This is a genomic window from Agromyces bauzanensis, from assembly GCF_014645655.1.
Taxonomy (GTDB): domain Bacteria; phylum Actinomycetota; class Actinomycetes; order Actinomycetales; family Microbacteriaceae; genus Agromyces; species Agromyces bauzanensis.
In genome coordinates, this window is the sequence record NZ_BMMD01000023.1 from 1 (window position 1) to 50257 (window position 50257).

At 66.3% G+C, this 50257-nt stretch carries 47 protein-coding genes and 3 pseudogenes; 15 read left to right on the top strand and 35 right to left on the bottom strand.

The genetic code is table 11. The features are described 5' to 3' along the window. Positions 1-210: 210 nt before the first annotated feature. The 19 genes from IEX31_RS15895 to IEX31_RS15985 all read right to left on the bottom strand — a co-directional run bounded on the left by IEX31_RS15895 (position 211) and on the right by IEX31_RS15985 (position 20492). On the bottom strand, positions 211-1005 hold the full coding sequence (locus IEX31_RS15895; RefSeq protein ID WP_229662420.1) for a polyprenol monophosphomannose synthase: 795 nt from the start codon (positions 1003-1005) through the stop codon (positions 211-213). Between the two features lie 309 nt (positions 1006-1314). After that, a complete protein-coding gene (locus tag IEX31_RS15900; RefSeq protein ID WP_188744387.1) occupies positions 1315-2964 on the bottom strand; it encodes a class I adenylate-forming enzyme family protein in 1650 nt (549 codons plus the stop codon). A gap of 65 nt (positions 2965-3029) precedes the next feature. After that, a complete protein-coding gene (locus IEX31_RS15905; RefSeq protein ID WP_188744388.1) occupies positions 3030-3797 on the bottom strand; it encodes an enoyl-CoA hydratase-related protein in 768 nt (255 codons plus the stop codon). Then, positions 3790-4575 (bottom strand): citryl-CoA lyase, encoded by a 786-nt coding sequence (locus tag IEX31_RS15910; RefSeq protein ID WP_229662421.1) that lies wholly within the window; start codon positions 4573-4575, stop codon positions 3790-3792. Before IEX31_RS15910 ends, IEX31_RS15905 begins: the two co-directional genes overlap by 8 nt. Beyond that, positions 4575-5063: a PaaI family thioesterase gene (locus IEX31_RS15915; RefSeq protein WP_188744390.1), complete on the bottom strand. Its 489-nt coding sequence runs from the start codon at positions 5061-5063 to the stop codon at positions 4575-4577. Before IEX31_RS15915 ends, IEX31_RS15910 begins: the two co-directional genes overlap by 1 nt. Beyond that, positions 5060-6226, bottom strand: coding sequence for a thiolase family protein (locus IEX31_RS15920; protein ID WP_188744391.1), 1167 nt, complete (start codon positions 6224-6226; stop codon positions 5060-5062). The genes IEX31_RS15915 and IEX31_RS15920 overlap by 4 nt, the downstream gene beginning before the upstream one ends. A gap of 29 nt (positions 6227-6255) precedes the next feature. Next, a complete protein-coding gene (locus tag IEX31_RS15925) occupies positions 6256-7401 on the bottom strand; it encodes an acyl-CoA dehydrogenase family protein (RefSeq protein ID WP_188744392.1) in 1146 nt (381 codons plus the stop codon). Next, positions 7385-7885: a MaoC/PaaZ C-terminal domain-containing protein gene (locus IEX31_RS15930; protein WP_229662422.1), complete on the bottom strand. Its 501-nt coding sequence runs from the start codon at positions 7883-7885 to the stop codon at positions 7385-7387. The genes IEX31_RS15925 and IEX31_RS15930 overlap by 17 nt, the downstream gene beginning before the upstream one ends. Continuing rightward, positions 7882-8622 carry an SDR family oxidoreductase gene (locus IEX31_RS15935; protein WP_188744393.1) on the bottom strand — a complete coding sequence of 247 codons (741 nt, stop codon included), beginning with the start codon at positions 8620-8622 and terminating at the stop codon, positions 7882-7884. The genes IEX31_RS15930 and IEX31_RS15935 overlap by 4 nt, the downstream gene beginning before the upstream one ends. A gap of 2 nt (positions 8623-8624) precedes the next feature. After that, on the bottom strand, positions 8625-9734 hold the full coding sequence (locus IEX31_RS15940; protein ID WP_268237004.1) for a CaiB/BaiF CoA transferase family protein: 1110 nt from the start codon (positions 9732-9734) through the stop codon (positions 8625-8627). Then, positions 9683-10600 carry an IclR family transcriptional regulator gene (locus IEX31_RS15945; RefSeq protein ID WP_188744395.1) on the bottom strand — a complete coding sequence of 306 codons (918 nt, stop codon included), beginning with the start codon at positions 10598-10600 and terminating at the stop codon, positions 9683-9685. Before IEX31_RS15945 ends, IEX31_RS15940 begins: the two co-directional genes overlap by 52 nt. After that, positions 10597-11403 (bottom strand): enoyl-CoA hydratase/isomerase family protein, encoded by an 807-nt coding sequence (locus IEX31_RS15950; protein WP_188744396.1) that lies wholly within the window; start codon positions 11401-11403, stop codon positions 10597-10599. The genes IEX31_RS15945 and IEX31_RS15950 overlap by 4 nt, the downstream gene beginning before the upstream one ends. Beyond that, entirely contained in the window at positions 11400-11684 is a 285-nt protein-coding gene (locus tag IEX31_RS15955) for an AtuA-related protein (RefSeq protein ID WP_229662424.1), read from the bottom strand. Before IEX31_RS15955 ends, IEX31_RS15950 begins: the two co-directional genes overlap by 4 nt. A gap of 37 nt (positions 11685-11721) precedes the next feature. Then, a complete protein-coding gene (locus IEX31_RS15960) occupies positions 11722-13104 on the bottom strand; it encodes an acyclic terpene utilization AtuA family protein (RefSeq protein ID WP_188744398.1) in 1383 nt (460 codons plus the stop codon). Further along, positions 13101-13940, bottom strand: a complete 840-nt coding sequence (locus tag IEX31_RS15965) for an SDR family oxidoreductase (RefSeq protein ID WP_188744399.1) — start codon at positions 13938-13940, stop codon at positions 13101-13103. Before IEX31_RS15965 ends, IEX31_RS15960 begins: the two co-directional genes overlap by 4 nt. A 45-nt stretch (positions 13941-13985) precedes the next feature. Continuing rightward, a complete protein-coding gene (locus IEX31_RS15970) occupies positions 13986-16007 on the bottom strand; it encodes an acetyl/propionyl/methylcrotonyl-CoA carboxylase subunit alpha (protein ID WP_229662426.1) in 2022 nt (673 codons plus the stop codon). A 7-nt stretch (positions 16008-16014) separates the two neighbouring features. Next, positions 16015-17613: an acyl-CoA carboxylase subunit beta gene (locus IEX31_RS15975; RefSeq protein ID WP_188744400.1), complete on the bottom strand. Its 1599-nt coding sequence runs from the start codon at positions 17611-17613 to the stop codon at positions 16015-16017. After that, on the bottom strand, positions 17614-19284 hold the full coding sequence (locus IEX31_RS15980; RefSeq protein WP_188744401.1) for an AMP-binding protein: 1671 nt from the start codon (positions 19282-19284) through the stop codon (positions 17614-17616). Between the two features lie 53 nt (positions 19285-19337). Next, the gene (locus tag IEX31_RS15985; RefSeq protein ID WP_188744402.1) at positions 19338-20492 is read right to left on the bottom strand and encodes an acyl-CoA dehydrogenase family protein; all 1155 of its coding nucleotides are present in this window, start codon (positions 20490-20492) and stop codon (positions 19338-19340) included. Positions 20493-21153: 661 nt separating this feature from the next. On the opposite strand from IEX31_RS15985, the gene IEX31_RS15990 reads away from it, so the two are divergent. Both IEX31_RS15990 and IEX31_RS15995 read left to right on the top strand, forming a co-directional pair. After that, a complete protein-coding gene (locus IEX31_RS15990) occupies positions 21154-21984 on the top strand; it encodes an alpha/beta fold hydrolase (RefSeq protein WP_188744403.1) in 831 nt (276 codons plus the stop codon). 67 nt (positions 21985-22051) lie between these two features. Further along, positions 22052-22786, top strand: a complete 735-nt coding sequence (locus IEX31_RS15995; protein ID WP_188744404.1) for a DUF4097 family beta strand repeat-containing protein — start codon at positions 22052-22054, stop codon at positions 22784-22786. A 169-nt stretch (positions 22787-22955) separates the two neighbouring features. Here IEX31_RS15995 and rocD read toward each other — a convergent pair whose 3' ends face one another. Further along, a complete protein-coding gene (rocD, locus tag IEX31_RS16000) occupies positions 22956-24206 on the bottom strand; it encodes an ornithine--oxo-acid transaminase (RefSeq protein ID WP_188744405.1) in 1251 nt (416 codons plus the stop codon). Beyond that, positions 24203-25063: a dimethylargininase gene (gene ddaH, locus IEX31_RS16005; protein WP_188744406.1), complete on the bottom strand. Its 861-nt coding sequence runs from the start codon at positions 25061-25063 to the stop codon at positions 24203-24205. The genes rocD and ddaH overlap by 4 nt, the downstream gene beginning before the upstream one ends. A 339-nt stretch (positions 25064-25402) precedes the next feature. Between ddaH and IEX31_RS16010 the strand changes: the two genes are divergently transcribed. Beyond that, entirely contained in the window at positions 25403-25615 is a 213-nt protein-coding gene (locus IEX31_RS16010) for a hypothetical protein (protein WP_188744407.1), read from the top strand. Here the strand turns inward: IEX31_RS16010 and IEX31_RS16015 are convergent, their stop codons facing one another. Beyond that, positions 25616-26416: an LLM class F420-dependent oxidoreductase gene (locus tag IEX31_RS16015; RefSeq protein ID WP_188744408.1), complete on the bottom strand. Its 801-nt coding sequence runs from the start codon at positions 26414-26416 to the stop codon at positions 25616-25618. 328 nt (positions 26417-26744) lie between these two features. Between IEX31_RS16015 and IEX31_RS16020 the strand changes: the two genes are divergently transcribed. Both IEX31_RS16020 and IEX31_RS16025 read left to right on the top strand, forming a co-directional pair. Further along, the gene (locus IEX31_RS16020; RefSeq protein WP_188744409.1) at positions 26745-27182 is read left to right on the top strand and encodes an Lrp/AsnC family transcriptional regulator; all 438 of its coding nucleotides are present in this window, start codon (positions 26745-26747) and stop codon (positions 27180-27182) included. A gap of 34 nt (positions 27183-27216) precedes the next feature. Next, entirely contained in the window at positions 27217-27570 is a 354-nt protein-coding gene (locus IEX31_RS16025) for a GntR family transcriptional regulator (RefSeq protein WP_229662427.1), read from the top strand. Positions 27571-27649: 79 nt separating this feature from the next. On the opposite strand, the gene IEX31_RS16030 is transcribed toward IEX31_RS16025, so the two are convergent. After that, positions 27650-28843, bottom strand: coding sequence for a RimK family alpha-L-glutamate ligase (locus IEX31_RS16030; protein WP_188744411.1), 1194 nt, complete (start codon positions 28841-28843; stop codon positions 27650-27652). A 26-nt stretch (positions 28844-28869) separates the two neighbouring features. Between IEX31_RS16030 and IEX31_RS16035 the strand changes: the two genes are divergently transcribed. Then, positions 28870-29346 (top strand): ATP-dependent zinc protease family protein, encoded by a 477-nt coding sequence (locus IEX31_RS16035; RefSeq protein ID WP_188744412.1) that lies wholly within the window; start codon positions 28870-28872, stop codon positions 29344-29346. 112 nt (positions 29347-29458) lie between these two features. Here the strand turns inward: IEX31_RS16035 and IEX31_RS16040 are convergent, their stop codons facing one another. Genes IEX31_RS16040 through IEX31_RS16055 form a run of 4 tightly spaced genes read right to left on the bottom strand, consistent with a single transcriptional unit; the run spans position 29459 to position 33782 of the window. Further along, positions 29459-30628 (bottom strand): glycoside hydrolase family 1 protein, encoded by a 1170-nt coding sequence (locus IEX31_RS16040; RefSeq protein ID WP_188744428.1) that lies wholly within the window; start codon positions 30626-30628, stop codon positions 29459-29461. Between the two features lie 37 nt (positions 30629-30665). Next, positions 30666-31574: a carbohydrate ABC transporter permease gene (locus tag IEX31_RS16045; RefSeq protein ID WP_229662429.1), complete on the bottom strand. Its 909-nt coding sequence runs from the start codon at positions 31572-31574 to the stop codon at positions 30666-30668. A gap of 3 nt (positions 31575-31577) precedes the next feature. Then, positions 31578-32510 (bottom strand): carbohydrate ABC transporter permease, encoded by a 933-nt coding sequence (locus tag IEX31_RS16050; RefSeq protein WP_188744413.1) that lies wholly within the window; start codon positions 32508-32510, stop codon positions 31578-31580. 3 nt (positions 32511-32513) lie between these two features. Beyond that, positions 32514-33782 carry a sugar ABC transporter substrate-binding protein gene (locus IEX31_RS16055; RefSeq protein WP_229662430.1) on the bottom strand — a complete coding sequence of 423 codons (1269 nt, stop codon included), beginning with the start codon at positions 33780-33782 and terminating at the stop codon, positions 32514-32516. 171 nt (positions 33783-33953) lie between these two features. On the opposite strand from IEX31_RS16055, the gene IEX31_RS16060 reads away from it, so the two are divergent. Continuing rightward, a complete protein-coding gene (locus IEX31_RS16060; RefSeq protein ID WP_188744414.1) occupies positions 33954-34619 on the top strand; it encodes a TetR/AcrR family transcriptional regulator in 666 nt (221 codons plus the stop codon). Between the two features lie 34 nt (positions 34620-34653). Here IEX31_RS16060 and IEX31_RS16065 read toward each other — a convergent pair whose 3' ends face one another. Further along, the gene (locus tag IEX31_RS16065) at positions 34654-34980 is read right to left on the bottom strand and encodes a hypothetical protein (protein ID WP_188744415.1); all 327 of its coding nucleotides are present in this window, start codon (positions 34978-34980) and stop codon (positions 34654-34656) included. A gap of 123 nt (positions 34981-35103) precedes the next feature. On the opposite strand from IEX31_RS16065, the gene IEX31_RS16070 reads away from it, so the two are divergent. Continuing rightward, the gene (locus IEX31_RS16070; protein WP_229662431.1) at positions 35104-36186 is read left to right on the top strand and encodes an IS630 family transposase; all 1083 of its coding nucleotides are present in this window, start codon (positions 35104-35106) and stop codon (positions 36184-36186) included. A 34-nt stretch (positions 36187-36220) separates the two neighbouring features. On the opposite strand, the gene IEX31_RS16075 is transcribed toward IEX31_RS16070, so the two are convergent. After that, positions 36221-37171 (bottom strand): 1-phosphofructokinase family hexose kinase, encoded by a 951-nt coding sequence (locus IEX31_RS16075; protein ID WP_229662432.1) that lies wholly within the window; start codon positions 37169-37171, stop codon positions 36221-36223. A gap of 213 nt (positions 37172-37384) precedes the next feature. On the opposite strand from IEX31_RS16075, the gene IEX31_RS16080 reads away from it, so the two are divergent. Beyond that, positions 37385-38089, top strand: coding sequence for a DUF4386 domain-containing protein (locus tag IEX31_RS16080; protein WP_188744416.1), 705 nt, complete (start codon positions 37385-37387; stop codon positions 38087-38089). A 96-nt stretch (positions 38090-38185) separates the two neighbouring features. Here the strand turns inward: IEX31_RS16080 and IEX31_RS16085 are convergent, their stop codons facing one another. Then, the gene (locus IEX31_RS16085; protein WP_188744417.1) at positions 38186-41836 is read right to left on the bottom strand and encodes a proline dehydrogenase family protein; all 3651 of its coding nucleotides are present in this window, start codon (positions 41834-41836) and stop codon (positions 38186-38188) included. Positions 41837-41992: 156 nt separating this feature from the next. Between IEX31_RS16085 and IEX31_RS19085 the strand changes: the two are divergent. The 4 genes and pseudogenes from IEX31_RS19085 to IEX31_RS16105 form a co-directional block, all read left to right on the top strand. Beyond that, positions 41993-42169, top strand: a pseudogene (locus IEX31_RS19085) (helix-turn-helix domain-containing protein); the annotation flags it as partial. Positions 42170-42396: 227 nt separating this feature from the next. Continuing rightward, positions 42397-42818, top strand: a pseudogene (locus IEX31_RS16095) (ATP-binding cassette domain-containing protein); the annotation flags it as partial. A 174-nt stretch (positions 42819-42992) separates the two neighbouring features. Then, positions 42993-43650 (top strand): annotated as a pseudogene (locus IEX31_RS16100) (ABC transporter permease); the annotation flags it as partial. 197 nt (positions 43651-43847) lie between these two features. Continuing rightward, positions 43848-45545, top strand: a complete 1698-nt coding sequence (locus tag IEX31_RS16105; RefSeq protein WP_188744419.1) for a phytoene desaturase family protein — start codon at positions 43848-43850, stop codon at positions 45543-45545. 26 nt (positions 45546-45571) lie between these two features. Here the strand turns inward: IEX31_RS16105 and IEX31_RS16110 are convergent, their stop codons facing one another. Further along, positions 45572-45799, bottom strand: a complete 228-nt coding sequence (locus IEX31_RS16110) for a hypothetical protein (RefSeq protein WP_188744420.1) — start codon at positions 45797-45799, stop codon at positions 45572-45574. Positions 45800-45827: 28 nt separating this feature from the next. Continuing rightward, complete coding sequence (locus IEX31_RS16115; RefSeq protein WP_188744421.1) at positions 45828-46196, bottom strand: hypothetical protein; 369 nt, start codon at positions 46194-46196, stop codon at positions 45828-45830. Between the two features lie 82 nt (positions 46197-46278). Here IEX31_RS16115 and IEX31_RS16120 point away from each other — a divergent pair, with 82 nt between their 5' ends. Then, positions 46279-46788 carry an SRPBCC domain-containing protein gene (locus IEX31_RS16120; protein ID WP_188744422.1) on the top strand — a complete coding sequence of 170 codons (510 nt, stop codon included), beginning with the start codon at positions 46279-46281 and terminating at the stop codon, positions 46786-46788. An 80-nt stretch (positions 46789-46868) separates the two neighbouring features. After that, positions 46869-47978: an AI-2E family transporter gene (locus tag IEX31_RS16125; RefSeq protein WP_188744423.1), complete on the top strand. Its 1110-nt coding sequence runs from the start codon at positions 46869-46871 to the stop codon at positions 47976-47978. A 63-nt stretch (positions 47979-48041) separates the two neighbouring features. On the opposite strand, the gene IEX31_RS16130 is transcribed toward IEX31_RS16125, so the two are convergent. From IEX31_RS16130 to IEX31_RS16135, 3 genes are all read right to left on the bottom strand, one after another. Further along, a complete protein-coding gene (locus tag IEX31_RS16130) occupies positions 48042-48599 on the bottom strand; it encodes a thioesterase family protein (RefSeq protein WP_308423554.1) in 558 nt (185 codons plus the stop codon). Between the two features lie 86 nt (positions 48600-48685). Then, positions 48686-48817, bottom strand: a complete 132-nt coding sequence (locus IEX31_RS19340) for a hypothetical protein (protein ID WP_268237005.1) — start codon at positions 48815-48817, stop codon at positions 48686-48688. 3 nt (positions 48818-48820) lie between these two features. Beyond that, positions 48821-49960: a bifunctional 2-methylcitrate synthase/citrate synthase gene (locus IEX31_RS16135; RefSeq protein WP_188744425.1), complete on the bottom strand. Its 1140-nt coding sequence runs from the start codon at positions 49958-49960 to the stop codon at positions 48821-48823. Positions 49961-50257: the final 297 nt, after the last annotated feature.

Consider the following 50257-nt stretch of genomic DNA (forward strand, 5'->3'; position numbering starts at 1 on the left):
CATCCCCCGATCGTGGGGTGCTACCTGTCAACGAACTCATGAGACATGCTGTAAACGAAGTCATGAGACAGCTTGTAAACGAAGCTCTGAGACATGACATACCAGGTCGCTGGACTATCGGTACCGAGAAGCGCTACGCGCCACCCGACCGATCGTCGTCGTTGCCCGACCGTTCCTCCGAAGTCCGCGCCAGAACGCCCCCGGCCGGCCTCAGGAGTTCGAGCGCTTCGCCTCCGCGCCACGGGGCTGGTCGGCCGCCGACGGCGCCGCCCTGCGCGCGCCCAACCGGCTGCGGACGCCCCAAGCCGTGACCCGGAGCATCGCCTCGACCACGATGACGGGGCTCATCTTCGAGCGCCCTCGCACGCGCTCCACGAACGTGACCGGAACCTCGACGACCACAAGACCCGCGTCGCGCGCGTGCCACAGCATGTCGACCTGGAACCCGTAGCCGCGTGTGTGCACGTCTTCCAGCCGGATGCGGCGCAGGGCATCGGCCCGGAAGACCCGGTACCCGGCCGTCGCGTCACGTGTGTCGAGGCGGAGCACCGCGCGGGCGTACGCGCTCCCCCATCGCGAGAGCAGCTCGCGGTGCCGTGGCCAGTTCTCGATCACGCCGCCCGCGACCCAGCGGGAGCCGATGACGATGTCCGCCGGCCCGGAAGGCGCGGTTCCCTCGAGCGCGTCGAGCAGGCGCGACAGCTGCTCGGGCAGGTGCGAGCCGTCGGCGTCGAGTTGCACGATCGGGTCGAAGCCCTGCTCGAGCGCCCAGCCGAACGCCTCGAGGTACGCGGCGCCGAGGCCGTTCTTCGCGGTGCGGTGCAGCACCTGCACCGCACCGTCGGCGGACGCGAGCTCATCGGCGAGCGCTCCGGTGCCGTCGGGCGACGCGTCGTCGACCACCAGCACGGATGCCTCGGGCACGGCCTCGCGCACGCGAGCGACCGTGTCGGCGAGGCTCTCTCGCTCGTTGTAGGTCGGGATGACCACGAGGGGCCGCGACATCCGTGACCTCCCCTCGGTGCGTGCTTGCACCATCGTACGGGTCGCCCGCCGGGTGGGCCACCGCCGGCAGCACGGCGATCGCGTCGCGATCCGGCGATCGGATCGCGACGCGAACGCTGGGCACCGGGGGCTCAGGCGGTCACCGCGACGACGTTCGAGGTCGTGAAGCAGGGGGCAGCTCGGCGGCTACGTCGTGAGTGTTGGCGGCACCGATGACCCCGACACGATGACCGGGCCAGTAGCCTCACGCCCGATTCTCACCGGTCACCATTTGGCATTCCTGTAGCGTCTGACTTCAGCGTCCGAGCGTCATAGCTTCACGGCTTCCAGCTTCAGTCGGGCGAAGTCCGTCATCGCTCCTCGGTCATATTTTCCCGTGGGCGTTGTGACCCAGTCGTCGTTCTCGACGAACACCACTTGCTTCGGAATCTTGTACCCCGCCAGCTTGTCGCGACAGAAGTTGCGGATCTCATCACCGCTGACATTCATTCCCGGACGAAGCTCGACGAGCGCGGTTACTGCCTCGCCCCACCTCGGGTCGGGAAGACCGACGACCATGGCCTTCAGCACCCACGGGGTGTCGAGCTCCAGGAACAACTCGACTTCTTGCGCGCTGACGTTCTCACCGCCGGACTTGATGGTCTCCTTGTAGCGGCCGCGATAGAAGATGTATCCCTCCGCGTCGATCCAACCGTAGTCACCACTATGGAAGTAGCCCTCTTCGTCGAAGGCGGCAGCCGTCTCCTCGGGCATGTTGTAGTAGCCCTTGAATAGTGCCGGACCCTTGAAACAGAGTTCTCCGGGCTCGTCAGGGGCCAGCGTCTTGCCGGTCGTCGGATCCTTGACCACAATGTCGGTACCCAGCATCGGACGACCATGGGACAGCCGCATGTGGTACTCATCTTTGCGATCGCGGAAGGGGAAGTACCCTTGTGACGCCACGTATTCGCTGGAGCCGTAGATGTTGCCTTGATGCGTGATGCCCATCGCCTTGATCTCGTCGTATGACCCCGGAGCCGAGCCGATCATCGTACGGGTCATGCTCGAGATGTCATACATCCCGAACTTCGGATGACGCGCCATCATCAGGAAATGGACGTCGAAGCCGAACATCATTGTGATCCGCTCGCGCTCGATGACCTCTAGGGCGGCGTGAGGCAGGTAATACTCGAGCAGGTGAATCGACCCGCCTCGCATATGCGGCATGAGCATCGTCAGGTAGCCAGCAACATGATAGTTGGGCGCGACGATCAACATCTTGTCGTCGGGAACCGCTTCGATTCCGTCGGCGTAGCCCGCCGCGCCGACCAGCAGTGTCTCGTTGTTATGCAGCACCGGCTTGGGGAAGCTGGTTGTGCCCGAAGTGAGCAGCATGATCGAGAAGTCATCCGGCCGTACCTGGGCATGCAGCTGCTCGAACTCTGAAGGCACATAGTCTGCTCCAGCAGCCTGTACCTCGCGGAAGTCGTGCGCGAACTGGTATTTCGCGTTCGACTCGCTCAACGAGATGACGGTGCGCAGGCTCGGCAGTTCCTCGATTTTGAGGGCGTCCTTGGTTTGGGAGGCAAGCGTGGGGATCTGCTCGGTGAGCATCTCCAAGTAGTTGTTCTTGCGGAAGTCATCCGTAGCGACCAACACGTTGGCCTCGGTGAGTTCCAATCCGCGTACAATTTCACGGCCCGTCCAGCCGAGATTCAGGGGCACGGCGACAGCGCCGATTCGCATAGCAGCATAGAACGTCGTCACCCAGTCGGGAGTGACACCAAGGAGAAAGGCCACCCGATCGCCTTTGCGCACGCCGATGCTGCTCAAACCTGTCGCAAGGGTGGCTACCCGTCGACGCAATTGACTATAGGTAAGTCGTTCATCACCATAGACGACCGCTTCCCGGCTCCCCCATTGTTCGCACGAGTAGTCATACATCTTGTTCACTGTTTGGCCGCGAGCTTCCTGGTACATCATTGTTCCTTCCAGAAACCGATTGTGAATTGTAGTGTTTGGTTTCCCGTCTGATTGTCTGCGATTTACCTCCCTGTCCATCGAGGCGGACGCGACTCCCCGAACGCCCGCGGACCCTCTTGGGCATCGTCGCTCATGTAGACCTTCTCAAAGAGTTGCTCCGCGGCAGCGAACGCATCCTTGACCGCTGCAGCGTTCGAGGCGTAGACCATAGCCTTCGACGCTCGAACCGACAGGGGCGCATTCCGCATGATCCGACGCGCGAGCTCCACCACCGTCGACTTCAGTTCCTCCATCGGAACAACCCTGTTGACGAAACCAAGTTCGTACCCGCGCTGTGCTGAGATCCGCTCGCCAGTGAGGAGGATTTCAAGCGCGACGCGTGGGGGGATCATCCACGGCAATGGCGCAGCCCACGGGGCGCCACGACCCCACTTGGCCTCGGATATTGCGAAGGTCGCGTGGTCCGCAGCAACACAGAGATCCGCCATCTGGGCGAGGAGGAAACCGCCGCCGAGTGCGACGCCGTTGACGGCAGCAATGACGGGCTTGTCGAGTGAGAAGTTGCGATTGAGTTGCGGTATGAAGTCGGCGGATGGGACCCGGAGAACCGACGACGCCATCTCTTTCAGATCGCCTCCCGCGCAGAATGCCTTCTCACCTGTGCCCGTTATCACGAGCGCTCCAGCTTCGGTGTCATCGCGGAATGCCTCGAAGCACGTCCACAGCTCTCCACGGGCGGCTTCGTTGAGTGAGTTCGCCGCGTTCGGGCGGTCGATCGTCAGCCATCCGATTCCTTCGGAATCACGTTCGTATTGCACCATCTCAGTCATCGCCTGGCACCTCTCCCAAATAGGGAACGTTCTCTTCCGCTATCGCCCACAGCACCCGCCCAAGTGGACGCTCCTGTTCTTCGGCAATATGACCGACCAACCCTGCGCTGCGACCGATCAGCGAAAAGCCGCGGACAATCCGCCACGAAAATCCGATGTCCGAGAGCACAGCGGCGACGGCGCCAGTCGCGTTCACTGTCACATGACGGCCCTTCAGTTCATCCATGGTTTCGCTGAATACGGTCAGCAGGTCGGCATGAACGCCGCTCACCCCGGCTTTCGATGCAATCTCCAGCAGCTTGGGCGTGCGAGGGTCATCCGGTCTGTGAATGTGGTGGCCGAACCCGGGGACCGATTTTCCCGCCTCGAGATAGCCCTCGATAGTGGTACGAGCGAATTTCTCGGCTGTCGTCTCGCCCGCTCGGATAGCAGCGGCGCCGTCTTGGAGAATACGAGCGAAGCCCTCCATGACACCGAGAAAGTTGCTACCGGCGCCGAGTAGCCCAGCCGCGACAGCGGCTTGCATGGCGTCGGGTGAACTCGAGTAGATGAGCCTTGCCGTGATCGAACTCGGCGTCAAACCGTGCTCCATCACTGCGACCAGGCTGGCATCGAGTACGGAGCGTTCCCCATCCGTGGGGAACCGGCCGCGCAAATGGAAAAAGATCATACTGGTGAAGTCGATCTTTCCCATTAGGTCCTGGACGAGATCCTTACCTCGAATGTAGATTGCGTTCGCCGTCGAGACGGCGATCTCGGTTCCGACTTCGTTGTCCATCAACAGTCCTTCTCCAGTGCGGCGTCCTTCTCCAGTACGGCGATGGCGCGCTGTTCGGGGTCAAGTAGCGGCTGGGTGAATAGCCGCATCGAGGCGTGTCCCAGTGCCGCGACGCGGCCATCTTCACCCCGCACCTCGACTTCGACGAAGACGATCTGCCGCCCCCCGGAAACGACGCGTGCTACTGCTTCGATGCGATCGCCGACCATTGGCCGCAGGTAGCTCACCCCGAGATCAATCGTCACTTGATGCGGCGGCCAATTTTTGGTGACGGCAGCTGCTCCCGCTGCAGCATCGACCAGGGCGCTGATCACACCACCATTGATGGCGGCGGTGCCCCCTCCTCCACGATGATGGGGCTGAACATCGATCGCGAGCGTAGCGCTCCCGTCGGCGACATCGGTAACCGCAATTCCCATCCATGACCAAAAGGGATGGGCGGTCCACTCTTCGAGGGCCTGGGGGGTCAGGGTCGGCAGCGAACTCACGGTGCCTCCACGAGGGTCGCAGTTGCCATCCCGAAGCCGATGCACATTGCTTGCACGCCGTATCGCGCACCACGACGCTTCATCTCGTGGACGAGCGTCGTCATCAGTCGCGCCCCCGAGCAACCAGTCGGATGGCCCAGAGCGATGGCGCCGCCGTTGACGTTGATCTTCTCGAACGGCACCTTCAATTCACGTTGCCATGCCAGAACAACACTGGCGAAAGCCTCGTTGACTTCGAACAGGTCGATCTCGGAAGCGTCCATCCCCACTCGGGCCAGCAGTTGCTTGGTGACGTCGATGACGCCGTGAAGCATCATCACCGGGTCGACTCCGACAACCTGAGTAGCGACAATCCGCGCTTGAGGTTCGAGACCCAGACGGCGGGCGGTCGCCTCGTCGCCGAGAAGGACGGCAGCGGCCCCGTCCGTGATTTGGCTTGAATTGCCCGCAGTCACCATGCCGCCCTCTTGGTACGCAGGGTTGAGCTGGCCGAGGATCTCAACTGTAGTGGTACGCCGAATTCCTTCATCCGCCGTGATCACGGCATCGCCGCCGTCGCGACCGAGCAGGTACTCCGCCGGATTAGCCACTACGCTGAATGTCTCGTCCGTGAACTTTCCGTCGTCCCACGCCTGTGCGGCGCGCCGATGGCTTTCGGTGCTTAACTCATCCATTTGTTCGCGGCTTATCGACCAGTGATCGGCGATCATCTGGGCGGCGATGCCCTGACTGACGATCTCGTGGCGCTCGGTCACTGCGCCGGAGAGCTCCACCCCCTGAGAGTCCGATCCCAACGGCACCCGCGACATCGACTCGACGCCACCCGCGATGACCAGGGACTGCTGGCCAGCCATGATTGCCTGGGCGCCGAAGTTCAAGGCTTGTTGACTCGACCCGCACATGCGATTCATGGTCACGCCGGGAACAGACACCGGGAATCCTGCGGCGAGCGACGCGACGCGCGCAATGTTCCGCCCTTGCTCACCGATCGCGTTCACGCAACCGACGAGCACGTCTTCGATCTCGTCGGCGTCGATACTCGTGCGGTCGACAAGCTCGCGCAGCGTGAGCGCCATCAATTCGTCAGGTCGAGTGTTGGCCAGTGCACCATTGCGCTTTCCGAGGGGAGTTCGGACTGATCCGAGTACGAATGCTTCGCTCATGAAATTCTCCCGTTCGTTGTGGTCATCGTTCAGCGCAGGGAGGAGACGCCGATCAGTTCGCGTCCCATCTGCAAGATTTGGATCTGCGAGGTTCCTTCGGGGATGGTGGCCTCGCGGGCGTCACGGAAGATCCGCTCGACCGGCGACTCCTCCATCAGCCCCGCTCCACCGTGCACCTGAAGGGCCAGCGTCGCCGCCTTGTTGACCGATTCGCCGCAGTAGTACTTCGCCATTGAACATTCCATCCGTGCTGGCTCACCGCGATCGAGCACCCGGGCGGCGTTCATGCCGAGGAGCCGCGATGTCTCCGTGAGTGTGGCAATCTCCACGACCATCTCCTGGACGAGTTGGAACTCGCCCAGTTTCTTGCCGAACTGCTCACGGGTGGTGACGAACTTGATCGACTCCTCGAGAGCAGCCTGGCTGAGCCCGACGGCGCCCATCGACATGTTGAGGCGACCGACGTTGATCGCCTTCATCGCAGCGGACAGCCCCCGGCCCACCTCCCCGAGCACGTTCTCCTTCGGCACTCGCGTGCCGGTGAAGACGAGCTCGCAACTGCTCGTGCCGCGAACCGGCATGTGTGGAATGTCGTTGACCTCGTAGTCGGACTCAGCGCGGTCGACGATGAACGCGGTAATGCCCTTCGCGCCGGCTGAACGATCGACCGTTGCCATGACGATTCCGATGTCCGCATGGGATGCATTGGTGATATAGACCTTGCTCCCGGAGAGGACATAGTGATCGCCGTCCAAGTGCGCAGTGGTGCGAAGCGATGCGGCATCGGATCCGGCGTCCGGCTCGGTCATGGCGAACCACGCACGACGCTCACCGGAAAGCAGGGGCGGGAGAAAGCGCGCCTTCTGCTCGGGCGATCCCACCTGTGAGATCAGATAGGGAACGATGGTGAGAATGTTCATTGTGGTGCGCAGGGAACCCCAACAGCGACCAGCTTCCTCCATGAGGATGGCGAGCTGAGAGTAGCTGATTCCGTCGCCACCGTCATCGGGGTGGACCAGGCCACGAACGTAGCCGAAATCATGCAATGCGGGAACAATCTCCCATGGGAACGTGCGGTTACGCTCGTGCTCCGCCACCAATGGGGCGACTTTCTTGGTGAGGAAGCTGCGGACGGAGCTTTGGAGCTCCCGTTCGTCGTCAGTGAGAATCGTCATGGGCGGTGACCTCCTGTGTCCCGGCGATCGAACGCCGAATGAGCATTGGCGTGGTGAGGAGTTGAACGCGTTCCCCGTGCTGGTTGATGACACGACGCTCGATGGTCGCGATCCCGCGCTTGCCGTCCGCGCCCGGTCGTATACTGACGATCTGCGCTTCGACGTGGAGCGTGTCACCGATGTGAATGGGACGCTCGAATTTGCAATCGACTCCGAGCATCGCAACGAGCGAGTCCTGAAGCGATTGTGAGAATGCCGTCCTGGTGAACAAGCCGGATGCTATCGAGGTGCCGAGTAGTCCGTGGGCGATCCTTTCGCCGAACTCCGACTGGGCCGCGCGGTGTGCATCGGTGTGCAGCCAGTTGAAGTCTCCAGACAACGCAGCGAACATGACAACGTCCGCCTCTGTCACCGTTCGAGCGGGCGACGATTCACTCATTCCGACGTGCAGATCGTCGAGATAGAGGGCGGAGTGCGCGCTCACGAGTATCGCCCCCCTGACACATGGAGAACATCACCGGTGATGAAGGAAGAGTCCTCCGACGACAGAAAGTCGACAGCCGCGGCCACATCCTCCGGCTTGCCGAGCCTGCGGATCGAGTTCTCCTTCTGTGCCAGTTCGACCAGCAGATCATAGCGAGGATGGTTCTTCACGGCGGGAGTGTCGATGATGCCCGGTGCGACGGCATTGACCGTGATGGAATGCTTCCCGAGCTCCTTGGCGAGCGATTTGGTCATGCCGACAATGCCCGCCTTTGCCGCCGAATAGTTGGCCTGCCCCGGATTGCCGAGGTAGGCGCGGGAGGCAATGTTCACAATCCTTCCGTACTTGCGTTCGATCATCTGCGGGACGACCGCGCGGGAGCACACGAACGCGCCGAACAGGCAGACATCGACGACGCTGCGGAAGTCCTGGTCGGTCATCTTCACGAGTGGAGCGTCTCTCGGAAAGCCGGCGTTGTTCACAAGAATCTCGATGTGGCCAAATCGCGACTCGGACTCACTGACAACACGCGAAACTTCGTCTGTGTCCGTGACGTCCGCGACGGCTCCATGCACTGCGCCGCCCTTCGCCCGCAGCGACTCAGCGGCAGCTTCCACATTCTCACGGTCGATATCAATGAGGACCACCGATTTTCCACGAGCGGCGAGGCGGTTGCCGATCGCCTGCCCCAAGCCCCCGGCGCCTCCGGTCACCAATGCCACCGATGCGTTATTCACTATCAACTGCCTCCCTGTACCGAAAAATCTCGAAAGTCGTATGGAAGGCTGACCCGCCGTCCACCGGGCCCCTCATGGAGCCAGCGGCTCATTTGGATGTCATCGCCGATGTCGGCGAAGTCGGCAACCGCAGTGACGGGGACGTCGGCGGTCGACAAGAGGTCGAGCCAGCGCGCCCGATCAGCGTCTGCGAAAACCTCAGCGAGCCTGCCATTGACGACGTCGGAGTGTGCACAGCGATCCGCGTAACTGGTCAATCTCTGGTCGTTGAGCAAGTCGACGCAACCGATCGCCGTGCACAGCCGTGACCAGAAGTGATCTTCGATGCACCCGACTGCGATCCAGGCGCCGTCACGACAACGGAACGTGTCATAGGCGCCCCGGGACATCATCTCCTTCTTGTCCGGTCGCCCTTGCTCTTCATATTCGACGAGACGAGGTTCACCGATCTTGAGGGCGCTTGCAGCAAGAGGCACCTCGAAGTAGCCGCCGATGCCCGTCTTGTCGCGCATCAGAAGGGCGGCGAGAATGGCTTGCGTGGCGAAAAGGCTTCCGGCGAGGTCAGCGAGAGGGACTCCAGCGCCGGGGTACGGCCGCCCGTCAGGCTGGCCGCTCAGTGACAGCACACCGCTCGCGGCAAGGTAGTTGATGTCGTGTCCGGGACGATCTCGGTACGGGCCGTCGCTGCCATATCCATTTATCGAGCAGTAGATCAAGCGTGGATATTCACGACCCATCTCCCGCGGCCCGAATCCGAGCCTGTCGGCGGTGCCGGGACGAAACCCCTCCACCAGGACGTCGGCTGTGGCGATGATCGACCACAGCTCGTCGTGTCCCGCTGAAGACTTCAAGTCCAACTCAAGCACCACTTTGTCGCGGCTGACAAGATCATACGAGCCCGGCATCATGCGTCGCAGAGGGTCCCCCCCTGGCGGCTCGATATGGATGACCGCGGCGCCCAGCTCGGCCAACATGGTCGTCGCCCACGGACCGGGGATCAGGAGCGACAAGTCCACAACGGTGATCCCGTCAAGTGGCGCGATCGCCGACGTTCGTTCCCTCAAGATCGCACCGCCTCGGCACCGGCATCGCCTGCGCTGCTGGGGCGCCATGGTACAGCCACTATCGAGCCGATCGCTTCGCCCAGCTCGTCACAGGTCTGACGCAAACGATTGCCCCATGCGATTTCCTTCGCTTCGTCCAGGACGCTCGCGATTGCTACTGCGCCAATGACGAGCAGGACCTTTCCGTCCGCGCCGAACACTGGAGCGGCAACCGTGCTGACTCCGAGCGCAAAACCTTCTCTGTCGATCGCCCATCCGCACTCGCGCACGCGCGCAAGCTCGTGTCGGAATACCGCAGGGTCGGTCACGCTGCGCTCCGTGAATGCATGGAGTCCGCCGCGAAGCACTGCATCGACGGATCGGGGATCGTCGTATGCCATGAAACATCGACCGAACGAGCCGCCCTGAATCGGCACCACGGTCCCGACGGGAATTGACACTCGCACCTGGTGAAGACGCTCGAGTTTGTCGACGATCGACACGTGCTCCTGATCCATTCGACGATAGATGACGAACGTCGCATCAATGTCCGCGGCCAGGTGGGTGAGGTGTCGCTTCACGATACGCAGGTAGCTGAGTTGATCGATCGCGGAAGCGCCCAACTCGACCAGACTGATACCGAGCCGGTAGACACGGCGTTCGCTGTCGAACTCGACGAGATCCAATCTGCTCATCGTGCGCAACAGAGAGAAGCAGGTGGACTTCGACAGCCCGGTTTCTTCGAGGATGTCCCGGAAACTCAGCGGCCCCATTCGCTGGAGTGCCCGCATGATGAGCACCGCTCGGTCAATCGCTGGAACTCCGTAGGCCGATCGGTCGACCGCTGCCTGCGCTTCGCCCGCCGTGTCTGCAGCGCGCAACTCCGGGGCAGCTGCGGACCGCAACTCATCCGTGCTCAGCGGCGGCATGGTCATGACTTGTTCCCGAAATTCGGTGCCCGACGCTCACGGAAGGCGGACACCCCCTCGTCGACCTCGCCGGTGAGGAATGCCGCGGATTGCGCATAGGACTCAAGGTGGAAGACGGAGTCCAGGCTGGCCTGATCCGTGGTATTGATGATCTCTTTGATCATCTGGTAAGCGGCAGTGGGCCCGTCGGCCAAACGCCTGGCGAACCCTACGCCGTGCTCGAGCGCAGCCCCTTCATCGACTACGTGGTTGACAAGCCCGAGCGTCAGCGCATCCGAGGCGGAAATCGGCTCCGCAAAGAAGGCCATCTCCTTCGCACGGTGCGGGCCGACAACTCTCGTCCACAAGTGCAGCGCCCCAAGGTCGGGGATCAAGCCGGCCCGCGTGAAGCTGGGGTGGAATACCGCATCCTGCGCTGCGACGACCAGGTCGCACGCGAGGGCCACACTGATACCGGCACCTGCGCACGCCCCGTTGACCGCGGCCACGACTGGAACGGGGATGCTTCTGATCGCATTGATCGCCTCGTGAAAGGAGCGCATGTATAGCCGTGCACCGTTGACTCCTGCTTGCGACAGTAGTGGGTGAAGCTCGATGAGGTCGCCGCCGGACGAGAATGCCCTCCCGCGACCGGATAGCACCACGCTGCGCACCTCCGGATCCTGACCGAGCTGTCGAAACGCACCCACGAGTTCTGCGAGAACGGCACTCGACAAGGCGTTCAACTTCGACGGTCGATTGAAATGCACGGTCGCAACTCCGTTGCCGAGTTGTTCGACGACGATCCCGGGTTCCTCAACGTCGGTCACAGTGTTTCGCTTCCGTTGAGCAGCGATGCCGGCACGGGAAACCGACTCATGAGAGCGGCGACCGACTTGCCTGTCTCGTCGAAGCGGAGGGTGCGAGTCGCCCCTCCACCCAGCGCTTTCTGCATCACGACCTGAAATGAGTTCATCCGGGGCAATTCGTAGACTGCGATCGGACCCAGAACGAATCCAGCGAAGAAGTCGCGAAGCCGTTCCGGCGTCAACCAGATTCGCAGCGCTGCATATTCGGCATCACCGAATGCCATGACACCGACATTGCTCACATCACCTTTATCACCCGAACGGGTGTACGCGAGGTCGCTAAGCGATAGCCACACTCGAAGCCACCTCCTCGATGACGACGCTCGTAGGGATGAGCTCGCGCGGTACAAGAGTCGGCCACAGGGCAATCACCTCTCGTGGCCGTAGCGGCGCACCGAATGCCGTGCCGACCGGACCGATCGTCGTCACATGCGTCACCTCGCGGTTCAGCTGCATGGCCTCTTCACGAGAATCCACATGAGCAGTGACCCGAAGCTCGATCTCTTGCGGGTCCCGCCTTGGCCGGCGCGCCAACGGTCCAGCCAAAGCATCAATTCCTACTCGATCAAAGCGCAAGTCGCGGGGCGTCAGCCCGACGATGTCCAATCGTTTGCGAATGATCTCCTCGCAACGATCGGCCTTGGCGAGCGTGTCAGGGAACGGGATGAGAACGCGGGCCTCAGCGATCCAGCCATCGGTATATCCGATCTGCACCTTCAACATCTCAGGACGCTCTCTGCCGCTCATGTCGCTGAGCGAGACCACATTCGATCCCGCGTCATTCACGCGGAGCGTCGTCAAGTCGGCGATTCCGTCGGGCATCCGGTAGTCGGAGGGGTTGTGAGTCTCATAGAGCAAGTGCTCTTTGATGGTCCACTGGTTGATCAACCCGCCGGTGCCCGGAAGCTTGGAGATCTGAGCCGTACCGTCGGCCGCGAATTCGGCGATCGGGAACCCCATGTTCCATGGTTCTGGCACGTTCTTCCACTGGGAGCTCATCCCGCCGCAGCAGATTCCCGCGCATTCAATGACATGAGCAACCGTGATGGCCGCGCCGATCAAATCCCAATCGGCATTGCCGAAGTCCCAGCCGAACTCGTGCATCAGCGGTCCGACGTACACTGCGCTGTCGGCCAGGCGCCCGCCGATGACGACCTCGGCACCGAGGTCCAGGGCCTCGATGATCGACTCCGAACCGATATAGGCGTGAGCTGCGACGATCCGGTCGGCGATCTCATCGATCGAGCGGGACGGGTCCTCCATGTTCTGCAAGCTCACGCCGGCGGCGCGTAACTCATCGATCCTGTCGGTCAGGTCGTCACCTGTAATCGCTGCGACTCGAACCCCAGACAACCCTGCCCGGCTCGCATCGGCCATCACGGCGTCCGCCGCAGCGACACAGTTCGTACCGCCGCCGTTGAGCACCATTTTGGTGCCCTGAGCGTGCGTGATGGGAAGCAAGGTCCGCATCCACGGCACGATGTCGGGGATGTAACCCTTCGTGTTGTCTTTCATCTTCGCGCGCTGCAACAGCGACATCGTCAGCTCTGCAAGGAAGTCGAACCCGAGGTAGTCGAGTTGACCCCGTTTGGCCAACTCTACGGCGGGCTCGAGCATGTCGCCCCAGTAGCCTGACCCTGCGCCCAATCGGACTCGCTTCATGAGATCGCCCTTCCCTTTTCGTACTGCCGCACCGCGGCATTGATGTCGTCCAACTCGCCCAGGTTGGCCGTTACTCCGCCATCGACGATGATCGTCTGACCCGTGATGTATCGTGCCGTCGGCGAAACAAGGAATTTGACCGCGGCGGCCATGTCTTCGACCGTGCCGAAGTCCTTGATTCCCGCCTGGCTGATGAATCTCTCTTTGAGGAACTCGAACTGCGACCCCCCATAGATTCGGGACGAGTCGGTCTCGAAGCCTCCCGGACTCACCCCGTTGGTCGTGATGCCGCGCGGGCCCAGTTCGATGGCGAAGGCCCGGATGAGGCTTTCGAGGGCGGCCTTGGCCGCGCCCAGAAGCCCGTGTCCGGGCATGTAGTGGCCGGCGTCGATTCCGCTGATGCCGACGATTCGGCCGGGGCGGCCTTCCATGAGCGGCACCGCCTGCTGAACACAGTGGATGAAGCCATTGACTGTCAGGCGCAGGGTACGCGATATGTTGTTGTCCGAAAGCTCCAGTAGTGGCTTGAACGCGGTAGCTGCTGCATTGTTCACCAGTACGTCGAGGTGTCCGAATGTGGAGCCGACCTCCTCGAACATCGCCCGGATCTCGTCGGGAGACTCCAGATCGGCCTTGATCGCAACGACGCGTCGATCACCCACCTTGAGTTCATCGGCTGTCTGCAAGGCAAGCTCATCGTTGCGCCGATAATTCACGACGATGTCATAGCCATCGGCTGCGAGAGTACGGGCAATCGCCTTGCCCAGACCACGGGAGGATCCAGTAACCAGCGCCACCTTCCTCGTGTCGGTCTGGGCGTCGTCATTGTGCTGCATTGAAACCTCCACGTTGGTGATAGCAAAGTCCAATTCCGTCCGGCATCAGCTGATCTGCTCCTCGTGCATCTGAATGAGCACGGCCCCGGCCTCGACCTGATGTCCGTCGGAAACCAGAACCTCGGCCACGACGCCACTCACGGGGCTCGAGACCGTGTGCTCCATTTTCATCGCTTCGAGAATGAGCAGCGGGTCGCCGAGCATGACAGTTGAGCCGACCTCGACGAGGACTCGTTGCACTGAGCCAGGCATCGGCGCAACAAGCGAGCCGCGCGAGGCTCGGGCGTCCGGTGCAGGAAAGCGCTCCACTTCATCGAACGCCGTCGAGCCGAATCGGTCATGTACAAAGATGCGATTCCCACTGCGCACGAACTCATAGAGCACCCGCAGCCCGTCTGACTCAAGATCAGCGGTGCCTGCGGTCAATGCGAGGATTCGCAGCTCCCCCAAGCCGTCGATCTCATGGCTGCCATCGATCGAAACCTTCGCCGTGGGTGGGTTCACAGCATAGTCAACTCGGGTCTCCCGCTCGCCGATGGCGTACACACGAGTTTGACTACTCGCGTGTGGGCCCCTGCTGGATGGGTTGTTTCGCCAACCCGAGGGAATCGTCTGCTGGACTATCGCACTGTCCCGAGCCTGCACTTGCGCGATGAGCGCCGCAGCCAGCGCCCGGCGAGCCAAAATGCCATCAGCAACGAACGACGAGTTCGACACGAGTTCCCGATGGTCATCCAGGAAGCTGGTGGTGGTGTCGCCGGCGAGGAAATCCTCGTCCTCGAGTAAGGAGGCGAGTAGGCCAATATTCGTGGTCACACCGTCGAGTTGCGTCTCGCGCAACGCAACCGCCAGTAGCGCCGCAGCCTCGTCACGAACAGGCGCATGCGAAATGAACTTCGCGAGCATCGGGTCATAATGCGTACTGATGGCGAAGCCGGCTTCTATTGCAGAATCCACACGCAGCCCTTGGCGCTCGGGCACCTTGAAATGCTCCACCGTGCCGGAGGTGGGAAGGAAGCCGTTTATGGGGTCTTCTGCGTAGACCCTGACCTCGATCGCGTGGCCTGTCATGCTCGGGTTCAAGGCTTCCGGAGGGAGTACTTCGCCTTGCGCGACGCGAAGCTGCAGCCCGACCAGATCAAGACCAGTGACGGCCTCGGTGACCGCATGCTCAACCTGGAGGCGAGTATTCATCTCGAGGAAGTAGAAGGAACCATCGTCGGCGAGAACGAACTCGACTGTTCCCGCGCCGCGATATTCCGCAGCTCGAGCGGCGGTCACCGCAGCGTTGCCCAAGCGCTCTCTCAACACATCATCGACCGCCGTGGACGGAGATTCCTCGACGATCTTCTGATGGCGCCGCTGGATCGAACACTCCCGCTCGAAGAGAGAGACCACGTTTCCGTGCTCATCCGCGAAGACCTGCACCTCGATGTGGCGGGGATTGACAAGGTACCGCTCCAGAAACACTGTTTCGTCGCCGAAGGCCGACAGCGCCTCGCGCTCGGCGGAACCGACCGCGTCCGCCAGCTCCGACAGTTCACGGACAATGCGCATTCCGCGACCGCCGCCCCCTGCCGATGCCTTCACCAAAAGGGGGAATCCGATCTCGGCCGCCCTGTCTGCGACTTCTTCTGCTGTCAAGGCCGTGAGATCGACTCCCCGGAGTACGGGAACGCCCACTTCGCTCATGAGCGCTTTCGATCGAAGCTTGTCCCCCATCAACTCGATCGTCGCCGACGTCGGTCCCACGAACACCAGACCGGCGTCTTCAACCTGGCGTGCAAAGTCGGCATTCTCGGACAGGAATCCGTAGCCGGGGTGAACTGCATCGGCACCGGCTCTGCGCGCCGCGGCGACGAGCAGATCACCGCGTAGATAGGTGTCTGTTGGGGATGTTCCTGGCAACCGGACTGCCGAGTCCGCCTCCCTTGCATGGGGCGAGTCGACATCGGCATCGGAGTACACGGCCACCGTGCGAATACCCATGTCGCGGCAAGATCGAACTATTCGTCGGGCAATCTCTCCTCGGTTGGCGACGAGGACGGAGGTCATCTTCACGTTCACGCGTCGCCTACATCCTGAACACGCCGAAACCGCGCGTGCCCGATACTTCGTTGGAATGAACAGCCGAGAGTGCGATTCCTAGCACCGTTCTCGTGTCACGCGGGTCGATTACGCCGTCGTCGTAGATCTTGCCGCTCATGAAGAAGCTGTCTGACTCGCGTTCGATCTGCTCCTCTGTCTCGGCCCGTTGATTTGCGTCTGCCTCCTCGTCGAACGGCCGGCCGGCCGATGCTGCCGAGTCTCGCGCAACTATCGACATCACCCCCGCGAGCTGTTGCGGGCCCATGACGGAAGTTTTCGCCCCAGGCCATGCGAAGACGAAACGCGGCTCGAACGCACGGCCGGACATGCCGTAATTTCCGGCACCGTATGAGGCTCCCATGAGCAACGTGATGTGTGGCACGTGACTGTTGGAGACAGCGTTGATCATCTTTGCGCCATCCTTGATCATGCCGGCTTGCTCGTACATCTTGCCCACGATGAAACCCGTCGTGTTCTGAAGGAACAGCAACGGCACGTCAACTTGATTGGCGAGCAGGATGAACTCCGCGGCCTTCTTGGCTTCCTCCGGGAAAATGACGCCGTTTGAGTTGGCAAGGATGCCGACCGGAAATCCGTGAACTCTGCCCCACCCGGTCACGAGACTCACGCCGTACGTCGGCTTGTACTCGTCGAAGTCCGAGCCATCAAGCACACAGGCAAGAACGTCCCGTGGCGAAAAGGGTATTCGCAGATCCGCGGAGACGATGCCCAACAGCTCCTCGGGGTCGACCTGCGGGAGCACAACTGGAAACGTCGGCCCATACCCGAGCTTGCGCCAGTTCAGGTCTTTCATCACCTGGCGGCCCAAACGGAGCGCGTCCAACTCGTCGGCGGCGAGGTAGTCGGAAAGACCCGACACTCGAGAGTGCATCTCTGCGCCCCCCAGCTCCTCATCCGTAGATATCTCTCCCGTGGCCATCCGCACCAGCGGCGGGCCACCGAGAAACACCTTGGCCTTGTCCTTCACCATGATCGTGTAGTCGCACATCCCGGGAACGTATGCTCCTCCCGCTGTCGAGTTACCGAAGACGATCGCCATGGTCGGCACTCCGGATGCCGAGAGCCGAGTGAGGTCGCGGAACAACGCTCCACCCGGCACGAAGGCTTCGGCCTGAGTGGGCAGGTCCGCCCCCCCGGACTCCACGAGATTGATCACGGGCAGGCGATTGTGCCTGGCGATCTCCAGTGCACGCGTGATCTTCTTCCAGGTGTACGGGTTCGATGCCCCGCCTCGCACAGTCGGATCATTCGCGATCACAATGCATTCCACTCCCGAAACCACGGCAATACCGGTTACGACGCTCGCGCCTACCGTGAATGCAGTTCCCCAGCCAGCAAGAGTAGAAAGCTCAAGAAACGCGGAATCACGATCAATGAGCAACTCGACACGCTCACGTGCCAAGAGTTTGTGGCGGTCGCGGTGCCGCTGTATGTAGCGATCACCGCCACCAGCCCTTGCTACCGCCTGTTGCTCCTCCAATTGCGCGATCCGAGACAAATGAGCATTCTTGTTGGTGCGAAAAAGCCCCGAATGCTGATCTACGGAAACGGAGAACACCGTCATTCAAAACCCCTGCTGCCGGGCAAAGCGGTCACGAAGCTCGCGCTTGAGGATCTTGCCGCTCGGCCCCTTGGGCAGTTCGTCGATGACTTCGAGGACCTCGGGGATCTTGTGTCGAGCGACATCCATCTGCCGCATGAACTCGTCAAGTTCCTCGAGCGTGATCACCGTTTCGGTCTTGGTGGAGACCACCGCGCACACCCGTTGTCCCTTGATCGGGTCTGGCACCCCGATGACCGAGACCTCATAGACACTGGAATGGCGCTGAATGATCAGCTCGATCTCGGCGGGACTGATGTTCTGACCGCTACGGATGATCATGTCCTTCAAGCGACCGACGTAACGCAACGAGTCGTCCTCCTCGATCGCGACAAGATCGCCCGTGCGGAACAGACCCTGCGAGGTGAAGGACTGCGCATTGACTTCATCCGCATCGAGGTAGCCGGCGAACACCGAGGGCCCGCGTACCGCGAGTTCGCCGGGCTCCCCGGCAGGGACGTCCTCCTCGGTACCCGGCTTGAGGGCGTGAAACTCCGTGTCTGGAAGAAAGCGGCGCAGCTTGTCGATGCGGAACAGGTCCTTGCGTTCCTCGACGGGCTGCTCCGGAACGGTGAAGAAGAACCAACCCTCGGTCGCGCCGAACTCATTGATCACCGTGATACCGCGCTCGTCAAGCATCTCGATGATCGTGTGCGGCGGTGCCTCGCCACCACAACCAACGACACTCAGTGAGGAGATGTCGTACTGCGTATCGAGCCCGGGGTGATTCAGCATCCCGAAATAGATTGCAGGAACCGCGATGATGTAGTTGACCCGCTCCTGAGTGATCTGCTCCAAGAACACATCGACATTGAACGGCTCATGAGTGACGAACTTTCCGCCCGCCATGATCCAGGGATAGAGTTCCACGCCCAGTCCACCCATGTTGGCGTAAGGGAACGGCCCGGAAAATACGGAGTCCGCTCCGTGGCCCGTCGCCTCCAGTATCCCTCTCGTGGCAACCATCCAGCTGTTTGGAGTACGCGGAACGACCTTGGGTGTGCTTTCCGTACCGGTCGTCAGACACAGAGTCAACGCGTCATCCGCTGAGACTTCGATAGCGTCGAGTTCAGCGACCCGAGCTGGATCTGCTGCCGTGATCATCGTAGAAAGCTCGAAATCTGCACCGGGCCTTCCTTCACCTTCGAGGGCGATGATCACCTCGAGCGAAGGACAGACCTTCCGGGCGGCGTGAATCATGGCGAGATAGTCGGTCCCCATGAAGCTCCCCATGCCGATCGCGATTCGGGCCTTGGTCTTGGCGATCGCGTACTCGATGTCGGACGAACGCTGGCGCATAGGGGCAAACGTTCCCACAGCGCCGATACGATCGAGAGCGAGGTGAAGCAGAACCAGCTCGACCGAGTTCGGCAGTTGCACGAAGACGACATCGCCCTTGTGAACCCCCGCATCGAGGAGCGAGAGGGCGAGCCCATCAGCGAGTTCGTGAACTTCGTTCCATGTCAGGCGCATCGGCTGGGTGCCGATCACCTCCAACTTGTTGGGTTGATCGACGAGTGCCTCCTGGTTTCCACGCGCTGTGGCATGCTCGGCCACATAATCGCTCCAGGTTTTGTCTCCCCAGATACCGGCATCGTGATACTTCTTCACCGTCTCAGGCGGATACACGCTCATTGCTGACTCCTTTGTCACGGGAATTGGATGGGTGGTGCAACTGCAATGGTGATTCAGTAGCTGCGGGGAAGCCCGAGGGAATGTTGCGAAACGTAGTTCAGCACCATCTCGCGCGATACGGGAGCGATTTTGAGAACCCTCGCAAACCCCCACGCATCAGCAAGCCCATACTCGGTCGACATGCCATTACCACCATGAATTTGGATGGCACGATCGAGAGCCTCGATGGCCGCATCGGCCGCCGCGAACTTTGCCATGTTGGATGCTTCCCCCGCGTCGAGGCCCGTGTCATACATCCATGCGGCCTTGCTGGTCATCAACCGCGCAAGTTCAACATGTACATACGACTCCGCCAGCGGGTGTGCGAGGCCCTGGTGGGTCCCGATCGGAGCCCCCCAGACCTGACGTTCCTTGCCGTACCTGGCGCCGCGATCCAACGCGAAACGACCGATGCCATTGGACACCGCCGCGCTCATGATGCGCTCAGGGTTGAGACCGAAGAAGATCTGACGAAGCCCGTCATCCGCTTCGCCGAGCAGGCCCGTCGAGGGAACGCGAACGTCGTCGAAGAACAGAGTGAACTGCTTCTCCGGGGCCGTCACCTCAACGGGAATCACAGTCATCTGCAGGTGGGCGTTGGGGGTCTCGACGATGAATAGGGAGAGTCGCGCGCGACCCGTTGCCTCATCGATACCGGTGCGAGCGACAACCAACAGGGCATCAGCTTCGTCCGCACCGGAACAGTAATACTTGGTACCGGTTAGGATCCAGTCGTCGCCGTCTCGGCGACCCGTGGTCGCAATGTTGTGGCTGTTCGAGCCAGCGTCCGGTTCGGTGATGGCGAACGCCATCTTGGTCTTGCCGGTTGCCAACCCGGGTAGCCAACGTTCCTTCTGCTCATCCGTCCCGAATCGTGCGATGACGGTTCCGCAGATAGCAGGCGAAACGATGAGCATGAGCAGGGGGGAACCGGCGGCCGCCAGTTCTTCCGCAACGATTGACAGTTCCTGGATGCCCATCCCGCCGCCACCGTACTCTTCCGGCAGGTTCACACCAATGAACCCGGATTCACCGATCGCCTCCCACAGCTCTCCCACCTTCAGACCGTCGCGCGCGCGTTTGACATACCAGTCATGGCTGTAGCTGGCGACAATCGACCGTACGGCCGCCCGAATCTCTCGCTGTTCGGCAGATTCCAGCAGTTGCAACTTTGTGCTCCTTTGCATCGATTTGAACAGCGTACTAGGAGTTCATCATAGAAACAACTAGTTCCGTATATTGAACTAATCCTCGTGAGAGGGGAGAACCAACCCGGGGCTGTGCCCGGGTTCTGGAACAGGCCCGGATTCCCCGCGAGAGCCGGTACGCGGGCAGGCCCCTGCGACGGATGGGTCCCACGAGGGCAGGTTCAAGGACGCGACGAGCACTGGGCTCCAGGCCGCGCAGGACGACGTCGACGCCCAGTTCGCAGCGCTCCTGGCCAGCTCGAGCGCGCTCATCGACCGGGCCGGCCCGGACCTCGACGCCGCACGCGACGACCTTGACGAGCGCCTCACCCTGCTTGGGCACCGGCACGTCGATGTCGATGACCCGCAGCCGCGATTCCTCGTCGTGGAGGACGGCCGCTCGGATGGTGCGGGGAGCTCCCTCGTGGACGTCGGCATGGCCGGTGGTCCTCTCGTCGTCGAACGGCACTGGATCCAGCCCGCGGCATCGTGCGGCCGTCTCAATCCGCGATCCACTCCGTGAAAACGATGCGCCCTTGTGCCCGCCCGTCGGCCGGTGATGGACTGGCGGCGACGGCGGATCGTGCCGTCGCGACATCCGTCATCGAACAGTGACATCCGTCATCGAACAGTGAGGACGCACATGCCGTACATCACCGTCGGAACCGAGAACTCGACGCCGATCGAGCTCTACTACGAGGACCACGGGCACGGCCGGCCGGCCGTGCTCATCCACGGCTACCCGCTCGACGGGCACTCGTGGGAGAAGCAGGCACGGGCGCTGCTCGACGCCGGGTACCGCGTGATCACCTACGATCGGCGCGGCTTCGGCGCATCCGGCCAGCCCACGACCGGCTACGACTACGACACGTTCGCCGACGACCTGAAGACCCTGCTCGACAGACTCGAGCTCGACGACGTCGTGCTCGTCGGATTCTCGATGGGCACCGGCGAGGTGGCCCGTTACCTGGGCAGCCACGGCAGCGAACGCATCGCCAAGGCCGCGTTCCTCGGTGCGCTGGGCCCGTACCTCCGGAAGACCGACGACAACCCGGGCGGAGCGGCGCCCGACTTCGACGACCTCACGGCGCAGGCGGTGAACGACCGGTTCGCGTGGTTCACCGGATTCTTCGAGAACTTCTACAACCTCGACGAGAACCTCGGCTCGAGCATCAGCGAGGAGGCGCTTCGCGGAAGCTGGAATGTGGCCGCCGGGGCGTCCTGGTACGCCGCATCCGCGTGCGTCGACACCTGGCTCACCGACTTCCGCGCCGACATCGACAAGATCGACGTGCCGACGCTGATCGTGCACGGCACGGCCGACCGGATCCTGCCGATCGACGTGTCGGCGCGCGAACTCCGCAAGCAGCTGCCCGCTTCCGAGTACGTCGAGATCGAGGGCGCGCCGCACGGCCTGCTCTGGACGCACGCCGACGAGGTGAACGCGGCGCTGCTCGCGTTCGTGGCCGAGTAGACGGGACCTTCGTCCATTCGGCAGCCGCGCCCGCCGGGCTAGGGTCGATCGTCGCAAGGGAGACCCCATGAACAGGTTCGTTCGGGCCGCAGCAGCAGTCGCCGTGACGGCGATGACCGTCGGCGGCCTGGCCGCATGCAACTTCATCGGCCCGCCGCAGCGCTTCACCGACGAGTCCACCGTGACCGAGGACATCGCCGTGATCGAACTCGACGACGCGAACGGCAGCGTCAGGGTGACCGGTGCCGCGGGCGCGACCGATATCACGGTCGAGCGCACCGTCTCGTACCTCGGCGACCGTGATATCGGCGAGACGCACGAGATCGACGGCGACACCCTCGAGCTCGGCGGCTGCGGCCGGTTCTGTTCGGTCGATTACACCGTCGAGGGGCCGATCGGTCTCGACGTGGGCGGGAGGACGTCGAACGGGACCATCGAACTCAGGGGCGTCGACGAGGTCGACGTGCGGACGTCGAACGGGCGCATCGAGCTGGAGGATGTCTCGGGCGACGTCGATGTCGAGACGAGCAACGGCCGGGTCATCGGGCGCGACCTGAACGGCGACGGCGTGCGGGTGCGCACCTCGAACGGCAGCATCGAGCTCAGTCTCGGCGAGGCGCAGGACGTCGAAGCGCGTACGTCGAACGGTGCGATCGAGCTCCGCGTGCCCGAGGGCAGCTACCGGGTGACGGCCGAGACCTCGAACGGCTCTACCGACATCGGCATCGCCGACGACCCCGACGGCGAGTTCGAACTGGAGCTGCGCACGTCGAACGGCTCGATCACGATCACGGGCGGCTGACGGGCGGCGCGTCGGACGGCTGCAGAAGGTCGCAGTCGTGCAGGTACTGGGCGTCCGGAACCTGCACGACTGCGACTTGTCGCGTCCAGTGGTTGAGATCGCTGGGCCTGGTCGGCAGGGCCTGGTCGGGGGACGGGTCGGATGCCGCGGCATCCGGCCCCTCGTCGTGTCACGCGCCCCGCAGCTCCTCGAGCACGGCCGCCAGCTGATCGACGGCCCAGTCCAGGTCGTGCTGCTCCACCACGATCGGCGGAGCGAGCCGGATGGTCGAGCCGTGCGTGTCCTTCGCGAGCACGCCGCGACGCATGAGGGCCTCGCAGACCTCACGTCCGGTCGCGAGCGCCGGATCGACGTCGATGCCCGCCCAGAGCCCCGCGCCGCGCACCGCGACGACGCCGTGACCGACGAGTGCGTCCAGCCGCTCATGCAGGTGCGCGCCGAGCTGCCGGGCTCGCGCCTGCGGCTCGCCCGACGCCAGCATGCGCACCACCTCGAGGCCCACGGCCGCGGCGAGCGGGTTGCCGCCGAACGTGGAGCCGTGCTGGCCGGGCCGGATCACGCCGAGCACGTCGCGATCACCCACCACGGCGGAGACCGGCACGATGCCGCCGCCGAGCGCCTTGCCGAGCAGGTACAGGTCGGGCACCACGCCCACGAGGTCACACGCGAAGGTCGCCCCCACGCGGCCGAGTCCCGACTGGATCTCGTCGGCGATGAGGAGCACGTTGCGCTCGCGCGTGATGCGACGCACCTCGGGGAGGAAGTCAGCGGGCGGCACGACGATGCCGGACTCTCCCTGGATCGGCTCGATGAGCACTGCGACGGTGTTCTCGTCGATCGCGGCCTCGACCGCGGCGGCGTCGCCGTAGGGCACCGTGTGGAAGCCCGGCGTGTACGGACCGAAGTCCGCGTGCGCGTCGGGGTCGTCGCTGAACGAGATGATCGTAGTGGTGCGGCCGTGGAAGTTGCCGGCCATCACGATGACGTTGGCGCGGTCCCGCTCGACGCCCTTCACGCGGTAGCCCCAGGCGCGCGCGATCTTGATGCCCGACTCCACGGCCTCGGCACCCGTGTTCATCGGCAGCACCATGTCCTTGCCGCAGAGTGCGGCGAGCTCGGTGACGAACGGCCCGAGCCGGTCGTTGTGGAAAGCTCGGCTGGTGAGCGTGATGCGGTCGAGCTGGCGGCGGGCAGCGTCCACCAGACGGGGGTTGCCGTGTCCGAAGTTCACGGCGGAATAGGCCGCGAGGCAATCGAGATAACGGCGGCCCTCGACGTCGGTGACCCAGGCGCCGTCGCCGGATGCCACGACCACGGGCAGCGGGTGGTAGTTGTGGGCGGCGTGCTCGTCCTCCTCGTGGATGGCTGCGACCGTCCGAGCCGCGACGTCGATCACGTCGTTTCGAGTGTGCGGAGTCATCGGCGCAGCTCCAAGGTGCAGCACTTGACGCCGCCGCCGCCGAGCAGCAGCTCGGAGAGGTCGACGCCGATCGGGTGGTAGCCGTGCTCGCGCAACTGCCGTTCGAAGTCCGTGGCGCGCGAGGCGATGACCACGTTGTACCCGTCGCTGAACGAGTTCAGGCCGAGCACCGCGGCATCCGTCTCGTTCACGAGGATCGCATCGGGGAACCGCTCTCGCAACACGGCGAGCGATGCGGCGTCGAACGCGGTCGGCAGGTAGGCGACGTGCTCCTGCCCGGGCGTCGCGTCGAGCACCGCGACCGCGGTATCGAGGTGGTAGAAACTCGGGTCCACGAGCCGCAGCGTCACGACCTCGCGGTCGGCGATGCGGGCGAGCTCCTCGTGCGAATGCGAATGGCTGCGGAACCCGGTGCCCGCGAGGATCGTCTCACCGACGAGCAGGAAGTCGCCCTCGCCCTCGTTGATCTCCTCGGGCTCCCGCACGTCGAAGCCGGCCGCGCGGAACCAGTCCATGTACGCGGGACCCTCGGGCGCTCGCTCGGGGTACGTGAACCTGGCGCCGTACGCGATACCGTCGATCACGAAGCCGCCGTTCGCGGCGTAGACCATGTCGGGCAGGCCCGGGATCGGGTCGATGAGGTGCACGTCGTAACCGAGCCCGAGGTAGGTGTCATAGAGCACCTGCCACTGCGCGAGCGCGAGGCTCGTGTCGGTCGGTTCGGCGGGGTTCATCCACGGGTTGATCCGGTACACGACCGTGAAGTGCTCGGGCCGGCACATGAGCACCGTGCGGCCGGTCGGCCGGCGCTCGGGCCTGGTACCCGACTGCTCGTCGGTCTGGATCGCGGTCGACATCTCGCTCCTTCGCGTCGGGCGGATGTCGTCGCATCGGGCGACATCAGCCGGTGTTGGCAATGTCGGCGGACCAGGTCGCTCATTCCGAGCCTCGACGACGACGTTCGGGTTGCGCCGCCGTCGAGACGCCACTTTCAGTCTGAACGAACGAGCCGGAACATTCCGGGCTTCGCACGCAAATTTCCTGCGCATTCGCGATCGACGCGGCTGAATGCTGCGCAGACGAGGGGGCGGATGTCTCAACTCGCGCGTCCGGGCGGCGCACTTGCCGCACGCCCGCGGGCTGAGGCATCCTGTTGCCCGGCCCGGCGCCCCGCCGGAAGATCGACGGAGGTCGGCATGGACGAACCGCCGCACGACGAACGGATGCGGCGCCTGCAGCGCATCGCCTACGGCGCCCTCGAGAGCGATGCGGAGCGTGCCGCCGCCCTCGCGGAGCTCGAGTCGCTGCGACGGGAGCACGCTGCGATGGATGCCCCGGCCGCTTCGGTCGTCGGCGGGGCCCGAGCCGGCGCAGGTCGCCGCCGCGTGGTGGACCTTGCCGTCTGCTGATCAGCCGTTCTTCGCGTCGCGCCAGGCCATCCACTCGGTCACGGGGGCGAGGTCGTAGTCGGGACCCGAGATGCCGAGCGTGAACATGCGCACCCCGGCGTCGTAGAGCGCGTCGGCGTACTCGAGGTCGACGCGTCGACGGGTGAGCTCGTTCGACACCGTGATCTGCGAGACGTCGCGACCGACCTCGTCGCCCCACCGTTTCAGCACGTCGAGCTTGTGCGGCAGGTCGTCGGGTGCAACGAACGAGTGCCAGATGTCGGCGTGCCGGGCGACGATGCGCAGCGTCTTCTGTTCGCCCTTGCCGCCGATCATCACGGGGATCTTCCGCGTCGGACCGGGATTCAGCTTCGCCCACCGAGCCTCGATTCGCGGCAGCGCGCCGGCGAGAGCCTTCAGGCGTGTGCCCGGCGTGCCGAACTCGTAACCGTACTCGTCGTAGTCGCGCTCGAACCAGCCCGACCCGGTGCCGAAGATGAACCGGCCAGTGCCGCCTTTTGCGCTGATGTGGTCGAGCGTGCGGGCCATGTCGGCCTGCAGGTCCGCGTTGCGGTACGAGTTGCAGCTCACGAGGGTGCCGAACTCGATGCGCTCGGTCTGCTCCGCCCACGCGCCGAGGATGGTCCACGCCTCGAAGTGCTTGCCGTCGCGGTCGCCCGACAGCGGGTAGAAGTGGTCCCAGTTGAAGGCGATGTCGACGCCGAGTTCCTCGAGACGGAGCACGGTGTCACGGATGGCGTGGTACTCGGCGTGCTGCGGCTGCACCTGGATGCCGAGCCGCACGGGGGAATCGAGAGGCATGCGTTCCAGCCTATGGCGGATACCGCGACGCCCGGCCGCGGCATCCACACCCCCGTTGCGGCATCCACACCTCCGGCCGCGGCATCCACCTCATCGCGCAGTTGAAAGGAGGATCGAGCCGACACGCCGGCCGCCCCCGGCGTATCGCTCGAATCCTCCTTCGACTCGGAATGCCATGAGCGGGCGGAAGCACGCGGGGTCCCGGTCGCGAGCGGCGCCACGCCGACAGCGAGCCGCCGCATCGAGCGTCGAGTTCGAACGTGCGCCGGGCGCAGGAAATCAGCGTCAACCGCTGTGCGAACGCAACGAATCAACGTACACTCCGAGCATGGACAACCTCGACCGCGCCATCCTCGACCTGCTCCGGCAGAACGCGCGTGCGGGCTACGGCGACATCGGATCGTCCGTCGGCCTCTCCGCGTCGGCCGTCAAACGACGCGTCGACCGACTCGTCGCCGACGGCGTCATCAAGGCGTTCACCATCCAGGTGGACCCGTCGGTCGACGGCATGTCGACCGAGGCCTACGTCGAGCTGTTCTGCCGCGGCACCGTCGCGCCCGACGAGCTGCAGCGCATCCTGCAGGGCGTGCCCGAGGTCGTGTACGCCGGCACCGTCACGGGCAGCGCCGACGCGATCGTGCACATGCGCGCCCGCGACATCACGTCGCTCGAGGACGCCCTCGAGCGCGTGCGCATCGCCCCGAACGTCGACCACACCCGCAGCGCGATCGTGCTCTCGCGGCTCGTGAACCGCAACCGGGACTGACGATGACGGATGCCGCGGGCGGGGCGGTGGTGTGGTGAGGTTCTCGATCGACCCCGGGGCTTCCGAGCCGCCTTTCGAGCAGGTGCGCGCGCACGTCGTCGAGGCGGTGCGCGACGGACGGCTCGCCGTCGGCGCGAAGCTGCCGACCGTCCGCGCGCTGGCCGATGAGCTCGACCTCGCGGTGAACACCGTCGCCAAGGCATACCGGTCGCTCGAGGCCGACGCCGTCATCGAGACCCGCGGCCGAAACGGCACGTTCGTGGCCGAGCACGGCGACCCGGCCGAACGGCAGCTGCAGCGGGCGGCCGCCGACTACGCCGCGCTCGCGCGCCGGCTGGGGGTCGAGGCATCCGAGGCACGCACGATCGTCGACGCCGCACTCGCCTGACCGCCGCGCACGCCCGCGGACGCCGTCGCGGCATCCAGAACAGGCGCAATCGACCTGCCTTCGCTCCCGCGACCTGCGCTCAGCTCGTCTCGGGGATCGGCTGCTTCGGCAGGCGACGCACCTTCGCGCGCCGACGGCGCCGCTCCGGCACCATCGAGCGCATCTCCTCGAGCTTGCCGAAGCAGAGCATGCGGTCCTCGGCCTCGAGCACGACGCCCCTGCGCGGGTTCGGGATGACGTTCGTCCCGCGATGGAGCGTGAGCACGGTGATGTCGCGCTCCCAGAGCCCGGACTCGCCGAGCGTCTTGCCGACGAGGTCGGCCGCGCCGTGCACGAGGAGCTCGGCGACGCCGTAACCGGTCGAGACGGTGAGGCGCTGGCGCACGTCGATCTCGGGGAACGCGACCTGGCCGCCGATGTAGTCGATGATCGCGCCCGCGACATCCAGCTTCGTCGCCGTCTCGATGCCCTGCAGGCCGGGCGACGAGTTCACCTCCATGACGAGCGGGCCCTCGTTGCCTTCGAGCATGTCGACGCCCGCGACCTTCAGTCCCATGATCTGCGCCGAGCGCACGGCCGACTGCTCGTACTCGGGCGACAGCTCGACGGGCTCGACCGTGCCGCCGCGGTGCACGTTCGACCGGAACTCGTCGCCGCTCGCGACGCGCCGCATGGCCGCCACGACGCGATCGCCGACGACGAGGGCACGGATGTCGCGGCCGCGGCTCTCGGCGATGAAGCGCTGTATCAGCACGTTCTGCTTGGTCGAGTGCAGCGTCTCGATGATCGCCTCGGCGACCTTGACCTCGGGAGCGAGGATGACGCCGATGCCCTGCGTGCCCTCGAGGAGTTTGATGACGACCGGCGCCCCGCCGACGAGCTCGATGGCCGGGCGCACGTCGGCGCGGTTCCGCACGAACGCCGTGGCAGGCATGCCGATGTTGTGGCGCGACAGGATCTGGTTGGCGCGCAGCTTGTCGCGGGCGTTCGTGATGCCGTTCGCGGTGTTGGGCGTATAGACGTCCATCTGCTCGAACTGGCGCACCACGGCCGTGCCGAAGTAGGTGATCGAGTTGCCGATCCGGGGCAGCACGGCGTCGTAGTCGGAGAGCGGGCGGCCACGGTACTGCAGGTCGGGTTCGGAGCCGGTGAGGTCGATCGAGAAGCGCAGGGTGTTCAGCACCCTGACGTCGTGGCCGCGTTGCTGCGCGGCCGCACGAAGCCGCTGCGTGGAGTACGCCTGTGGCGCGCGCGAGAGGATCGCCAGTTTCATCGTGTTGCCCCTGCGAAGATGGTCGTGTGGAAGAGCCTCCCCATTCAAACACCATCGTCGGATGGCGCGAATGGGTGAGCCTGCCTGGGGTGGGCGTGCCGTGGATCAAGGCGAAGGTGGATACCGGGGCGCGGACCTCGTCGTTGCACGCCTTCGACATCGTGGAGTTCCGGCGAAGACGCAAGCACTTCGTTCGATTCGGCATCCACCCCTGGCAGGACACCGACGAGGATCTCGCCGTGGTCGAGTGCCCCATCCACGACCGCCGCATCGTGCGCAGCTCGTCGGGGCACACCGAGGAGCGGATCGTGGTGCTCCTCGAGATGGTGCTCCGCGGTCACCCCGTGAAGGCCGAGGTCACGCTCACCAACCGCGACGAGATGGGGTTCCGTATGCTCATCGGCCGGGAGGTCCTGCGCCAGGGGTTCGTGGTCGACGCGTCGCGGTCGTTCACAGGCGGACGCGCGCCGGACGGGATCCGTCGTCGCAATCGCGGGCGCTGAGCAACGCGACGTCGCCGCGGCTCTCCATGTTTCCGTTCCCGCGTGGTGTTCCACGTCGGGCGGGAACGTGACGCGGGAACGGAAACAGGGGGAGCGTCGCACGCTCACCTGGTCACGCGGTCGGGCCGGTCGCCAACACGCCAGAGCGTGCGACTTCGCCGAGCCAGCCGAGGCTGGGCTTGGGCTGCCGCTCGAAGGTCCGCGGGTCCCATCGGATGAGCCCGAACGTCGGACGGAAACTGCCCCACTCGTAGTTGTCGAGGGCACTCCAGTGCAGGTAGCCGCGCACGTCGACACCGTCAGCCATCGCCGAGGCGACCGCGGCGAGTGCCCCGCGCGCGTAGGCGATGCGGCGAACATCGTCGGCCGTCGCGATGCCGTTCTCGGTGACGTAGACGGGGAGGCCATTGCGTGCCCACGAGTTGCGGATGCCGTCACCGATGGCCGGCGGATAGTACTCCCAGCCGGTGAGGGTGCGTTCTGCGGCATCGGGAATCGGCAGGGGCCCTCCTACCCCGATCTTGGTGCGCGTGTAGGCCTGCACACCGACCCAGTCGTCGCCGGATGCCGCATCGAGGAACACGTCTTCGCGGGACCATGCGTACTCGGCCGCGACCTGCTCGGCACCGGGTTCCGGCTGATATGCCTGCGTGGCCACCGACCAGCCGGCCGAACTGCCGACCCCCCGCACGAGTTCGACGGCGCGCTTGTGGGCCGCGATCAGGCGATCGGTCACGTGGGGCACGCCCGGCGGCAACCCGACCGACGGGAAGCAGACCGAGGGATCGGCGAGCACCGAGACCATGTTCGGCTCGTTGATGGTGCAGACGAGGTCGACGTCGTCGAGCACCGGAAGCGCGGCCTCGACGAAACGGGCGAAGCGGTCGATCGAGACATCCGTCAGCCACCCGCCGTCGCGTGCGAACCAGATGGGATTGGTGAAGTGGTGCAGGGTCACGATCGGCTGCAGACCGAGGTCGCGTGCGGTGCCGGCCATACGCCGGTAGTGGTCGATCATCGCCCGGGAGACGAAGCCGTCTTCGGGCTCGATCCGCGCCCACTCGATGCTGAACCGGTAGGAGTTCAGCCCCGCGCCGGCGAGCAGCGCCATGTCTTCGGGATAGCGGTGGAAGCTGTCGGCGGCATCGCCCGACGGCGTCTCCACCGGCGCCCCCGGCAGGTGCCCGTGCTCGCGCTGCCACCAGTCGGAGTTCACGTTGTTGCCCTCCACCTGGTGGGCGGCGGTCGAGGCACCCCACAGGAAGCCGTCGGGGAAGCGGATGTCGGGCACGCAGCCCTCCTTCTCGGTCGATTCGGACTTACTTGATTCCGGTGAGGGCGATGCCCTGCACGAAGTAGCGCTGCAGGACCACGAAGATGAGCAGCACCGGCACGACCACGACGACGGCGCCCGCCATCATGAGCCCGTACTGCGCCGCGTTCTGGCCCACCGAGTAGAGCGCGAGCGCCACCGGGAGCGTGTACTTGTCCTCGGTAGTGGCCACGACGAGCGGCCAGAGGAAGTTGTTCCAGCTCGCGAGGAAGGTGAGGATCGTGAGCGTCGCGACCGCCGGCCCGCAGAGCGGCATGATCACCCGCGCGAAGATGCGCCACTCCCCCGCGCCGTCGATGCGCGCCGCCTCGATGATGTCGTCGGGCAGGCTCAGCATGAACTGGCGCATGAGGAACACGCCGAGCGGCGTGATCAGGAACGGCAGGATCAGGCCCGGGTACGAGTTCACCAGCCCGAGGTTCGCGGTGAGCACGAAGAGCGGCACGAACGTGACGACGCCCGGCACCATGAGCGTGCCGAGCACGAGCAGGAAGAGCAGCCGCTTCCCACGGAACTCGAGCTTCGCGAGCGCGTAGCCCACCATCGACGAGAACACGATGTTGCCGAGCGTCACGAAGGACGCCACGATGATGCTGTTCGTGAAGAACGTCGCGAAGTCGAGCCGGCCGAACAGCTGCGTGTAGTTGTCGATCGTCGGGTCGAGGGGCCAGAAGTTCGTCGGGTACTGGCGGATCTCGGCGTTCGTCTTGAACGATCCGAGGATCATCCAGACGAACGGCATCACCATGGCCACGAGTCCGAGCGTGAGCACGACGTAGAGCCACCATCGCGGCCGGGGACGGCGACGGCGTGGTGCGCCGGTCACCGTCGCGGCAGTGGATGCCCCGGCGCCCGCGGCATCCGTCATCTGCGTGCCACCCGTGATCGTCGACATCGGTCAGTCTCTCCTTCCGAGCAGCCGGAACTGGATCAGCGACAACGCGACGATCGCGAGGAACAGCACGTAGCTCGCCGCCGACGCGAACGAGTAGTTGCCGAACCCGAACTGGTTGTACGTGTACATCGCGGTCGAGAGTGTCGAGTCGAGCGGCCCGCCGCGGGTCATCACGAACGGCTCCTCGAAGAACTGCAGGAAGCCGATGCCGGTGATCACCGCGGCGAAGAGGAGCGTCGGCCGCATCGCCGGCAGCGTGATGTTGCCGAAGCGCTGGAACGCGTTCGCGCCATCGACCATCGCCGCTTCGTGGTGCTCCTTTGGCACGCCCTGAAGGCCGGCGAGGAAGATCACCATGAGGGTGCCGATGTTGCGCCAGACCGCCATCAGGATCAGCGAGGGCAACGCCCAGGTCGTGCTCTGCAGCCACTCGGGCCCCTGAATGCCGAACCAGCCGAGGAACGCATTCAGCAGGCCGTCGGGCTGCAGGATGAACCGCCATACGATCGCGATCGCCACGATGCTCGTCACGACCGGTGCGTAGTAGCCGACCCGGAAGACCGTGCGGAACCTGTCGATGCCGGTGTTCAGCGCGAGGGCCACGGCGAGCGCGAGCGCCATCGTGAGCGGCACGCCGACGATCACGAAGATCGAGGTGTTCAGGAGCGACCGCAGGAACCGCGGGTCGTCGAAGAGCCTCACGTAGTTCTCGAACGCGACGAAGTCCACGTTGAACGGGGTCTGCAGGTCGCGCGTCGTGAGATCGGTGAAGCTCATCGCGAGCGATGCCACGATCGGGCCGGCCATGAACACGAGGAACAGGATCAGGAACGGAGCGGCGAAGCCCCACGCGACGAGCGTGGCACGCCGGCCCCGACGCGACGCACGGGCGGGTGCTCGTGCGGGCGTCGGAGCCGACGGGGAGAGTGCGACCATGGCCTACTGGCCGGTGCCGATCGACTCGGCCTGCTGCTGCACCGCGGCGAGCGCGTCTTCGACGCTCGTCTCGCCCCGCGTGACCTTCTCGAGTTCCTGGTCGATGACGGCCGAGACCTGGGCCCACGTCGGGATCGCCGGCGGCGCCTTCGAGTCGGTCAGTTGCTCTCCGAAGACGCTGAGGTACGGGTCATCCGAGAATACCGGGTCGTCCCAAGCGGCCTCGACGCTCGGCAGGTCGGTCGAGATGTCGTACCACTGCACCTGTGTCTCGGGCTCGGCGAGCCAGCGCACGAACTTCCACGAGGCGTCGCGGTTGTCGCTGTCGTTGAAGACGGCGAGGTTGCCGCCACCGGTGAAGCTCGTGCGGCTGTCGGCACCCGGCACCATGGCGACCGCGAACTTGTCGGCGAACTCAGCCCCGCCCTGCTCCAGCAGCAGGCTCACGTGGAACGGTCCGCTGTAGAACGAGCCGACCTCACCCGCGATGAATTTCTGCTCGATCTCTCCGCCCTCGAGTCGAACCGGCTCCGAGATGCCCTCCTCGAAGAAGCTCCCGTAGAACTCGAACGCCTCCTGCCACTCCGGGCTGTCGAGCGTGAACGTCTCCCCGTCGAGGATGTCACCGCCCTGCTGCCAGGCGAGCGGTGTCACGTACTGCCAGGAGTCGAAGCCGCCCGGCGGGAGCGAGACGCCGGAGGTCGCCCCTTGCGCCTGCAGGGCCTTGGCGAACGCCTTGTACTCGTCCCAGGTTTCGGGCGCCTCGACGCCGGCCGCTTCGGCGAGGTCGGTGCGGTAGTAGAGCACGCGGGTGTCGACGTACCACGGGATGCCGTAGGCGACGTCATCGACGATCGTCGTGTCCCACGACCCGTCGAAGAAGCTGCCCTCGTCGACGAGGCCGTCGGGGGTGGGCTCGAACGCGCCCGTCGCGGCGAACTCGCCGACCCAGGTGGTACCCAGCATCGAGATGTCGGGCGTCTCCCCACCGGCGATCGCTGTTGCGATGCGGTCGTGCGCACTCTCCCACGGCACGGCGGTGACGTCGATCGTGACGTCGGGGTTCTCCTCTTCGAACTGCGCCGCGAGTTGGCCGAGTACCTCGCCCTCGTTGCCCATGGCCCAGACCTCGACGGCGCCGGTGGCCGGCTCGTCATCGATGGAACCCTTGCTCTCGGGGCCGCTCGCACCGCCGCCGTCGCCGCGCCCGCATCCGGTCAGGATGATGGCGCCGGCGGCGACCACGGCACCGGCCGTCGTCAGTCGTCGCAACGCTCGGTGTGATCTCCATCGATTCATCGGTCTGCCTCCATTGGTCATCGACCGCTCGTGAGCGAGGTCTCGCTCGGTGTGCGAGTCGCGGCTCCGACCGCGACGCTCTCAACATAACGCAGAAACCTTACATGCGACAGGTTTTTGTCGTCGGTGCGGTAGATTCGGCACATGGAACGAGCAGATGCCGGCGCAGGGGGCACCCAGGCCGACGGCGCGTCGGTCGTCCGCCCCGCTCGAGGCACGCGCGGCAGCTACGCGAAAGGCCAGGCCAAACGTCAGGAGATCGTCGATGCGGCCCTCGTCGTCTTCGGGCGCCACGGCTTCCACAGCGGCTCACTCCGGGAGATCGCCAAACGGGTGAACCTCACCCCCGCGGGCCTCATGCACCACTTCGCCAGCAAGGAGGAGCTCTTCACAGAGGTGCTGCGGCAGCGCGACGCGCGGGTGCAGGCGGCGGCCGGAGACGTCTCGGAGTTCACGCTGCTCGAGCAGGTTCGCAAGGTCGTCGCCTACAACCAGACCACGCGCGGCCTCACCTCGCTCTACACGGTCATCTCCGCCGAGGCGACCGACACGGAGCATCCGGCACACGAGGATTTCGCACGGCGATACGCCGAGAGCGCCGCGTCGGCGAGCGACGTGCTCGCCGACGCCCAGCGCGACGGGCTCATCAGGTCCGACATCGACACGGCGCATGCCGCGCGGCTGATCTCCGCCGTCATGGACGGGTTGCAGCAGCAGTGGCTGCTCGACGACTCGGTCGACATGACCGCCCTCTTCGACGAGTTCGTGCGGGGATACCTGCTGGATCCCCGCGTCGACTCCGGGCACTAGTGGTCATGTTTGTTAGTTCGTCGGGGGTTCAGGCTCAGGCGGTGGGGTCGGCGAGGTAGAGGCCGCAGGCGGTGTCGAGGGCGTCTTCGGGGGTTCCTGCGGGTTGCCCGTCGGGTAGCCAGGCGTCTTCGTAGTCGTCGTGGCTGGCGCGATACATCGCGAAGCCCCAGATGCGGGCCGAGCCGCCATACCGTAGTCGTATCAGTGGGAGTTCGTCGCCGTCGGTCAGGCGGGCGGTGACGTATGCGAACGAGCCTCGGAATCGGGTGTCCACGCGAGTGACCTGGGGCCACCGTTCCCGGGCGCGGATGTTCAGCCGTTGGGAGAGGGAGATCTTCGTGGATTCCGGGATGGCGACCATGACACCATGATCGTGGACGCGTCGGCGTGTCACCACCGGGCGGCCCGGTCGGACTGTTAATCCCTGATCATGCCTATGATCAGCCCGTTCTTCATCGTCCTGTCCGATGCTGAGGAGTTTGAGTTGTCCCGACGGGCGCGGCGGGTGCGCACCGAGGTCCGCGACGCCCGTCGTGCCCGGATCATCCTCGCCGCGGCCGGTGGCGCCTCGAACGCGGCGATCGCCCGCGCCGAGGGGGTGCACGTGGACACGGTCCGGAAGTGGCGTTCCCGGTTCGCCGAGCGGGGCGTGCCGGGCTTGCGGGATCTGTCCCGCACCGGCCGCCCGGCGGTGTTCGGGGACACGGTTGTCGCGGAGGTGAAGGCGCTGGCCTGCCAGCTTCCGGCCGAGACCGGGGTGCCGTTGTCCCGGTGGTCCCACCATGAGCTGGCCGCCGAGGCCACCAGCCGCGGGATCGTGGATACCGTGTCACGATCCACGGTCCGGCGCTGGTTGGACGCCGACGCGATCAAGCCCTGGCAGCACCGGTCCTGGATCTTCCCCCGCGACCGGGACTTCGCGTTCAAAGCAGGCCGGGTCCTGGGCCTCTACGACCGCGTCTGGGACGGGGAACCGCTCGGCCCGGACGACTACGTCATCAGCGCCGACGAGAAGTCCCAGCTGCAAGCCCTGCAGCGCCGCCACCCAGGACTGCCCCCGGCACCGGGCAGGACACGGCGGGTCGAGTTCGAATACCGTCGCGGCGGCACCCTCGCCTACCTCGCCGCGTACGACGTGCACCACGCACGAGTGATCGGCCGATGCGCTCCCAGCACCGGGATCGCACCGTTCACCGCGTTGGTAGAGCAGGTCATGACCACCGCGCCGTACGCGTCAGCGCGGCGGGTGTTCTGGGTCGTGGACAACGGTTCCTCGCATAACGGTGCGGCGTCGATGCAGCGAATCCGCGACGCCTGGCCGACCGCCCGGCTGGTGCACCTACCCGTGCACGCGTCCTGGCTGAACCAGGTCGAGATCTACTTCTCGATCGTGCAACGCAAAGTCGTCAAGCCCCAGGACTTCCCCGACCTCACCGCCCTCGAGAACCGGCTCATCGCATTCCAGAACCGCTACAACGTGACCGCGCACCCCTTCGACTGGCGCTTCGGACGCGCCGCACTCCACGGACTCCTCGAACGCCTCGACCGACACGAACCCGCCGCCTGAACCCCCGACGAACTAACAAACATGACCACTAGCCCTACGCCGGCGCAGCCGCCAGCCTCGCCTCGAGCCGCGCGACATCCTCGGCACGACAGAGTCCGGTCGCCTCGAGCATCGCCGTCGCGCTCCCCGCGGCGACCGCGGTGCGGAACGCCTCCGCCACGGTGCGCCCCTCCGCGAGGCGCAGGACGAGCCCGGCGAGGAACGCGTCGCCCGCGCCGACGGTGCTCTGCACCTCGACGCGTGGGGTCGGCAGCCGGAGCACGCCGTCGGCGGTGGCGAGCATGGCCCCCGCCCCTCCGAGCGAGAGTGCGACGATCTCGGCGCGGCCGCCGGCGACGATCGCCCTCGCGGCCTCGACCTGATCGGCCTCGTCGAGGGTGTCGCCCGCGCCCACGAGCTCGGCCAGCTCGCGCAGGCTCGGCTTGATGAGGAAGACCCGCTGGTCGAGCGCAGCCTCGAGTGCCGGGCCCGATGCGTCGACCACGATGCGCACGTCGTGCTCGCCGCAGATCCGGGCGAGGAGGGCGTAGAAGTCGTCGGGCACCCCGGGTGGCAGGCTGCCGCTGGCGACGAGGTAGCCGCCGACCGGCAGCACGTCGCCGACCACCGAGAGGCACGCACGCCACTCGGGCTCGCGCAGCGTCGGCCCCTGCAGCACGAAGCGGAACTGGTCGCCAGTCGAGAGCTCGTCGACCGTGAAGCTCTCGCGCGTGTTCCCCGCGACCCCGACCACGCGCGCGAGGACGCCCTCCTGTTCCAGGAACCCTCGGTACGCCTGTCCGGTGGGGCCGCCGAGCGGGCAGATCGCAATCGAGTTGCCGCCCAGGTTGCGGATCGCCCGCGATACGTTGACGCCGCCCCCGCCCGGGTCGAACCGGCTCGGTCCGCAGCGGAGCTTGTGTTCGGGCACGACCTGCTCGGTCGCGCTCGACACGTCGAGCGCGGGGTTCATCGTCAACGTGACGATCGGAGCGTGCGCGACCACACCACGAGCATAGGGCGGCGCGTGCCCCGGCGCCGTCGTCCCGCTGCCGGCACGACACGGCAGCGCGCACGAGCTGCCCCGAGCACGGCGACCCGGGGGGCGAGTAGGCTGCCCCTGCCCCTGCCCCTGCCCCTGCCCCTGCCCCTGCCCCTGCCCCTGCCCCTGCCCCTGCCCCTGCCCCTGCCCCTCTGAAGAAGAGATTCGAGGCCATCGATGATCGCCGCTATCGCCGCGGGAGTGCTGCTCATCGCACTCCCACTCGCCTTCAACGCGGCGTTCGCCGCTCTCGCCGCCACGTTCGACTACCCGGACATCCTGCGTCGCCCGACGGAAGAAGTGCTGGAACGCTTCCGCGCGGGTGGATCCCGGCTCGTGCTGCTGTGGTGGGTGTTCGCGATGACCGCGGTCCTGTTCGCGCCACTCGCGGTCCTCGTCGCCGGGAGCCTCTCGGGTGCCGACCGGGCGCTCCTCGGAATCGGAGCGACGATCGGCGTGCTCGCGGCACTCGTGCAGTTCCTCGGACTCATCCGCTGGCCGTTCCTCGTGCCCTACCTCGCTCGGGCCATCGACGAGCCAGACGCCACCCCGGCGCGAAAGGAGGTGATCGACGTCGTCTTCCAGGCGTTCAACCGGTACCTCGGCGTCGCGGTCGGCGAACACCTGGGTTACCTGCTCACGGGGGGATGGAGCATCCTCGTCGGGATCGCCATCACCACCTCGACGGTCGTCCCGGCCTGGCTCGGCGTCGTCGGGATCATCGTCGGAGCCGCCCTCGCCCTCTGTTCGTTCGAGTTCGTCGGCGCCTTCGAACTCCGCGGCTGGAAGTTCGCGGGCAGGCTCACGCCGATCGCCTACATCGCGTGGTCGCTGTGGCTCATCGCGACGGGCATCGCGCTGCTCGTCGGCGTCGCGGACTGACCGCCGGCCGTCGCACGCACCCTCCCGTGGGTTTCGACACGCTCGCTGCGCTCGCTCCTCAACCCACGACCTTCGTCGCTCCTCGACCGACGAACGTCAGATGACGCCCTCCGAGATCGTCGTCGGGTTGCCGAACCGGTGGTTCGTGATCGAGATCGCCTGCTCGTGCAGGAACGGCAGCAGTTCCACGCGACCCGACGGCGTCGCGGGATGCGACCACACCGCGACATCCGGACTCCCACCGGTGGCGGAGGCCAACGCGGTCGCGCCGCCGCCGACGAGCCGCACGCGGGGGGTCGTGATCCCGCCGTTCGCGGCGCGGCCGAGCCAGGCGGCGTCGCCCTCGCGGATGACGCGCACGTCGCGCGCGGCGAGGATGCCGCGCACGCCCTTCGGCAGCTCGACGGCGGTCGACACCGAGAGCGGCGACTTCGCGAGCAGGCCCGCCGCGATGACACGCAGCCCCTCCGCGAGCGTCGAGGACTCTTCGATGCGGATCGTCACGGGCACCGGCCGGTACCGGAACAGGTTGCGCTCGACGCCGACGCCCGAGACATCCTTCACCGCGCCGTACTCCTCGGTCCAGATGAGCTGGTCGGAGAGTGCCGAGCGCCGCAGCACCTCGAAGGTCTCGTAGTCGAGCGACGGCTGCGACGCCTCGATGAACTCGCTGACCCGGCGCTCGAGGCCGCGCAGGTGCAGCGTGCCCGACGACGACGCGTCATGCTTCGGCAGCCACTCGCCCAGGCCGAGGAGGTAGTTCGGTCCGCCGGCCTTCGCACCCGCGCCCACGGCCGAGCGCTTCCAGCCGCCGAACGGCTGGCGCTGCACGATGGCGCCCGTGATCCCGCGGTTGACGTAGAGGTTCCCGGCCTCGACGAGGTCGAGCCAGGTCGCGATCTCGTCGGGGTCGAGCGAGTGCAGCCCCGCCGTGAGGCCGTAGTCGACGGCGTTCTGCATGCGGATGGCCTCGTCGAGGTCCCTCGCGTGCATGACGCCGAGCACGGGGCCGAAGAACTCGGTGAGGTGGAAGTACGAGCCCGCGGCCACGCCGGCGCGGATGCCGGGCGACCAGAGCCGGCCCGCGGCGTCGAGCTGCCTCGGCTCGACCAGCCACTCCTCGTCGATGCCGAGCTGCGTGAGCGCGTGCAGGAGCTTGCCGTCCGCGGGCTCGACGATCGGGCCCATCTGGCTCTGCGGGTGCTCGGGCCAGCCGACGCGCAGCGACCTGGCGGCGTCGACGAGCTGGCGGCGGAACCGCTCCGACCGTGCCACCGAGCCCACGAGGATCACGAGCGATGCGGCCGAGCACTTCTGGCCGGCGTGGCCGAAGGCGCTCTTCACGACGTCGGATGCCGCGAGGTCGAGGTCGGCCGACGGCGTCACGATGATCGCGTTCTTTCCGCTGGTCTCGGCGAGCAGGGGCAGGTCGTTGCGGAACGAGCGGAACAGCTGCGCCGTCTCGTACGCGCCCGTGAGGATGACGCGGTCCACTGCGGGGTGCGCGACGAGCTGCCGGCCGAGCTCGCGCTCGCCGAGGTCGACGAGGGCGAGGAGCTCGCGGGGCACACCCGCCTCCCACAGCACCTCGACCATGACGGCGCCCGAACGCTGGGCGAGCTTCGCGGGCTTGATGATGACGCCCGAGCCCGCGGCGAGCGCGGCCAGCACACCGCCCGCGGGGATCGCGACGGGGAAGTTCCACGGCGGGGTGACGACGGTCAGGCGGGCCGGCACGAACACGGCGCCCCGCACGTGGTCGAGTTCGCGGGCGCGCTCTGCGTAGTAGTGCGCGAAGTCGATGGCCTCGCTCACCTCGGGGTCGGCCTCGGCGATGGTCTTGCCGGTCTCGGCGGCCATGACCTCGATGAGCCGGTCGCGATTCGCGGCGAGCGCGAGGCCCGCACGATGCAGCACCGCGGCGCGCTCGGAACCGGGCAGCTCACCCCAGGCGCGACCGCGCGCGGCGACGGTGTGGATGATCGACTCGAGCATGGCGGCGCCGTCGACCCGCGCGCCGGCGATGGTGTCGATTCCGAGCCGCGAGTCGGGCACGCGCGCGAGGATGCGGCGACCCCACTCGCGATTGGCGGCGAGCGCGGGGTCGGTGTCGGGCTCGTTGCGGAAGCCCGGCGTCGCGCCTGGGCCCGCCGGCACCGGGTGAACGGATGCCGCGGCATCCGCGTGCTCGAAGAGCCCGGCGCCCTCGCTGCCGCGCGTGATCTCGAGCACGACGCTCGTGAGCGACGCGTCGTCCTCGAGGTCGGCGCCGGGCGCTGGAGCGTCGGGCGCGGCCATGGCGGCGGCGAACGATTCCTCGCTCCACTCGGTGCGGCGATTCTGCGTGCGGTTCGGCGTCGGCACCGGGGCATCCGCCGCATCCGTCTCGAGCGCGGCGAGCGCGGCGAGTGCGGCGAGCGATCGCTCGTAGCGGGCGCGCTCGCGCTCGAAGAGGCGCTCGTCGCTGCCGAGCTCGAACACGGCGGACATGAAGTTGTCCTGGCTGGCGTTCTCCTCGAGCCGGCGGATGAGGTACGCGATCGCCACGTCGAACTCGCTCGGGTTCACGACGGGCGTGTAGAGCAACAGATTGCCGACGTCGCGGCGCACCGCCTCGGCCTGTCCGGTCGCCATGCCGAGCAGCATCTCGAAGTCGACGCGCCACTCGACGCCACGTTCCTTGGCCATGAGCCACGCGTGGGCGATGTCGAAAAGGTTGTGGCCGGCGACTCCAAGCTTCACGGCGTCGGTGCGCTCGGGCGTCATCGACCAGCTGAGCACGCGCTTGTAGTTGGTGTCGGAGTCCTGCTTCGTGCCGTAGGTCGCGAGCGGCCACCCGTGGATCGCGGCGTCGACCTGCTCCATCGCGAGGTTCGCGCCCTTCACGACGCGCACCTTGATGGGCGCACCACCTGCGCGGCGCCGCTCGGTCGCCCATGCCGTGAGCTCCTGCATCGCGCCGAGCGCGTCGGGCAGGTAGGTCTGCAGCACGATTCCTGCCTCGAGGCCGCGCAGCCGCGGCAGGCCGAGGAGGGTAGTGAACACCGCGATCGTGAGGTCGAGGTCGCGGTACTCCTCCATGTCGAGGTTGATGAACTTCGGCGTCGGGCTCGCCGCCGCGAGCTCGTAGAGCGGGGTGAGCTTGGTCACGACCCGCTGCACGGCCTCGTCGAACGACCACATCGACAGCTGGCTGACGACGCTCGACACCTTGATCGACACGTAGTCGACGTCGTCGCGCGCGAGGAACTCATAGGTGCCGCGCAGGCGCCGGTCGGCCTCGTCCTCGCCCAGCACGGCCTCGCCCAAGAGGTTGAGGTTCAGGCGGTTGCCCGATTCGCGCAGCGTCGCGATCGCAGGGCCGAGCTTCTCGGGCGTCGCGTCGAGCACGAGATGGCCGACCATCGAGCGGAGCACGCGCCTGGCGATCGGGATGACGACCCAGGGCAGCACGGGCGCGACGACGCCGCCCACGCGGATCGCCGCCTTCAGGTACCAGGGCAGGAACGTCGGCGTGATCCTGGCGACCTGCTCGAGGTTGCGACCGGCCACGAAGAGGTCCTCGGGGCGCATGACGCCGTCGACGAACCCGACCGTGAAGGCGAGCCCGTTCGGGTCCTTCAGCACTCCCGCGAGCCGCTCTGCGGCGGGCTCCGCGGGGTGGTCGGCGCTCTCGGCGAGCCAGCGGCGCACGAGGGCGACGACGTGATCGGTGTTCGGTCGTGCGTCCGTTGCGGCGTTCGACATGGTCACGAGGGTAGTCTCCGTTGCTCCGGGCGCGCCCGGGTGTCGCGCGCCTGTCGATTCCAGTGTGCGCGGCGACATCCATTCGGTACAGCGGATGAATCCGACGCATACTGTTCGGAGGAACCGAATGAAGCGAACGGATGCCGGAGGCCCGCCGTGATCGACGTGCGACGACTGCGCCTGCTCGTGGAACTGAGCCGGCGCGGCACGCTCGCCGCCGTCGCTGAGGCGCTGTCCTACAGTCCGTCGTCGGTGTCGCAGCAGCTCAGCCTGCTCGAGCGCGAGGCGGGCGTGCCGCTCCTCGTGCAGGTGGGGCGGCGCGTGCAACTCACCGTACGCTCGCGATAGCGCAGGGCGCGCTCGACGCGCGTGCGGGCGCCCTCGTCCGACATGGGCCGCGGCTCGAAGCGCACGCGGGTCGGGAAGACGTCGGCGATGCGATCCAGCCGGAAGGTGCGCCAGTCGTCGCGCTGACGATCCCAGGCGAGCAGGTACCAGCGGCGGGCCACGGGCACGAGCCGGTACGGTTCGACGACGCGCGCCGTGGCCTCGCCCGCGGCATCCGTGTAGTCCGCGCCGTCGACCTCTCCGTGGCCGCCGGCGAACTCGTCGCCTTCCTCGGCCCGAACGGCGCCGGCAAGTCGACGACCCTCCGCATGCTCACCACACTGCTGCCGCCCACGTCGGGTGAGGCCACGGTCACCGGCTGCGACATCCGTCACGACCCGGCCGGCGTGCGTCGCCGCATCGGCTACGTCGGCCAGGGCACCTGGGCCGCCGCGAGACGCGGGCGCGCGCCGAGGAGCTCATCGAGTCGCTCGAACTCACGCAGGTCGCCGATCGGCAGGTGCAGTCGCTCTCTGGCGGCCAGAAGCGCCGGCTCGACATCGCACTCGGCCTCATCCACCGCCCCGAGCTGCTGTTCCTCGACGAGCCGTCGACGGGCCTCGACCCGCACAGCCGGGCGAACCTGTGGGAGCACCCTCCCCACCGGTCGAGTAGGTCGCGAGGCGACCGTATCGAGACCAGCACATCGGTCGTATCCCGAAAGTCGTATCCCGAAGACAGGACGACACGCCGGCCCGACCCCGAAAACAGGCACCACACACCCACGCCAACACGAGAACTCCTGTTCTCATGACCCGAAGGACTCCTCATGAACACGATCACCCCCACGGCAGCACGCGTCGACGCAGGCGAACGGCCCGTGGCATCCGCCCGCCCGACCGGCTTCGCACGCGACACCGCCGCGATCTTCGCGCGAGTCGCGGCCGCTCGTGCGCGACCCGTTCAGCGTCATCTTCTCGCTCGTGCAGCCGCTGGTCTTCCTCGGACTGTTCGGCCCGCTGCTGGTCGGCGCGGCGGGCGGCGACATGGCCGGAACCCTGCAGTGGTTCGTGCCCGTCATCCTCGTGATGGTCGCGCTGTTCGGCACGGCATCGACGGGCGCGAACCTGCTCTTCGAGATGCAGACCGGCTCGCACGAACGCACCCTCGTGGCACCGCTCTCCCGCAGCGCCCTGCTCGTCGGGCGGGCGCTGAAGGAGCTCGTGCCGCTCGTCATCCAGAGCACGATCGTCGTGCTCGTCGCCCTGCCGTTCGGCTTCTCGCTCGACGTGCCCGGGCTCATCGCCGGCCTCGCGGTGCTCGCCGTCTTCGGCATCGGCTTCGGCGCCCTGAGCCACTCGCTCGCGCTCGCCCGACGCAACCGCGACTGGATGTTCTGGATGGTGCGCCAGACGCTGCTGTTCCCGCTCATGATCCTCTCGGGCATGCTGCTGCCGCTCGAGGACGGCCCCGCGTGGATGCAGGTCGGCATCGTGGTCGGCGTTCGGGCGATGAAGCGAGCCCGCTGACGGGTCTCACCTGTGCGCAATTCAGGCGCACCGTCGGCGAGTCGCCATGACACGCCGGCGGTTCGGGCGCGACACCCGGTGCGCACCTGAATCGCACACGAGCGAGGGCGAGCGGATGCGACATCCGCTCGCCCTCGTTCGTCTACGCTCGTGGGATGCCCCACGACGTCGTGATCATCGGTGGCGGACACAACGGTCTCACTGCCGCCGCCTACCTCGCCCGCGCCGGCCTCGACGTGCTCCTGCTCGAACGCGACGACCACCTCGGCGGCGCCGCGGTCTCGGCCGATGCCTTCGAGGGCGTCGACGCGCGCCTCTCCAGATACTCGTACCTCGTGAGCCTGCTCCCGAAGCGGATCATCGACGACCTCGGCCTCGACGTGCGGCTGGTGCGCCGCCGCTACTCCTCGTACACCCCCGACCCGGTCGACCCCGAGCGCGGCCTGCTCATCGACCGCGAGGCCGGCGCCGGGCCGGATTCGATGGGCTCGCTCGTCGCCGCGTTCGCCCGCGTGGGCGCCGAGGGCGACGCCGACGCCTGGAACGACTTCTACGCCGACACCGCACGCCTCGCCGAGACGCTCTTCCCGACCCTCACCGAACCGCTGCCGACCCGCGCCGAGGCACGGGCACTCGTCGGCGACGACGCCGTCTGGGCCTCATTCATCGACGAGCCGCTCGGCAGAACGATCGACGCTCGCTTCACGAGCGACCTCGTGCGCGGCGTCGTCGCGACCGACGGGCTCATCGGCACGTTCACCGACCTCGACGACCCGGCGCTCGACGCCAATCGATGCTTCCTCTACCACGTCATCGGCGGCGGTACCGGCGACTGGGACGTGCCCATCGGCGGCATGGGCGCCGTGAGCGGCGAGCTCACGCGCGCGGCTCGAGAGGCGGGCGCCGAGCTCATCACGGGCGCCGAGGTGCTCGCGGTCGACCCCGACGGCCGAGTGCGGTACCGCCTCGGCGAGGGCGAGGGCGAGCACGAGGTCACGGCGGGCACGCTGCTCTCGAACGTCGCGCCCGCGGTGCTCGATCGACTCCTCGCGGTCGGCACGGCGGATGCCGACGCACGCGCAGCTTCGAGCGCGATCGCCCCCCGCGACCAGCCGCCGTTCTCACCGGATGGCCCGCTCGACGTGCCCCCGGTGGTGCGCGAGCGGCTTCGTCAGCTCGCAGCGCCCGAGGGCGCCCAGGTGAAGGTCAACCTGCTTCTCACGCGGTTGCCGCGGCTGCGCGACGCCTCCGTCGCACCCGAGGCGGCGTTCGCCGGAACGTTCCACATCAACGAACTCGAGTCGCAGCTGAGCAGCGCGTACGCGACCGCCGCCCGCGGCGGCATCCCCTCGCCGTTGCCCTGCGAGATCTACTGTCACACGCTCAGCGACCCGTCGATCCTCTCGCCCGAGCTCGCGGCGTCCGGTGCGCACACCCTCACGGTGTTCGGCCTGCACGTGCCGCACCGCCTGCTCGAGCGCTTCAGCAACGACGAGCTGCGTTCGCAGTTGCAGGCGGCGGTGCTCGCGTCGCTGAACTCGGTGCTCGCCGAGCCCATCGAGCAGGTCATCGCAACGGATGCCGCTGGCCGCCCCTGCATCGAGACGAAGACCACCCTCGACCTCGAGGAGGCGCTGCGCATGCCGGGCGGCAACATCTTCCACGGGCCGCTCTCGTGGCCGTGGGCCGAGGACGACGCGTCGCTCGCGAGCCCCGCCGAGCGCTGGGGCGTGGCGACGCGGCATCCGCGGATCCTCCGCTGCGGCTCGGGCGCCGTGCGCGGCGGGGCCGTGAGCGGAATCGGCGGGCACAACGCCGCGATGGCCGTGCTCGAGGCATCCGTCGTCGCCTGAGCCTCCCGCGCGAAGCGAGCCTCGGTTCAACGCCCGAGCCTCGGGGACTTCGGGGCCGTCGGCTTCGGCGGTAGCGCCGCGACCTCGTCGACGGCCCGCACCCCCGCGCGCTCGCCGAACAGCCCACCGAACACGCTGCCGTTCACGAACGCACCGAGGTTGCCGAACATCGGCTTCACGACGACGCGAGGGTCGTCCGGCATCACCGAGGCGAACAGGTCTCTCGCGGCATCGGACGGCTTCGGTACCTGCATCACGCCCCCCTCCGAAACGCGAACGCGATCAGAAGACGAACAGCTGCCCCAGCACCATGATCGCGATGACGAACAGCGCGACGATGGCGCCGACGATCGTGAGCGAGCGCACCGACAGCTTCGCGACGCCGAAGCCGACGAGGAACGGCAGCGCGGCGAGCAGCAGCGTGACGACCCACCAGAATGCGGCGTATCCGCCGGTCGATGCATCCTCGAGGCGGCCGGCGAAGAGCTGCTGCGTCGTCGGATGCGTGGCGAACGCGAACGACGCCGACAGCGGAACGGCGATCAGCGCGGCGACGATCAGGCCCGCCAGCGCCCCCCACAATCCGGACTTGCCCTCGGTGACATCCACCGTTGCGTCATTTCCCACGCGTTGCCCTCCCCTGGAACTCATGCGGCAACTCTACTGAGGCCTGTCGGCTGGAGATAGGCGAGTCGCCGCATTAGCCTGAGAGCACGACGAGCAGGGGGCGATGATGACCGCGAAACCGACCGGCCACTACACGTTGAAGCCTGACGGGCTCTACCTGCAATTCGACCGACTGTTCCACGCGCCCATCGAGGAGGTGTGGTATACCCTCACGAATCCCACGGCCATGCAGGCGTGGATCGGCACGTACACAGGCAGCCCCGCAACGGGTGGCGTGAAGTTCCGCATGTCGTTCGAGGAGGGCGGCGACTGGCAGAACGTGTCGATCCTCGACTGCCGGCCGCCGCACCGGTTCATGGCCGACTCCCGCGAGGGCGCCGCACCGATGCGGGTGTACTGCCACCTCGTCGAGGGCGGTGGCATGACGACCCTCACGTTCGGAAGCCGATTGCAGAGCGCTGCGGATGCCGCGAGCATGGGCCCCGGCTGGGACTACTACCTCGACCGACTCGTCGCCGCGCACGCCGGGCGCACGATGCCTGAATGGGAGACGTACTACCCGGCGTTCACCAACTACTACCGGGGACTGCACGTTCCCGACGCGGCACGCAGCTGACGCGGGTCCCCGGCCCGAGCGGTGCGACGCGGGCGGGCGGGCGGCCCGGCCCGCGACATCCCCAGCCCTAGACTGACGCCGTGAAGAGCATCGAACGGCGGGCCCGCGAGGTCGACGCAAGACCGAGCATGCGCGAGCGCAACGCCAACCTCATGGCGAATCGCCCGTTCGTGTGGGCGTTCATCGCGGCCCTCGGCGTGCTCCTCGCGCTCGGCCTCGCCTCGGCGGTGGCGAGCATCTCGAGCGTCGTGTTCTCAGTGTTCGCCGCGGTCTTCGTCACCCTCGGACTCGACCCGCTCGTACGCTGGTTCGAGCGGCGCGGCATGCCGCGAGGCGTCGCGATCCTGACCGTGATCATCCTGTTCGTGCTCGTGATCGCTGGACTGCTCTGGATCGTGCTCCCGCTCGTCATCACGCAGGCGACGTCGTTCATCCAGTCGCTGCCCGCCATGTACCAGGACCTGCAGGCGCAGGACTGGTTCCAGGAGGCGCAGTCGGGCACCGGCGGGAGCCTCGGCACCGTCTACGCATGGATCACCACGACCATCAGCGACCCGAACTTCTGGGCCACTGTCGGCGGCGGGGCGCTGAACATCGGCGTCGCGATCGTCGGCGGCATCTCGACCGGGTTCTTCATCTTCGTCCTGACCATCTACTTCACGGCCACGCTCGACTCCTCGAAGGCCGCCATCTACAGCCTCGTCTCGGCCTCGCATCGCGCGCGAGTCGTCGACTACGCCGAGCGCATCATGCAGAACGTGGGCCGGTACCTCAGCGGCATGGTCGTGCTCGCCTTCTTCAACGCGCTCTACAGCCTCATCCTGCTCTCGCTCGTGCGCGTGCCGTTCGCGCTCGTCATCTCGGTTGCGGCGTTCTTCATCACGCTCATCCCGCTCATCGGTACCGTGCTCACGACCGTGTTCATGTCGGTGATCTCGCTGTTCGTGTCACCGCTGGCGGCCCTCATCGTGCTGATCGCGATGCTCGTCTACATGCAGGTCGAGGCCTACGTGCTCACGCCGAGAGTCATGAGCCGCGCCGTGCAGGTGCCCGGCTCGATCGTTCTGATCGCCGCGCTCGCGGGCGGTACGCTCGCGGGCCTGCCCGGGGCGCTCGTCGCGATCCCCGTCGCCGCCGGCATCCTGCTCATCATCAAGGAGGTCGTCGTGCCCTGGAAGGCGCGATCCTAGGATCCGCCGCCGGTCGAGGAGGCCCGCCAGGGCCGTCTCGAGACCGGGTCCGCTGCCATGCGCTCAGGGCCAGACCGACGGCGCCTCCGCGCGCGTCGCGGGCAGCGCGACGTCCGTGCCCCACCGCTCGAGCCACTCGGGGATGCCGTGCGCGTCGGTGACGCCGAGCGCCTCGACGATCTCGGACATCGGCACCGTACCGCCGACGCGCCTCAGGAAGCGCGCGCGGATGAACCCCGTCGCATAGATCTCGGGTTCGCCCTTCGCGTCGGGCCGCACGAAGCGCTGCTCCATGTACACGGCCTTGTCGTCGTGGCCGACGAGGCGGGACTCGATCGTGAACCGGTCCCAGAGGCCGAGCGACTTGCGGAACGTGATCGTCTCGCTCGCGACCACGGGGTACCAGCTCTTGTCGAGCATCATCTTCCACACCCCGTTGCGCACGAGCATGTCGAAGCGCGCGACGTCCATGATCGAGAAGTACACGCCGTTGTTCATGTGCCGGTTGATGTCGAGGTCGGTCGGCAGGGTGATGAACCTCGTGCGCGCAACTTCCCGGTATCCGAGGTCTGGCTTGCGGCGTGACAGGAACAGCAGATGCAGCAGCGTGCGGAACAACATGTGCATAACCCACGACTGTATGCCCGGATCGCGGTCGATCCTCACACCTTGGTGGCACGCGACAGTCGACGGACGAGCGCGCGGGGTCAGGATTGTGCGGATGCGCGAAGCCCCGACCGGCGGGGGTCGTGGCGGACGACGCGATAGCGCAGGTGGGTGGCGCGGGCGCCGCGCTCGACCCGGAGCAGCTCGAGCTCGACGGGAGGGCTCCGCGCCATGCATCACCCCCGCACGGGCACGTGCCGTTCGTCGGGGCCGTTGTAGACCGAGAGCGGCCGGATGAGCGCGTTGGCCGCGTTCTGCTCCATGATGTGCGCCGTCCACCCGGTGACCCGGCTCGCGACGAACAGCGGCGTGAACGTCTCGGTGTCGAAGCCCATGAGGTGGTACGTCGGACCCGCCGGGTAGTCGAGGTTCGGCTTGATGCCCTTGCGCTCGGCCATCGCCTCCTCGAGGGCGATGTACAGGCGCATCAGGTCGGGACGCTCGTAGTGCTCGACCATGCGCTCGAGCGCGTCGCGCATGGTGGGCACGCGCGAATCGCCGTTCTTGTACACGCGGTGGCCGAAGCCCATGATCTTGCGCTTCTCGGCCAGTGCTGCGTCGAGCCACCCGGCCGCGGCATCCGCGGTGCCGATCTCGGCGAAGGCGTGCATGACGGCCTCGTTCGCACCGCCGTGCAGCGGCCCCTTGAGCGCACCGATCGCACCCGTGACGGCCGAGTACAGGTCGGACATCGTCGACGTGATGACGCGCGCTGCGAACGTCGACGCGTTGAACGAGTGCTCGGCGTACAGGATCATCGACACGTCGAAGGCGTTCACGACCGCCAGCTCAGGGGCCTCGCCGAACGCCTGCCACAGGAAGTTGGCCGAGTACCCGAGGTCGTCGCGTGGCTCGACGAACTCGAGTTCACGGTGTCGGCGCTGGTCGTAGCAGACGATCGACGGGAGCTTCGCGAACAGGCGGATCGCCTTGTCGAGGTTGGCCTCGGGGCTGGCGTCGTCGGCGCCGGGGTCGGATGCCCCGATCACGCTGACGGCGGTGCGCACGACGTCCATCGGATGCGCGGTGAGCGGCAGCTCGTCGATGACGCGCTTCACCTCGTGGTCGAGGCCGCGAAGCGCGCGCTCGCGCTCCTCGAATGCCGCGAGCTGTGCGTCATCGGGAAGCTCGCCGTACCAGAGCAGGTAGGCGACCTCCTCGAAGGTGACGGATGCCGCGAGCTCCTGCACCGGGTAGCCGCGGTAGAGCAGCGAATTGGTCTCGGGGTTGACCTTCGAGATGGCCGTGTAGTCGACCGGCACGCCCGTCAGCCCCTTGTAGATGGCCGGGGCTGCCCCCTGCTGCTGATCGCTCATCGTTCTCCTCGCGGCTCGGTGCGGGCGCTGCGGCGCGACCGCTCCCCCAGCCTACGGGCACCCGCCTCCGGCGAGCGAGGCGCACACACCCAGCGGGTTGAGGAGGCGCGCCGGCGCCGAGCGCCCTCCTCAACCCGCGAAGCGGCTCAGAAGATGCCGACGGGCGCGTCTACCTGGGCGAGCACGCCGGGTGCCGCCGTGATGGTGAGGCCGCCGAGCTCCTCGGGGCCGAGCTCGGGCAGGCGCTGCGCGAGTTCGAGGAACCGCTCGATCTCGGCCTCCTCGAGCACCCATTCC

Bases quoted from the DNA above. Each gene is read 5' to 3' on its own strand.
- IEX31_RS15895 (WP_229662420.1), bottom strand. From the start codon at position 1,005: ATGTCGCGGCCCCTCGTGGTCATCCCGACCTACAACGAGCGAGAGAGC.
- IEX31_RS15900 (WP_188744387.1), bottom strand. From the start codon at position 2,964: ATGTACCAGGAAGCTCGCGGCCAAACAGTGAACAAGATGTATGACTAC.
- IEX31_RS15905 (WP_188744388.1), bottom strand. From the start codon at position 3,797: ATGACTGAGATGGTGCAATACGAACGTGATTCCGAAGGAATCGGATGG.
- IEX31_RS15910 (WP_229662421.1), bottom strand. From the start codon at position 4,575: ATGGACAACGAAGTCGGAACCGAGATCGCCGTCTCGACGGCGAACGCA.
- IEX31_RS15920 (WP_188744391.1), bottom strand. From the start codon at position 6,226: ATGAGCGAAGCATTCGTACTCGGATCAGTCCGAACTCCCCTCGGAAAG.
- IEX31_RS15925 (WP_188744392.1), bottom strand. From the start codon at position 7,401: ATGACGATTCTCACTGACGACGAACGGGAGCTCCAAAGCTCCGTCCGC.
- IEX31_RS15940 (WP_268237004.1), bottom strand. From the start codon at position 9,734: ATGGCGCCCCAGCAGCGCAGGCGATGCCGGTGCCGAGGCGGTGCGATC.
- IEX31_RS15945 (WP_188744395.1), bottom strand. From the start codon at position 10,600: ATGACCATGCCGCCGCTGAGCACGGATGAGTTGCGGTCCGCAGCTGCC.
- IEX31_RS15960 (WP_188744398.1), bottom strand. From the start codon at position 13,104: ATGAAGCGAGTCCGATTGGGCGCAGGGTCAGGCTACTGGGGCGACATG.
- IEX31_RS15965 (WP_188744399.1), bottom strand. From the start codon at position 13,940: ATGCAGCACAATGACGACGCCCAGACCGACACGAGGAAGGTGGCGCTG.
- IEX31_RS15975 (WP_188744400.1), bottom strand. From the start codon at position 17,613: ATGACGGTGTTCTCCGTTTCCGTAGATCAGCATTCGGGGCTTTTTCGC.
- IEX31_RS15980 (WP_188744401.1), bottom strand. From the start codon at position 19,284: ATGAGCGTGTATCCGCCTGAGACGGTGAAGAAGTATCACGATGCCGGT.
- IEX31_RS15990 (WP_188744403.1), top strand. From the start codon at position 21,154: ATGCCGTACATCACCGTCGGAACCGAGAACTCGACGCCGATCGAGCTC.
- IEX31_RS15995 (WP_188744404.1), top strand. From the start codon at position 22,052: ATGAACAGGTTCGTTCGGGCCGCAGCAGCAGTCGCCGTGACGGCGATG.
- rocD (WP_188744405.1), bottom strand. From the start codon at position 24,206: ATGACTCCGCACACTCGAAACGACGTGATCGACGTCGCGGCTCGGACG.
- ddaH (WP_188744406.1), bottom strand. From the start codon at position 25,063: ATGTCGACCGCGATCCAGACCGACGAGCAGTCGGGTACCAGGCCCGAG.
- IEX31_RS16010 (WP_188744407.1), top strand. From the start codon at position 25,403: ATGGACGAACCGCCGCACGACGAACGGATGCGGCGCCTGCAGCGCATC.
- IEX31_RS16015 (WP_188744408.1), bottom strand. From the start codon at position 26,416: ATGCCTCTCGATTCCCCCGTGCGGCTCGGCATCCAGGTGCAGCCGCAG.
- IEX31_RS16020 (WP_188744409.1), top strand. From the start codon at position 26,745: ATGGACAACCTCGACCGCGCCATCCTCGACCTGCTCCGGCAGAACGCG.
- IEX31_RS16030 (WP_188744411.1), bottom strand. From the start codon at position 28,843: ATGAAACTGGCGATCCTCTCGCGCGCGCCACAGGCGTACTCCACGCAG.
- IEX31_RS16045 (WP_229662429.1), bottom strand. From the start codon at position 31,574: ATGTCGACGATCACGGGTGGCACGCAGATGACGGATGCCGCGGGCGCC.
- IEX31_RS16050 (WP_188744413.1), bottom strand. From the start codon at position 32,510: ATGGTCGCACTCTCCCCGTCGGCTCCGACGCCCGCACGAGCACCCGCC.
- IEX31_RS16060 (WP_188744414.1), top strand. From the start codon at position 33,954: ATGGAACGAGCAGATGCCGGCGCAGGGGGCACCCAGGCCGACGGCGCG.
- IEX31_RS16065 (WP_188744415.1), bottom strand. From the start codon at position 34,980: ATGGTCGCCATCCCGGAATCCACGAAGATCTCCCTCTCCCAACGGCTG.
- IEX31_RS16080 (WP_188744416.1), top strand. From the start codon at position 37,385: ATGATCGCCGCTATCGCCGCGGGAGTGCTGCTCATCGCACTCCCACTC.
- IEX31_RS16085 (WP_188744417.1), bottom strand. From the start codon at position 41,836: ATGTCGAACGCCGCAACGGACGCACGACCGAACACCGATCACGTCGTC.
- IEX31_RS16105 (WP_188744419.1), top strand. From the start codon at position 43,848: ATGCCCCACGACGTCGTGATCATCGGTGGCGGACACAACGGTCTCACT.
- IEX31_RS16110 (WP_188744420.1), bottom strand. From the start codon at position 45,799: ATGCAGGTACCGAAGCCGTCCGATGCCGCGAGAGACCTGTTCGCCTCG.
- IEX31_RS16115 (WP_188744421.1), bottom strand. From the start codon at position 46,196: ATGAGTTCCAGGGGAGGGCAACGCGTGGGAAATGACGCAACGGTGGAT.
- IEX31_RS16120 (WP_188744422.1), top strand. From the start codon at position 46,279: ATGACCGCGAAACCGACCGGCCACTACACGTTGAAGCCTGACGGGCTC.
- IEX31_RS16130 (WP_308423554.1), bottom strand. From the start codon at position 48,599: ATGTTGTTCCGCACGCTGCTGCATCTGCTGTTCCTGTCACGCCGCAAG.
- IEX31_RS19340 (WP_268237005.1), bottom strand. From the start codon at position 48,817: ATGGCGCGGAGCCCTCCCGTCGAGCTCGAGCTGCTCCGGGTCGAGCGC.
- IEX31_RS16135 (WP_188744425.1), bottom strand. From the start codon at position 49,960: ATGAGCGATCAGCAGCAGGGGGCAGCCCCGGCCATCTACAAGGGGCTG.